Here is a 53,462-nt window from a genome sequence, read left to right on the forward strand (position 1 = left end):
TCCGTTTTTCGAGCAGCCTCTCGATTGAAACCACGCTTTCAATCGAATCTTGACGAAAAGCCGCGCCCTGCGGGCACAATTTTTCGTCCCTTGTATAATTCCCGAGGTACACGCCCCCGGGAATTATGAATTTGCTTCGCAAATTCTATTTTATGCGTGCTACCGCACGAAGCGTAAAAATTAAAATAATACTTTTTTGACAGACTGACGCGCTGCAGTAAGCAGCGCGTTTTCTTTTGCCCTCAAACGGATACAAATGCGTTCTAACTGTCCCCGAACCAACATACACTGTCACAGATGAAACCTCATCAGGCAGGAGGGAAACAGCGGTGAAGGGCTTACCGGAGGAGCGCACGATCCGTCTGGCGCAGTACATGATTGAGCAGAAGGCCACCGTGCGGCAGACTGCGGCACGGTTCGGAATATCCAAGTCAACCGTACATAAGGATATCACAACGCGCCTGCAAAAGCTGAATACCGAGCTGTATGAGCGCGTACAGACCGTTCTGCAGGTGAACAAGCAGGAGCGGCACATACGCGGCGGCAGAGCAACACAGGCGAAATACCGCGCCGAAGCGGCGCAGCGACGCGGTGAAAAATAAAAAAACCGACTTTCCAAGCGGAAAGTCGGCAAACAGAAGCAGCGTGACAGTGTTGCTATGTAAAGGTTTAAAGCAGACCGAGCTCATGTGCGCAATCGCTGCAGACATTCTTACCCTTGAAGTGGATAATGTCCTTTGCGTTACCGCAGAATACGCAGGACGGCTCGTACTTCTTGAGGACGATATGATCGCCGTCAACGTAGATTTCCAGAGCGTCCTTCACTTCGATGCCCATAGTGCGGCGCAGCTCAATCGGGAGCACGATGCGACCAAGTTCATCAACCTTACGAACAATACCGGTGGATTTCATTTTCAACACACTCCATTTCTTCATCATAAAAAATGTATTACCAAATCCCACTCACTTGGGATGTTGGACAGAAGGGGGGAACACGATATGCTGTCCGTTATCTGGACGGTGTTCCTTTGTATGGCGCTGCTATGCGGTGCGGTCACGGGCAGGCTGGCAGAGGTTACGGCAGCGGTACCCACAGGGGCTTCGGAAGCGATCACGCTGGCGATCAGTATCACCGGGCTGATGTGCTTCTGGAGCGGTGTGATGGAGCTGCTGCAGGCTTCCGGACTGGCAGAGCGGCTGTCCCGTCTGATGGCACCTGTTCTGCGTCCCTTGTTCGGAAGCGCATCGCAGGATAAACAGGCGATGGAAGCGGTAAGCGCCAATGTAACGGCAAATTTGCTGGGGTTATCCAACGCGGCAACGCCGTTGGGATTGCGTGCGTCAGAGCGGCTGTATGTTCTTGCAGGGCGACGCGGAGCGCCGGATACCGTGCTGACGCTGATCGTGCTGAACGCAACCTCAATTCAGCTGATTCCGTCTACGGTGGCGGCGGTTCGTGCGGCTTGCGGAGCACACGCGCCATTTGATATTATGCTGCCGGTGTGGGGAGCTTCTGCGGCTTCCGTTGCGGCGGTGCTGCTCAGCAGTAAACTGCTGCGTCCATTTTTCCGGATGGGGAATAGCGGGACAGGTAAGTGCGCCTTACAAGTAGTATTATCACACATGAAAAGCAAGAAATTTGTCGAATAAGCAAACGATCAACAAAAAATTTCCAAGCGAGGGAAATAATACAAGGAGGGAGATGATTGCAGATTTTGCAGAACGCGCTCATTCCGGCACTTTTGGCAGGAATCAGCCTGTATGCGCTGTGCAAAGGCGTGGACGTATTTCCAACTTTTCTGCGCGGTGCAGCCGTCGGTTTGAAAACCGCGGTGCAGATACTGCCTGTTATGGTCGGGATGCTGACAGTCGTGTTCATGCTGCGCGCCTCAGGTGCCGTTGATATTGCGGCAAGCGTGCTCGCGCCCGCACTGCGTATACTGGGCATACCGAAAGAATGCACAGTCCTGACCCTGCTGAAGCCGATCAGCGGAGGAGGGGGACTGGCAATGGGCAGTGAAATTATACGACGCTGCGGACCGGACAGCTATGCCGGACGCGTGGCCGCAGTGATGTTGGGAGCCTCGGAAACCAGTCTGTACACGATCAGCGTGTACAGCGGGCACCTTGGTTTGAACCGAACCAGATATGCTGTTCTTGCGGCATTGTGCGGTGATCTGGCAGCATTTACCGCCTCTGCGGTACTGGTTAGATTATATTTCCCATACAGTTAATATTATATCGTGTATGTTAAAAAATTACCATAGCTTATGACAAAAATTGGCGAATTAAATAAACATTACTTGCACTATTTGTGCAATGTGTGAAAAAATTTACAGACTGAGAATATAAAAAAGCATCTATGCCGAAGCACAGATGCTTTTCATATTGCAAAGCGATTACTTCTTCACGATCTCCTTGCCGAAAGGACCATCATAGTCGAAGAAGCCCTTGCCGGTCTTAACGCCCAGCCAGCCGGCACGAACCATCTGACGCATCAGCGGATGCGGACGGTACTTCGGGTCGCCGGTCTCGCGGTACAGCGTCTCCATGATTGCGAGGTTTACGTCGTGGCCAACAAGGTCAGCGGTGTGCAGCGGGCCGGACTTCATGCCTGCGCCAAGCTGCATGGCAACGTCGACATCAGCAGGGGAAGCGATGCCGTCAGCAACGATACCCATTGCCTCGTTCATCATCGGGATCAGGATGCGGTTTACAACGAAACCGGGACCTTCCTTAACGGCAACCGGGGTCTTGCCCAGGGATGTCATCAGGTCAAATGCGGTCTGGAAGGTTTCGTCCGAAGTCTGGATCGCGCGGGTAACCTCAACCAGCTTCATGATCTGAGCCGGGTTGAAGAAGTGGCAGCCGATGAACTTATCCGAACGGTGCGGGATGCAGGCAGCCATCTCGGTGATGGACAGACCGGAAGTGTTGGAAGCGAAGATGGTGTGAGCGGGGCAGATCTTGTCCAGATCCTCCAGCAGGTCCTTCTTCAGATCCATGCGCTCCAGAATAACTTCCATGATGAAGTCAGCATCGGCAGCGTCCTTGCGGTCAACCGAGGTCTTGAGGGAAGCGAGCAGCTCGTCCTTGCGCTCTGCGGTCATCTTGCCCTTGCTTACGAGAAAATCGTAATCGTGTGTGATAACGGTCTTGCCGCGCTCGGTGAACTCCGGCTTGATGTCGATCATGGTAACGTCATGACCTGCGTTCAGAAATACCTCAGTGATGCGTGCGCCCATGTTGCCAGCGCCGAATACACAAACTTTCATGCTAAATTAACCTCTCTCTCACTCTTTGCGGATGGATGAACAGGTATTGCGAATATTGATTAGTCAAAACCGCACAATCTGGTTTTGAATTGTGCGGTCCGACTGTCTCAATGCTTACTTATTCTTGAATTCCTTAGCCGGCTTGTCGCGGTTCTTGTCCAGGAAGTAAGCCATGCCGTACTTCTGATCCTCGGTAGCGAAGCACTGTGCGAAGCAGTTGCCCTCGAACTTCAGAGCGGAGTTCAGGTCGGTCTGCATGCCAACGTTTACAGCTTCCTTAACCAGAGAAACAGCGATCGGAGCCTGAGCAGCGATCTCCTCAGCCAGCTTTACAGCCTCGTCGAGCAGGTTCTCCAGCGGATATACGTAGTTAACCAGGCCCATGTCCAGAGCGTCCTGAGCGGTGTAGTTAGCGCGAGCGGTGTACAGCATTTCCTTAGCCTTGCCTGCGCCTACGAAGCGAGCCAGACGCTGGGTGCCGCCGCAGCCCGGGGTGATGCCCAGACCAACTTCAGGCTGACCGAAGGAAGCGTTCTCGGAAGCGAGACGGATGTCGCAGGACATAGCCAGCTCGCAGCCGCCGCCGAGGCAGAAGCCGTTGATGGCAGCGATAACCGGACGCTTGAAGTTCTCGATCTTCCAGCAAACGCGGTTGGACTCGTTGCCGAACAGCTTGCCCTCTGCACAGGTCTTGGTAGCCATCTCGGAGATGTCAGCGCCTGCAACGAAGGAGTTAACGGTCTTGCCCTTCTTGTTAACGGTGGAAGAACCGGTCAGAACTACTGCATAAACGTTGTCCAGATCCTTAGCCAGCTCGTCGAATGCCTCTTCCAGCTGTGCGTACATGTCGGTGGACAGAGCGTTCATAGCCTTCATGTGCTCGATCTTAACAATCGCAACATGACCCTTTTTTTCGATTACTACGTCAGTCATTTTTAAGACTTCCTTTCAGAATATGTGCTATGAGCGTAAAACGCTCAAAAGCAATCTCCGTTCGGAGATTACCAAACATCCAAAGGATGTTTGCAGTCAAAATAGAACAGAAGCGAGCTTCTGTTCGTAAAACCCGCGACATGCGCGTGGGTTTTTACACCCCGACCCAACCGCCGTGGGCGGCGTCGTTCGGGTATCCAAAATCAGTTTCTACGGAACTGATTTTGGTATATAGGGGTACTGGGTACCCCCTATAATTTACTTGCAGAGCTCGTCGCGCTCAACGATGATAGCTTCGCCCATACCGCCGCCGATGCACATGGTAGCCAGACCGATGGTCAGGTCGCGCTTGATCATTTCGTAGATCAGGGTGGTGGTGATGCGGCAGCCGGCTGCACCGATCGGGTGACCCAGAGCGATTGCGCCGCCGTTTACGTTAACCTTGTCCATATCAAAGCCAAGCTCACGGTTAACAGCAGCAGCCTGTGCAGCAAATGCCTCGTTGGACTCGATCAGGTCGAGGTCAGCAACGGTCAGACCTGCGCGGGACAGAGCCTGACGGGTGGACTCGATCGGACCTACGCCCATGATGGACGGATCGCAGCCTACAGAGCCCCAGGCACGAACCTTAGCCAGCGGCTTGAGGCCGTTTGCCTTAACGAACTCCTCGGAAGCGATGATCATTGCAGCGCCTGCATCATTGATGCCGGAAGCGTTGCCTGCGGTTACGGTGCCGCCGTCCTTCTTGAATGCCGGGCGCAGCTTGCCGAGGATCTCCAGAGTGGTGTTCGGCTTTACATGCTCGTCGGTATCAAAGATAACGGTTTCCTTCTTCTTCTTAACCTCGATCGGAACGATCTCGTCCTTGAAGCGGCCGTTAGCGATGGCAGCAGCTGCCTTCTGCTGGGAAGCGAGAGCGATCTCGTCCTGCATCTCGCGGGTGATGCCGTACTTTTCAGCTACGTTTTCTGCAGTGATGCCCATGTGGTACTGGTTGAATACATCAAATACGCCGTCGTATACCATCATGTCGACCAGCTTCTTGTCGCCCATGCGAGCACCCCAACGGGTATCGCGGGAGATGTACGGAGCACCAGACATAGACTCGCAGCCGCCTACCAGCATCATCTTGTTCTCGCCGGAACGGATGATCTGGGTGCCGAGGGAGATGGCACGCATGGAGGAAGCGCAAACCTTGTTCAGGGTCATAGCCGGGGTGGTGATCGGCAGACCGGACTTCAGGCAAACCTGACGTGCTACGTTCTGGCCTACGCCGCCCTGCAGTACCTGACCGAACAGAACCTCGTCGATTGCTTCCTTGTCAACGCCTGCACGCTCGATAGCTGCCTTTGCAGCAGCGGTGCCAAGCTCGGAGGAGTGTACATCGCGGAGGGTGCCGCCGTAAGTGCCGATTGCGGTACGGGCAGCGGAACAGATGTAAACGTTCATTTAGCTGTTTCTCCTTTTCTACTGATGCGGCGAAAAAACTATGCCGCCGCATGGTGATGGAACTCGATTTTTGAGTTCGTTAATATTTTATCAAACTATTCTGCAGAATGCAAGGGGAATTGGTCGATTCTGTAAAATTATATGAAAAGTCCAGTTCCCGTTTGCGTAATCTGCACAAATAGAATTGATTAGTCGTTAGCCAGACCCATCAGCTCGTCACGGAAGATACGAGCGTCCATGGTCTTGATCTCGTCAGCCATCTTCGGAACGAAGTCCATCTGGTCGAGGATCTGGGTCTGCAGGTCGATGCCCGGAGCGATCTCGGTCAGGGTAACGCCTTCCGGACGCAGCTCGAATACGCAGCGCTCGGTGATGTACAGAACCGGCTGATGTACCTCGTTAGCGTAATCGCCGGAGAAGGTGATGTGCTCAACCTGCTTAACGAACTTCTTCTTAGCGCCTTCCTGGGTGATAACGAGCTTGCCGTCCTTGCACTCAGTCTTGAGGCCCTTTGCAGTGAAGGTGCCGCAGTAAACAACCTTCTTGGCGTTCTGGGTGATATCGATGAAGCCGCCTGCACCTGCCAGACGGGTGCCGAACTTGGATACGTTCAGGTCGCCGTTCGGAGCAGTCTCGGCCAGACCGAGGAATGCAACGTCAAGACCGCCGCCCTGATAGAAGTCGAACTGAACATTGTGCGGGATGATGCACTGTGCGTTGGCAGCAGCGCCGAACTGGGTGCCGCCGTACGGTACACCTGCGATGGAGCCTGCCTCAACGGTCAGGGTCATCTTGTCGGAGATGCCTTCTTCAGCAGCTACGTTAGCGATCTTCTCCGGTGCGCCGGTGCCGAGGTTTACGATAGCGTCCTGCGGCAGCTCCATAGCAGCGCGGCGGGCGATGATCTTCTTAGCGTCCATCGGGATCGGCGGGATAGCATCAACCGGGATGCGGAACTCGCCGGTCAGCGCGCCGTCGTACGGCATGCCGAGGCACTGCATGTTCTCCTCATCGGTGCCGACTACAACAGAGTCAACATAGATGCCCGGGATAGCAACCAGCTTCGGGTCCAGAGAACCGCCCTGAACGATCTTCTCAACCTGAACGATTACCTTGCCGCCGGAGTTCTTGCACGCCTGAGCCATAGCAGTTACGTCCAGAGGACCGATCTCACGATGTACGGTGCAGTTGCCGTACTCATCGCAGTAGGAAGCACGCAGGAATACAACGTTGATCGGGAAGCCCTTGTACAGCAGGCGCTCCTGACCCTCGATGTTAACGATCTTTACCAGATCTTCCTTGGTAACGTCGTTCAGCTTGCCGCCGCCGTTGCGCGGGTCAGCGAAGGTCTTCAGGCCAACGTGGGTGATGGTGCCGATGTTGTGCGCAGCGATATCGCGGTACATGTGCGAGATAACGCCCTGCGGCAGGTTGTAAGCCTCGATCTTATTGTTCAGAGCCAGCTCGCCGAGCTTCGGAGCACGGTCCCAGTGGCCGCCGATAACGCGCTTAACCATGCCTTCATGGCCGTAATGGTCACCGCCGGTGCCATCGCGGTGGCCCTGACCGGCTGCAAAGAACAGGGTCAGGTTCTGCGGGTGGCCGGTCTCAAGAAAACGCTTCTCGAGAGCCTTGGACAGGGTCTCCGGGCAAGCACAGGATACGAAACCGCCGGTAGCAATGGTATCGCCGTCCTGAACCTTCAGAGCAGCTTCCTCCGCGGTGATGATGCTTACTTTCTTCATGTTTATCAATCCTCCTGATAATAGTGCGACCGGTTTTACAGTGGTCACGCCTGCGACGTGAAAGACCTGATTCTATCTATCGCCTGCGGAATCTCATCCGCTGCGGCAACAACAACACGGTGCGCGGCCTCGATCTCCTCATAGAGATACGGGCAGCCGGTGCAGCCGCGCAGGATCAGCAGTACGTCATATGGAACACCGTCCTCCGGATAGGAGAATGAGGCGGTATCCAGAAGGGCAGCGCAAATCGCCTTGTAGGCATCGCCGCGCTCATAGCGCGGATTGCAGCCGCCGCAGAATTTTACCGTGCAGCGAAGCAAGGCGCACAACCCCTTTCTATGTAGCATTTCCGAATGTTACCATAGGGAAACAATGGGTAATAACACAAACACAGGCACTCACGGGTGCTCCATGAGTGCCTATAGTTTGCTCAGAGATTACTTGATGCGAGCAATCTTCTTTGCCAGTTCCTTCTTCATTTCAAGGTTGGACTGACGGGCAATCATGATGCGCTGAGCCTGCGGCGAGCCTGCACCGTGCATGGACTCCGGCAGATAGCCGACAGCTGCAGTACCCATGGTCATGTTCTCGATCAGGCGCAGCAGACGCATACGGTCCTCAGTCGGAACGGAAGCAACGCCCTTGAGGTACTTCTCGATGTACGGCTTGAGCTCCGGGTTGCGGTAATCAGCCTCGGACGGCTGGGTTACCATCAGGCCGCCTGCCAGATCCTGTGCCAGACGAGCGATCTCGTACGGGAAGCGGGTAACGTTCTGCTTGCAGACGTTAGCCAGCAGCAGGTCGATCAGATAGTTGCCTGCCTTGGTCTTGGTGCCCTGAGAGGAGCAAGCGATACCGCAGCAGTACAGGGTCTCGTTCAGGTGGGTCATCTCGATCAGCTTGTCCTTAACGTGGGAAGCCTTGGAGGAGCCAGCCATATCGCCAGCCAGAGCGGTAGCGCCGATCAGAACGTCGCCTACGCCGACCTTGCAGCCGCCGTAAGACTGACGGTGATAGCCTGCGAAGCGCTCTACGATCATGCCGGCAAACTTAACTTCGCCATTGAGGAAGATGCGGTCGTTCGGAACGAATACGCGGTCGAAGATAACGAGAACTTCGTGGCCGCCGTATACCTTGTTGCCAACGTCGATGTCGTTGTACTCTTCCATCTTGCGGGTGTCGCAGGACTGACGGCCGTAGATCAGGGTGATGCCCTTGGAATCGGTCGGAACTGCGAAGGAGATCGCGTAGTCCTCGTCGCCCTCACGCATGGAGATGGTCGGCATTACCAGAACCTCGTGAGAGTTTACGAAGCCGGTCTGGTGAGCCTTAGCGCCGGTAACGTATACGCCGTCAGCGGTGCGCTCTACAACGTGCAGGAACAGATCCGGATCAGCCTGCTTGGACGGAGCGAGGGAACGGTCGCCCTTAACGTCGGTCATAGCGCCGTCAACTGCGAGATCCTCATCCTGCACGCGGGTCAGGAACTTGAGGAAGTTCTCATGGTACTTGGTGCCGCAAGCCTCGTCGATCTCGTAGGTGGAGGAGAATACAGCGTTCATAGCGTCCATGCCTACGCAGCGCTGGAAGCAGGCTGCAGTCTTCTGACCGAGCAGACGCTGCATCTTAACCTTCTTGATCAGGTCGTCGGTGGACTGATGCATGTGGGTGAAGCGGTTGATCTTCTTGCCGGAGATGTGGGAGGTAGCAGTCATCAGATCCTGATACTGCGGGTCCTCAGCCAGCTCGTAGGTAGCGGCGAAGGAGTTCAGGGAAGGACGGATAACCGGGTCGTCAACCGGGTTCTCTACCTTCTTGCCGAACATATACAGGTTGAGGTTCAGCTTGCGCAAGGATTCAATGTACTGGTCTTTGGTCATCATAAGTGATCAAGTATCCTTTCTCATTACAATTTGGTGCACATAACATGAATAAAGAAAACAGGGCGGGGAGACGGGACTCCCCGCCCTATTCAGGCGTTACATACGGAAATTAGAAGCACTCTTTGTATACGCGCTCGCTGAGCTCGATGCTCCACGGACGGTAAGAGTTGGTGATCAGACGCTGCTGGTTTGCATCAACAGACAGTGCAAATGCCTTAACGTCCTCTTCCTTGAAGCCGTACTCATGCAGCGGCTTCAGGTGCAGAACCTTCTCCAGGGTTACATTCAGGGTGCGCAGAGCGTCGTCCTTGGTGCAGCCCAGGCAGCGAGCAACGATTTCCTTGAACTTGCCCAGCTCGCCAGCCGGCTCGTACTCGTCGTACATCTCGAGGATCTTGCCGAACAGAGCGTAGTTGGACTCGCCGTGCGGAACATGGTAGGTGCCGCCGAGCGGGAAGGACATGCCGTGTACGGTTGCACAGCCAGCCTTCAGGAATGCGATGCCTGCGAACAGGGAAGCATGAACGAACTCGCCGAGGTAATCCATACGAGCGTCCGGGCCTTCCAGAGCGATGCGGCGGAAGCCCTCGAGGATCATCTCCATAGCCTTAACGGAGAACATCTCGGAGGTAACGGTCTTGCGGTGCGGGGACAGGAAAGACTCGGTAGCGTGGATCAGAGCATCGATAGCGGATGCTGCGAACGGCTTGTACGGCAGGGTCTTAAGCAGATCCGGAACCAGGCAAACCTTGTTCGGGATGATGTCGTCGGAAACCAGGCCGAGCTTGGTATCGCCGCCGGTCAGCTTGCCGTCCTTCTCGTCCTTAACGATAGCAACAGAAATGTTGGTAACCTCAGAACCGGTACCGCAGGTGGTCGGGATAGCGATAACTTCCTTCTCATGTACAACAGGCTCACGCTTGAAGTACAGCTCATGTACGGAGGTCGGGCGCTTGCAGCCGAGCAGCTTGCAAAGGTCCATGATAGCACCGCCGCCTACTGCGATTACGCGGTCGTAGGAATCGTACGGAATAGCCTCGTACATGGTCTCGATCATAGCCTCGGAAGGCTCGCCTGCACCGAACTTCTCCTGGAATACGAACTTGCTCTTGAGGCCAAGCTCTTCCATGAAGGGCTTGTAGATGAATTCGTTGGTCAGAACGACGTCGCGCTCGCCCAGCTTGAACTCCTCAGCGAAAGCACCAAAGGTGTCAAACTTGTAAATAGTCGGGGCAATGACGATCTCTCTCTTGTCCTTCATCAGGGAGGCGCTGAAAGCATCCATAGCCATAGTAGAAACATCTCCAATCAAAAATTTTATAAAAGGCCGTGCGGCTTTTTATTACATGATTTTACAGGGTGGTTTTTTCCTGTGTTCTTATTGTAGCAAATTTGCGCCAAAACTTCAACACAAACAAACAATAATTTCATCAAAAATTGACCAACTAAACCTGTACAAAAAGACAATAAAAAGTCCCGCAATCTTATTACGGGACTATTTTAACGTATTTATTGTGATTTGTAAATGGGGTAATGGTGAAAAGTACCGAAAAGTTTTTGTATAAATTTCCGTTCTTTAGCTGTTTTGCGAAAAACGGCTCAAAAATGCGCGGGTTCGCTCGTTATGCGTATTTTCAAATACCTCTGTCGGCGTGCCCTCTTCAACGATAGTGCCGCCGTCCATGAATACGACATGATCGGCCACATCGCGGGCAAACGCCATCTCGTGGGTGACGATGATCATGGTGGTGTGCTGGTCCGCCAGTGAGCGGATAACGCGCAGCACTTCGCCGGTCAGCTCGGGGTCGAGCGCCGAGGTCGGCTCGTCGAAGCACAGGATATCCGGCTTGAGCGCGAGCGCACGCGCAATGGCAACGCGCTGCTGCTGCCCGCCGGACAGCTGGTGCGGATAGTGGCTCATGCGGCCCTCGAGGCTCATCATCTCGAGCAGCTCGATGGCGCGGTGCTCGATCTGCTCGTGAATCTCGCGTTTTTTCTGCTTGTAGTCCGGGCGTTCCTTGGCCTGCAGCAGGGGAGCGAGCATGACGTTCTCGAGTGCGGTGTACTGCGGGAACAGATTGAACGACTGGAACACCATGCCGAAGTGCAGACGGTTCTTGCGAATCTGCGCATCGCTCTTGGCGGCATGGTCGGCAGCGTCGAGCAGTGTCTCGCCGTTTACGATGATCTTACCCTCATTCGGGGTTTCGAGAAAATTCAGGCAGCGCAGCAGCGTGGTCTTGCCCGAGCCGGACGAGCCGATGATGGCAAGCGCCTTGCCGCGCTCCAATGTAAAACTGATGTCTTTAAGCACCTTGGTAGAGCCGAAGTTCTTATAAAGGTGCTGTACCTCCAGAATAGGCATAACGGCTCCTCCTTATTTAAAGTAATCCATTTTCTTTTCGATCCAGCCGAACAGCAGGGTCAGAATACCGTTGAACAGCAGGTAGAATACGGCGGTGTAGAACAGCGGCCAGATGATACCGGCGCTCTTGATGAACTTTTCGCCCATCCACAGCACCTCGTATACCGCGATGGTACGCGCCAGAGCGGTATCTTTAACAAGGTTGATAAACTCGTTGCCCATCGGCGGGATAACGCGCTTGATGACCTGCAGCAGCGTTACCTTGAAGAAAATCTGGCTCTTGGTCATGCCGAGCACCTGACCGGCCTCATACTGACCGCTCGGGATACCCTGAATGCCGCCGCGGAAGATCTCCGAGAAGTAGCAGGCGTAGTTGATGACAAAGGACAGCAGAGCAGCGCTGAAGCGCGGCAGCTTGAGTCCCCACACCAGAGCAGGGCCATAGTAGATGATGATGATCTGGAGCATGAGCGGTGTGCCGCGGACGATCCAGACGATGATTTTGATGAGTGCGCGCAGCGGAGTAATGCGGCTCATCGAGCCGAAGCTGATAAGCAGGCCGAGCGGCAGAGCGAATACCAGCGTCAGGCAGAAAAGCTGTACGGTGGTAACAAAGCCGCCCATCAGGCTGAGTGTTACATTGGCAAACATGTCGTTTCCTCTTTACCTCTTTTTTACTTTATTTCCTGTGATACATAAGGCAGAAGACGGTAGTCCGCCTTCTGCTTATATTGAACTGGGGAATGGGAGATTAAGCCTCCGGATCTACGATTGCTTCCTGTACGCCGTACTTCTGAGCGAAGGAAAGAACAATGCCGTCCTTGTAGGCGCCCTTGTAGAAGTTGTTGAATGCTTCGGTCAGGTCAGAACCCTTGCGGAAGCCTACAACGTAGTTCTCGTCCTCCTCGCCGTTGGCCTCGTTGAGGTTTACGGTGTAGGTCAGGTTCGGGTAGCTGGTGCCCTCGCCGATCATAGCGCCTGCCATCAGCAGATCGATCACGCAGGCATCAGAGGTGCCTGCGGCAACCTCCATCAGTGCGTCAGCCTGAGACTGAACTGCGGTTGCATTCAGACCGGCAGCCTGTGCAGCAGCCTCACCGGCGGAACCGGACTCAACAGCGAAGGTCATATCCTTGATGGACTCGATGTCCTTGCAGCATCAGCCTTGTCGGACGGAACAACAACAACCTGTGCGTTGGTTGCATACGGGTCGGAGCAGTTCATGGAGGTCTTGACCTCATCGGTCAGGGTCATGCCGTTCCAAACAGCGTCAACGCCCTTGGAATCCAGCTCCATGATCTTGTTGTCCCAGTTGATCTCGATGAACTCGGCTTTTACGCCCAGGCTCTCAGCGAAAGCCTTTGCCATGTCCGCGTCAAAGCGACCCACTCGTCCGAGCCGTCTTCCTTATAATCCATCGGCGCGAAATCCGTGATGCCGATAACCAGCTTGCCGTTGCTCTTTACATAATCCACATCGCTCTCAGCGGAAGCCGAGGTGTCAGCCGCATCGGCACTCGAGTCGTCGGTCTTGGCAGCAGAGCCGCCGCAGCCGGACAGCATGGATACACTCATAGTGCCTGCCATCAGCAGTGCGAGAAGTTTCTTCGTCTTCATTTTTAGAAAACCTCCTGTAATTCGGTTCATATCTTGTTTACTATTATAACACTTTAGCGCAGAAAATCAACCCCTGATTTTCATGCAGATTTTCAGCATTTTTGAAGGATAATCGGGCGGTATTTTGTGCAAAATCTAAAATAACAGGGTGAAATATATGGAAAAGAGGATGGGGAGCGGTTGGGACGGATTCTCACTCTTTTTTGCGAACCTGTGTTGACCTGTACCAAAAAAGAGATTATAATCATAAGTAAGCATGATTGTTAAAGAATAAACAATGAAGAACAAGTAAGACGGAGGGAATCAGCGTGGATTATACTGCACTGTATCAGCAGAAGCTGACAACGGCGGATGAAGCCGTTAAGGTTGTTAAATCGGGTGACTGGGTAGACTACGGCTGGTGTACGGGTACGCCTGTTGCACTGGACAAGGCACTTGCGGCCCGCATGGGCGAGCTGGAGGACGTAAACTTCCGCGGCGGCGTACTCATGCGCCGACCGGCGGTATTCGATATTCCGGATGCAGCCGATAAGATCACCTGGAACTCGTGGCACATGTCCGGCATTGAGCGCAAGGCCTGTATGGAGGGCTTCGGCTTTACAGCGCACTGCGCTACTCCGAGATGCCGCGTTGGTACCGCGAGAACGTCCGTCATGTCAATGTAGCCATGATTCAGGTGGCGCCGATGGACGCACACGGCTGGTTCAGTTTCGGCCCGCAGGCTTCGCACCTCAAGGCGATCTGCGATGTATCCGACGTTATCATCGTTGAGGTCAACAAGTATATGCCGCGCTGCCTCGGCGGCTTTGAGGACGGCATTCACATTTCGCAGGTGGATATGATCGTTGAGAGCGACACCGAAATGCCGCAGATGGGCGCAGGCGGCGAGCCGACCGAGGTTGATAAGGCGGTTGCAAAGCTGATCGTGGAGGAAATCCCGAACGGCGCGTGCCTGCAGCTGGGCATCGGCGCATGCCGAATACCGTAGGCTCGATGATCGCGGAGTCCGACCTGAAGGACCTCGGCGTTCATACCGAGATGTACGTTGACGCTTTCGTTGACATTTCCCGTGCAGGCAAGATCAACGGCTCGAAGAAGGCCATCGACCGCGGCCGTCAGGTGTTCGCGTTCGGCGCAGGCACTCAGAAGCTGTACGATTTTGTAAATGATAATCCGGAGTGCATGTCTGCACCGGTATCCTATACCAACGATGCGCGCACCATTGCACAGATCGACAACTTCATTTCCATCAACAATATCGTGGATGTGGATCTGTTCGGTCAGATGAACGCAGAAAGTGCCGGTATCAAGCAGATTTCCGGTGCAGGTGGCCAGCTGGACTTCGTTCTGGGCGCGTATCTGTCCAAGGGCGGCAAGAGCTTCATCTGCTGCTCGTCCACCTTTAAGAAGAAGGACGGCACGCTCGAGAGCCGTATTCGTCCGACGCTCGAGAACGGATCGGTCGTTACCGATGCCCGTCCGTGCGCGCACTGGTTTGTCACCGAGTACGGCAAGGTAAACCTCAAGGGTCTGACTGCATGGCAGCGTGCGGAGGCTCTGATCTCGGTTGCGCATCCGGATTTCCGCGAGCAGCTGATTCAGGAAGCGGAGAAGATGCGTATCTGGAAGCGCTCCAATAAGAGATAAAATGCTGTCGGCGGAACTACAGTTCCGCACGGTGTTTGCTACTGTTTATAAGAAAACGCTCTGTGAAAACAGAGCGTTTTTTCTTATGCAATTATTAAAGTGAAATTCGCAGGATAAACTGCTGATTCCTGACCGAAAAGCTATATACACCGCCGTATCGCTCGACGATGCTGCAAATGCTGTGCACGCCGATGCCGTGTCCGGCGCGGTCGGAGACCGGCACGCCGTGGCTGAACTGCACCGGCTGCGTGCAGTCGTTGACAACCTGCAGGAAGAACTTTCCGGCTTTTTCGTATGTCTGCACCTCGATGTGTCCGGGAATGCCGTCCGCGCGCTCGCTGCATGCGTGAATCGCATTCTCAAGCGCGTTGGAGAGCAGCACGCACAGGTCGCTCTCGGCAAGCGGCAGCTGATTGGGCAGCACGGCATGCACCGCAAGCGGGATGCCCTGCGCCTTGGCGCGGTCGGCAAACGATGAGAGAATCAGGTTTGCGGCCTCGTTTTCGCAGTAAACGGTCACGCGGCTGGCTTCGATTTCCTCGCTGATGGAGTGAATGTACTGCAGTGCCTGCTCATACTGCTCATTCTCGATGCAGGCGGTGATGTACTGCAGATGATGCCGCAGATCATGCCGGTAGGCACGGGTTTTCTGCTGAGAGATACGCAGTGCTTCAATCTCACGGACGGCCTGATGCACCTGCAGGTCAAGATTGCTTTTCAGCTCCTCCAAACGCAGCCGTGCGTGCTGCTCTCTGGAAATGTGAATCAGGAACAGCAGATACGCCGCACTGCACACGAACGGCATGAATTCCACGACTACGGCCGAACCGGAGAACAGCAGGTCGGTGTAAACGCGGGTGGCATAGTCAAACGCATAGTACACCGCGGGCACAATGCCGAACTGACACTGCACCGCCCGCGAATACTGCGACACCGACCGGATGGCAGGTGCGGCCTTGAGCAGCAGAATGAGCATCGGCACGGTGACGATTATTTCCACAGCGTACTGCATGGTGTCTCCGCCGGAGAAGATGGCGACCGCGATCAGCGCCAGCCAGCGCCGCAGCTGACAGCACAGGTACGCCGTCAGCACGGAAATCACCGGCCACAGACGTTCATGACTGAGCGAGCACAGCGCGAGCACAAGCGGCAGGTGGGTGTGCAGCGGATACAGATAGCGTCCGAAGCCGGGGTCCACACCGAGGTAGGCGATGCCGGACAGGCAGAAGATCATCAGCGTGTACAGCAGCATGCGCTTTTTCGCCTTGGGCGTCCAGTGGATATTGCAGAATGCCGCAGAGAGCGCGATGCCGAACAGCGTAACGGCAACGGAGTTGCAAAGGTCAACAGCGAGTGCGATCATGTCAGGAACACCTGTTCTTTCTGGAAGGCGTGTTCAAGGTACGCGTCCTTGATGTCGTTGTAGCGTCCGCGCGGAATGGGCAGCTCGGCGCGGCTGGACATGACGAGCGTTTTCGGCGTGATCGTCTGGATATGCTCTAAATTTACAAGGTAGGAGCGGTGAATGCGCAGAAAATTCCTGTGTTCGGCAAGGCTTTCGCACAGGCTGTCCATGCTGCCGGCGGCTTCGAGCACGGTGCCGTCAGTCTTGTGCAGCAGCAGGGAACGGCGAATGACCTCGCAGTATTCCAGCTTGTCCAGTTCAACGCGCGTGATGCCGGTTCTGCAGCGCAGGATCAGGCTGACGCTGCTCTCGCGCGAGCAGGCGGCAATGACCGAATCCATCAGCCGGAAGAAGCTCTCCGGCCAGATCGGCTTGAGCTGATAGAAATACGCGCCCACCGTATACGACTGCACGGCAAACTCTGCGGATGAGGTGAGAAAGATGATCTTCACGTTGGAGTCGTACTGACGGATCTCACGAGCGGCTTCGATGCCGTTTTCGCCGGGCATGAGTACATCGAGCAGCAGAATATCAAAGCGTGCGCCCTTTTCGATGGACGCCAGCAGCTCGAACGGGCTTTGGAAGGCCGTCGGGGCGATATCGGCGTTGTGTTCCGTACGGTAGCTGCCGAGCAGCTCGTGCAGTTCATCGAGCACGCTGGGATCGTCGTCGCAAAAGCCAATCTGGATCATGGTTCTCATCTCCTTTCTTTTTATAAAGGGAACAGATCATTTGTAATCGCGGCGGGTCTTGTCGGGTTCCCAGCCCTCGAGCGGGTAGCGCTGCATGGCGCCGAAAATGCGCTCGCGTACACCGGGCATGGTCTTTTCGAGACTTTTCAGCAAATCCTTGATCTCCTGCCGCTTGGTGTTGCCGTCCGCCGGACACGGATTGTGCACGATAGGCAGCTCGTGCCGTTTGGCGAACGAGCGCACATAATGCTCCGGCACATACAGCAGCGGACGAATGAGCGTGATGTCGGCGCGGTCGAGGTAGGTTACCGGCGAAAAGCACGAAATGCGGCCTTCATAAAATAAGGAAAGCATGTAGGTCTCCACTACATCGTCAAAGTGATGGCCGAGCGCAACCTTGCTGCAGCCTGCCTTGCGGGCGGCATCGTGCAGAGCGCCGCGGCGCAGCTTGGCACAGAGCGAGCAGGGGTTTTCCTCGTGGCGGATATCAAACACAATAGGGCCGATCTGGGTGGGGACGCGGATGTACTCGACGCCCAGCTTGTCGCACAGCGTCTGTACAGGGGAGAAGTCCATCTCATCATAGCCCATCTCCAATGTAATAGCCACGACGGTAAAGTGGTGCGGATAAAAGCGGCTCAGCTGACTGAGTGCCACGAGCAGCGCGAGCGAGTCCTTGCCGCCGGAAACACCGACCGCAATCCTGTCGCCCTCATCTATCATATGGTAATGGTCCACCGCACGGCGGACATAGGAAAGCATTTTCTGCATAACAGTCTCCTTTTTGATCGTACATATTAAAATTTATCAGAAAACGCCAAAAATCGCAAATGCAAAAAATGAAATGCAAAGTGAGTATTCGGGAGTATAAGAGAGATTAAAAGAGAAAACGAGAGAATGCATTGGATTGCAGATATTTTTTCAAAATTTCGCTTGACTTGCGCAAAATGATGTGTTTTAATAAATATGCTCGTTTCGAGCGATTAATCAGTTGTCAAAGTATTTTTGATATATATAAACGGAGGAAAAAACCATGTCTACTTTTATGGCTAAGGCAGAAAATGTCGAGCGTAAGTGGTATGTACTGGACGCAGCTGGCAAGCCGCTGGGTCGTACTGCTGCAACCGCTGCAATGCTGCTTCGCGGCAAGCACAAGACCACGTTCACTCCCCATGTTGACTGCGGCGATTTCGTAATCATCGTCAACGCTGACAAGGCGGTTCTGACCGGTAAGAAGCTCACCCAGAAGTACTATCGTCATCACACCGGCTGGGTCGGCGGTCTGAAGGAAGTTCAGTACAAGACCCTGATGGCTGAGAAGCCGGAGTTCGCTATGCAGCTCGCAGTTAAGGGCATGCTGCCGAAGAATTCCATCGGCCGTCAGTCCGCTACCCGTCTGAAGGTATTTGCTGGCGAGAACCACAATCATCAGGCTCAGAAGCCCGAGAACTGGGAAAAGTAAGGGAGGATTAACTGATGTATACACCTAAGAAGGCATATTTCTATGGCACCGGCAGAAGAAAGTCCTCTGTTGCCCGCGTTCGTCTTTTCCCGGGCGGCACCGGTGAGATCAAGATCAACAACCGCACCATCGACAACTACTTCGGTCTCGAGACCCTGAAGATGGTTTGCCGTCAGCCGTTCGAAGTAACCGGCACCGAGGGCAAGTTCGACGTAGAGTGCACCGTAACCGGCGGCGGCTTCACCGGCCAGGCTGGCGCAATCCGTCACGGCATCGCTCGTGCTCTGCTGCAGGCTGATTCCGACCAGTACCGCGCAGCTCTGAAGGCTGCAGGCTTCCTGACCCGCGATCCGCGTATGAAGGAACGTAAGAAGTACGGTCTCAAAGCAGCTCGTCGCGCTCCGCAGTTCTCCAAGCGCTAAAACAGCAAAATACCACCGAAACTACTGTTCGGTGGTATTTTTTTATGCACTTAGATTTTTCTGACGACATTCTGACGACACGGGGAACGTTTACGACATGGTTTCCTTACGGTCGCTGCCGCGCGTTTTATGGAATACGGCTGCACGAAGTTCCTCCAGTTCGTTGTGGACGTAGATCTCGGCGGTGACCTGAATGTCCTTGTGGCCGAGGATCTTCTGAATCGTGTAGATGTCCACACCGTTCCGGCGCAGGCTGGTGCCGTAGGTGTGGCGCATCTCGTGCGAGGTGAGCACCGGAATGTCAGGGTGCCGCTCGTGCACGCCGGTCATGAACTTCTTGAGCCGCTGAGAAAAGTGGTCGGTATCCTGCAGACCGCCGGTCTGCGAGGGAAACAGGTACAGGCTGTCATGCGGCAGCGACTGCACCAGGGCGATACACTTGTCCGAGATTGGAATGGTGCGGAAGCTGTTTTTCTTCGGCGCGGCCAGCTTGAGCACGCCGACCTCGGAAACGACGGTGCGCTGAATGTGCAGCGAGCCGTTGCCCGGTTCGAGCACGAAGTCCGTCCACATGGTCCCCAGCAGCTCGCCGCGGCGCATACCGGTATCGAGCAGGAGTGCAGCAGCGGGAAACGCCTCGAGTGCTTCCTCTCGCACAATGGCGATCTGCTTTTCGGTCAGCACACGCTTGACGCGCTTGTGCGCCGAACTGCTGAACTGCACGCGCTTTGCCGGATTCTTGTAACACAAGTCGTTCTCGATAGCCGTTTCAAAGATGTCTACCAGGCACAGCCGGATCTTCTTCAGATGTGATGAGGACAGACCCTTGTGCATAGCGGCGAACGTCTGCACATCGACCGGCCGCACATCGGTCAGATCGACACTGCCGAAGTACGGCTCCAGATACAGTCGCACGATCTCCTCGTAGGTCTGGAGCGTGTTGGGGCTGACAAACGGCTGCTTGTAGGTCATGAGCCACTTGCGCGCCCACTGGGAGAAGTTGTAGCTTTTCCGGACGAATGCTTCGCCGGTCCGCGCGGATACCTCGGAGGCCACACGGAATTCCTCGGCTTTCTTTTTCGCATCGGCAAGGCTGACCGTGCTGTAAAAGGATTTGCGCAGCGGCTTGCCGTGAATGTCGCGGCCGAGCGTGATCTTGTATTCGTAGCGGTTGTCCTTGCGTGTAGGTTTTTTTCTCGGCATAAAAATAACCCCTTTCTTACCGTAAAAAAGTATGGTAAAATAGGGGTACTGATGTAACGGCTCAATGTTTTATCAGTACCCCATGTCCCGCTCTGGTGTTGGTAGCACCGGGGCGGGATTTTTTATGCGTTTAACCGGGTCGAATTCGACCCCTTTATTTTTTCTCGAGTTTCACAGTCGTGGTGACGCCCATAGCAGATACGCTGTAGCTGATCTGTCCGTCCTCGTAGGTGAACGTCTTTGTTTCGTCCGGAGAGGCGAGGAGCGCGTTTGCGGTCTGCTCGGTGTCGTTGGCAGAATCCCAACTGTACGGCTCATCTGCTGTGTTCGGAGCCTCGAAGCTGCCCGCCCAGTACAGCGCGGTGGTGTCCGGTGCGTTCCAGTTGACAGTGATCGTGTCCGCCGTGATTGTGGCGGTCTGGTAGCTGTCCTCGCTGTCACTGTTCACCTGCACCCATTCGCCGGTCAGATCGGGCGGCTGCGGTGCTTCCTCCTGCTGGGCGGCGGCATCGGCGCCGGTGCTGTTCGATGCGTTTCCACCGCAGGCTGTGAGCGGCAGTGTCAGCATGAAGCAGGCGAATACTAACGCTAACATTCTCTTTTTCATATTCGGTTCTCCTTAAATTTGATCTACGGTGCGAATGACTTTGATTACACGGCCGACAACGCGGCATTTCTCCAAATCAGAGCCTTCGATCCGTTTCGGTTTGAACTCGGGATTGATCGGAACCAGCTCGAGCCAGTCTTCGCCGGGCTTGTAGTTGATTCGTTTAACTGTGGCCTCGCCGTCACCCAGCAGCATAATGCCGATCCGGCCGGGAACCTCCATGTCGCTGCATCTCAAACAGAGAATGTCGTCGCCGTCCTGAAACTGCGGGTACATACTGTCGCCGCTGATGGTCGCCAGGAAAAAGTCTTCCGGTCGTCGGCGGCCTATCCATTCAGCAGGAATGGTTCGCAGTTCATAGGCATCATCGGGTGTTGCGTCGAAGTGTGCAGCCACCGGGCCTGCGTAGTGAACTGTAACAAGCGGATTGTCCTCAGGTTCACGTGCATTGACCTCACGAAGTGTGCGGGCATTATCCAGATGAAAAAACGGTTCCGATACATTGCCGAGCAGATAGTCACTGCTGACATCAAACAGTCTTGCGAAATTAGAAACCACGGTGATGATCGGTTCCTGCAGACCGTTTTCATATCTGCTGATCGTGCTCTTGTTCAGGCGGCCGCCAAAACGATCATTGTAGGTTTTAGCAAGGCTTTCGAGAGAATATCCGCTTTCGGTGCGCAAATCTTTTAATATTTTACCAAAGTCAGCCATAATAGCTTCCTCCTTTTGAATTTATCGTATCACATACAATTAAGAAAATCAATATGGAAATTTGCGTTTTCGATAACAAAATTAAAAATAGTTATTGACAACGCAACGACAGGGTGTTATAGTCTTGTTATCGAAAACGCAACGAAGGGAGGAGAAGCCGATGGTCGAGAAGAAGAAACTCATTCACGAACCGTATAACAAATTCAAGGGATTTATGCGGGAAAACGGTATCATTTATTCGCATATTGCCGAACTACTCGGTGTCACACCGACGACTGTTTCACAGAAGGTAAACGGTCAGTCGGATTTCACTGTCAGTGAGGCAGAGTTGATTATGCGGGAATACCATACGGACATCAAAATTTTTTTGCCCTGAATGTTGCGTATACGATAACAAAGGGAGGTGAACATCTATGGCAGTACCCACCACCATCATCACAAAGCTGGACGAGCTGGAACAGCTTTGCGAGAGGTACCCCAGCAAAATTCCGATTGAGGAGTGCGCCGCGTTCCTCGGCATGGCGGGCGAAAGCCTGCGGGCGTGTCTGGAGCATGGTTCCTGTCCGTTCGGACTGGGCTGGCTCAAGAAAAATGCGCACAACCGCGCATTTTACATTCCGACATTGACCTTTTATCTCTGGGTGACGCAATCCGCAGGGTTCAAGAACAACAAAATTTAGAAAGAAGGAAATCCAATGCAAAACAACAATTTCGCAGAAACTCTCGCCTCGGTCGCATCCGAGTTCGGCGTAGAGGACACCGCAAAGCACGGCCGCGGCATCAAGCCGAGCAAGCGCCCGTACTTCCGCTGGACAGATGAACAGCTCGAGCAGCTGGCAACGCTGCGCGACGAGGGCAAGTCTGCGAACGAGATCGCGGAGGCGCTGGGCGTGTCGAGCGATAAGGTCATCACCAAGCTGGCCGCCATGGCAGCACGGCAGCGGACCGGCAGCAAGACGCCGGAGCCGAGTACCGAACCGGTAGTCGAGGCCGAAGCAGAACCAGAGCAGGAAGCTGAAACCGAGCCGTCCATCGAGGCCGAGCCGGAACCAGAGCTTAACCCAGTGTCGCAAGACCTTAACCCAACTGATGTTGGCCTCGACCGCATGATCTTCACGGCGTTCGACAACGTAGTCGGCAAGGTGGACGATTTCGTCACGATGTCCGGCTGCTGGCGTAAGGTACTGACGACCATCGAGAAGCAGTTGAACGAGCTGGCATATCTCGTTTGGGAACACCCGAACACAGAGGAATCGGTCTGCCAGATTGCCGCTATCATCGCGTATGACGAAATCCGCGCATGAAAAACGCCGCTGTCAGGACGGCAATCCCGATCAGCGGCAAAGAAATGTATTCAACCACATAATAGCATGAAGTTAGGAGAATTTCAATGGTAAAGATTATCAGCAACGTAAAAGGCGACCACGTTGCGGCGAGTGTAGAGCTGGCGGGCAACATGAAAGCGATTGTTTCCGAACTGGTCAATGCAATCGGCAGTGCGTATCTGCAGATTGGTGCACAGGACAAGCGCGCCGCGCAGGCGTTCCGCAAGATGTTCACTCAGTTCGTAACGAGCGAGAATTCGCCGATGTGGCTCGAGGACAGCTGTGACGGCGTTATTGTCAACGCATCCATCGTCCGTGCGGGCAAGCTGACCAGCGAGGATGTTGCCAACGCAATCCGCTGCGGCGCTTCCAAGGACGTTATCAAGGCACTGCTGGAGGAGATGTAACATGACCGACCCCATCAAGATCACCTCGCTCGAGGCCGAGAACGTCAAACGCGTGCGTGCGGTGCAGCTGCATCCGAGCGAAACCGGCCTGACCATCATCGGCGGGAACAACAACCAGGGCAAGACCTCGCTGCTGGACACGATTGCGTGGGCGCTCGGCGGCGATCGCTTCCGTCCGTCCATGGCTAACCGTAAGGGCAGCACGATCCCGCCGCACATCAAGGTCACGCTGTCCAACGGCCTGATCGTCGAGCGCCGCGGCAAGAACAGCGACCTCAAGGTCATCGACCCGTCGGGCAGCAAGGCCGGACAGCAGCTTCTCAATGCCTTTATCGAGCAGCTGGCACTCGATCTGCCGCGCTTTATGCAGGCGAGCGACCGTGAAAAGGCGGACACGCTGCTCCGCATCATCGGTGTGGGCGAACAGCTTGCCGCACTGGAACGCAAAGAGCAGGAGCAGTACAACGAGCGCCTTGCCATTGGCCGCATTGCCGACCAGAAAGCAAAGTACGCGAAAGAGCAGCCGTACTGGCCGGATGCACCGGACGAACTCATCTCCGCAAGTGACCTCATCCGTCAGCAGCAGGCAATCCTTGCCCGCAACGGTGAGAACCAGAGCAAGCGAGCGATGGCAAGCCTGCTCGATCAGCAGGTGAGCACCCTCACCGCGCGTGTGGATGAGCTGCACCGTCAGCTGCAAACCGCCGAGGACGAACTCATCGCTAAGATGGCTGACCTTGCCACCGCCCGCAAGACCGCCGAGCAGCTTGTGGACGAGAGCACTGAGGAGCTGGAGCGCAGCATTGCCGACATCGAAACCATCAACGCCAAGGTGCGCGACAACCTCAACCGCGAAAAGGCCGAGGAGGATGCACACGCCTATCAGCAGCAGTATGACAGCCTGACCGCCGAAATTGAACAGCTCCGCGAGGACAAGCGCGCGCTGCTGGACGGCGCCAAGCTGCCGATGGAGGGCCTCGGTGTTGCGGACGGCGCACTGACCTATCACGGCCAGAAATGGGATAATATGTCCGGCAGCGAGCAGCTGCGGGTGGCGACCGCCATTGTGCGCTGTCTGAAACCGCAGTGCGGCTTCGTACTGCTGGACAAGCTGGAGCAGATGGACCTCGGCACGCTGCGTGAGTTCGGCGCGTGGCTGGAAAGCGAGGGCTTACAGGCCATCGCAACGCGCGTTTCGACCGGTGACGAGTGCTCCATCATCATCGAGGACGGCTATGTGCAGGGCGAGGAACAGCCTTTACCTGACGAGCCGCAGAGTACATGGAAAGCAGGTGCATTTTAATGCAGATCATCCGCGGAAAACAGAAGACCGCGCTCAAGGTTGTCGTGTACGGTCCGGAGGGCATCGGCAAGTCTACGTTTGCCGCACAGTTCCCGAATCCGCTGTTCATCGACACCGAGGGCGGCACCAAGCACATGGACGTCGCCCGCACGCCTAAGCCGACCAGCTGGGTCATGCTGCTCGGTCTGGTCAAAGAGTGCATTGCCGACCCGAGCCTGTGCGGCACGCTCATCATCGACACGATGGACTGGGCGGAGCTGCTGTGCAGCCGCTACGTCTGCGACAAGAACCAGAAAAAGAGTATCGAGGAGTTCGGCTACGGCAAGGGCTACACCTATCTGATGGAGGAGTTCGGCGCCCTGCTGAATACGCTGAACGAGCTGGTCGAGCGCGGCGTGAACGTAGTCGTGACGGCGCACGCCAAGATGCGGAAATTTGAGCAGCCGGACGAGCTCGGCGCATACGACCGCTGGGAGATGAAGCTGTCCGCCAAGACCGCGCCGCTCGTCAAGGAGTGGGCGGACATGGTGCTGTTCGCCAACTACAAGACGTTCGCCGTCAAGACGGAGAACGGCAAGACCAAGGGACAGGGCGGCGAGCGCCGGATGTACACCACCCATCACCCGTGCTGGGATGCGAAGAACCGCTTCGGCCTGCCCGGCGAGATGCCGTTCGATTATGCCGGAATCGCCCATATCATCGGGGACGAAAAAAATATTCGGTCAATTACTGAACCGAATGAACCGTTAGCGGTCAATTCTGCGGACGAAACGCCGGATAAGTGTAAGGACGTTTCCGATGCACCCGCACAGGCGGCAGTAAGCGAACCGGCGAAACCGGACGGCACCGTGCCGGACATTCCGGCAGGTATCCCGCAGGCGCTGCGCGACCTGATGCAGGCCAACAACGTCACCGCGACCGACATTCAGACCGCCGTTTCCGCCAAGGGATATTTCCCGCTCGGCATGGAGATCACCGACTATCCGGCGGATTTCGTAAACGGCTGCCTGATCGGTGCGTGGGATCAGCTCTATCAGGTCATTCTGAAAGAACGCAAAGACATTCCGTTTTAATCAAGGAGGACAATCATTATGAACGACAACATTCTGGATCAGGAACTCGGCTGGGAAGACGAGATCGAAAACGAGGGCAGTCCGCGCCGTGTGCTCGAGCCGGGCGAGTACCCGTTTACCGTTTTGGGCTTTGAGCGTGCCCGCTACGCCGGCAGCGAAAAGGTCGCGCCGTGCAATCAGGCGATCCTGCACCTGCGCGTGGATGCGCCGGACGGCGAGAGCGAGATGAACGTCAACCTGTTTCTTCTCAAGCGCTTTGAGTGGAAGCTGTGCCAGTTCTTCACGTCCATCGGCCTGCGCCAGCACGGCGAAAAGCTGCGGATGAACTGGGCGGCTGTCACCGGCAAGACCGGCCGCTGCCGCATCACCAAGCGTACTTACAAGGACAAGACCGGCGCAGACCGCGAAACCAACGATCTGGACGAGTTCCTCGACCCGCTGGGTGCGCCGTCCATGCAGCAGGCGGGCGGCTTTACGCCGGGAGCATTCTAATATGGAACTGCGACCGTATCAGCAGGCGGCGCGTGAAGCGGTCGAGAACCGCTGGGAGCAGGGTGACGACAGCACCCTGCTTTCTATTCCCACCGGCTGCGGAAAGACTGTCATTTTTGCGAAGATTGCCGAGGACAGGGTGCGGCAGGGCGACCGCGTGCTCATCCTCGCGCACCGCGGTGAGCTGCTCGATCAGGCCGCCGACAAGCTGCACACCGCGACCGGACTTTCCTGTGCGACCGAGAAAGCCGAGCAAAGCTGTCTGGGCAGCTGGCTGCGCGTGGCGGTCGGCTCGGTGCAGACCCTCATGCGCCCCAAGCGCTTAGCGGCGTTCCCGCGGGACTACTTCGGCACCATTATCATCGACGAAGCGCATCACGCGGTATCCGACAGCTACGGACGTATCCTGAATCACTTCGACAGCGCAAAGGTGCTCGGCGTGACCGCAACGCCCGACCGAGGCGATATGCGAAACCTCGGCAGCGTGTTCCAGTCGCTGGCGTATGAGTATTCGCTGACCAAGGCTATCCGCGAGGGCTACCTTGTGCCCATTAAGGCGCTGACCGTGCCGCTCAAGATGGATTTAAGCGGTGTCGGCGTGCAGTCCGGCGACTTTAAGCCGGGTGACCTCGACAGTGCGCTCGACCCGTACCTCTACCAGATCGCAGACGAGATGGCAAAGACCTGTGCCGACCGCAAGACCGTTGTGTTCCTGCCGCTGGTCAAGACCAGCCAGAAATTCCGCGACATTCTGGTTTCGCGCGGCTTCCGTGCGGCAGAAGTGAACGGCGAATCGCCCGACCGCGCGGAAATCCTTGCGGCATTCGACCGCGGCGAGTACAACGTGCTGTGCAACAGTATGCTGCTCACCGAGGGCTGGGACTGCCCGAGCGTCAACTGTGTTGTGGTGCTGCGCCCGACCAAGGTACGCAGCCTGTACAGCCAGATGGTAGGCCGCGGCACGCGCCTGTTTCCCGGCAAGACCGACCTGCTGCTGCTGGATTTCCTGTGGCACACCGAGCGGCACGAGCTTTGCAGACCGGCGCATCTGGTCTGCGAAACCGCCGAGGTGGCCGAGAGCATGACCGAGAGCGCAGCCGAGCAGGGCGGTCCGGTGGACATCCTCGAAGCCGCCGAGCAGGCCGAGAGTGACGTCGTACAGCAGCGCGAGGAATCCCTCGCCAAGCAGCTGGCGGAGATGAAAAGCCGCAAGCGCCGTCTGGTGGACCCGTTACAGTTTGAGCTGTCCATTCAGGCAGAGGATTTAGCTGGCTACACGCCCGCATTCGGCTGGGAGATCGCGCCGCCGAGTGAAAAGCAGCTCGGCGCACTGGAAAAGTGGGGCATCCGCCCGGATGAGATCGAATGCGCGGGCAAGGCGGCAAAGCTGCTCGACCGTCTGGCGGCACGCCGCACCGAGGGTCTGACAACGCCCAAGCAGATTCGCTTTCTGGAGGGCAAGGGCTTTACGCACGTCGGCACCTGGCAGTTTGAGCAGGCAAAGCAGCTCATCGACCGCATTGCCGCCAACGGCTGGCGCATTCCGCGCGGCATCGACCCGAAAACCTACATGGGATAATGGAGGATAAATGAAGCAGGACGAACTCGATCTCCGGCAGGCGCTGGACTACATCGACCCGAGAGAACTCTCGTACAGCGAGTGGGTCGGCGTCGGCATGGGACTGAAAGAAGCAGGCTATCCCGTCGGTCTGTGGGAGGACTGGTCAAGACGGGACGGCGGGCGCTACCGCACCGGCGAGTGCGCCCGCAAGTGGGACAGCTTTCGCGGTACGGACACGCCCATCACGGCGGGAACCATCGTGCAGATGGCGCAGCGCGGCGGCTGGCAGCCGAACGGCGGCGACTGTGAACTCGGCTGGGACGATGAGATCGGCGGGAACGAACCCTACCGCGTGATTGACCCGCACTGGGTCGAGGCGCAGGAGATTGCCGAACCCGCCGAGTGGCATCCGGCGCAGCAGCTCATCACCTACCTCGAAACGCTGTTCGACAGCGAGGAGCACGTCGGCTACGTCACCCGCTCGTTCTCGAACGAGGACGGCAAGGCCATGCCGACCAAGGGCGACTGGGCACGAACCGCCGGTCAGCTGGTGCAGGCGCTCTCTGCCTGCGGCGACGACATCGGCAGCGTGCTCGGTGACTACGACCCGGCGGTCGGCGCGTGGATCCGCTTCAACCCGCTCGACGGCAAGGGCATCCGCAACGAGAACGTCACCGCGTTCCGCTACGCGCTCGTCGAATGCGACGGCATGGACATCGACCGCCAGAACGCACTCATCCGTGAGCTGGAACTACCGGTGGCGTGTCTGGTGCACTCGGGCGGCAAGAGCGTGCACGCCATTGTACACATTGATGCACCCGACTACCCAGAGTACCGCAAGCGGGTCGAATACCTGTACACGGTCTGCCGTAAGAACGGTCTGGAACTCGACCAGCAGAACCGCAATCCGTCGCGCCTGTCGCGTATGCCGGGCGTGCTGCGAAAGGGACACAAGCAGTTCCTCATCGACACCAACATCGGCAAGACGGACTTTGCCGAGTGGCGCGAGTTCATTGAGAGCGCAACGGACGATTTACCCGATCCGGAGAGCATGAGCGCTGTCTGGGACGAAATGCCGCCGCTGGCACCGGCACTCATCAGCGGCGTGCTCCGGCAGGGGCACAAGATGCTGCTGGCCGGACCGTCCAAGGCGGGCAAGTCGTTCGCGCTGATCGAGCTGACCATCGCAATCGCCGAGGGCAAAAGCTGGCTCGGCTTTGACTGTGCACAGGGCAGAGTGCTGTACGTCAACCTCGAGCTTGACCGCGCTTCCTGCCTGCACCGTTTTAAGGATGTGTACAGCTGTCTCGGCTGGAAGCCTGAGCACCTCGGCAACATCGACATCTGGAACCTGCGCGGCAAGTCCGTGCCGATGGACAGGCTCACGCCGAAACTCATTCGCCGAGCGGTCAAGAAGGACTACATCGCGGTCATCATCGACCCTATTTACAAGGTCATCACCGGTGACGAGAACTCCGCCGACCAGATGGCGAACTTCTGCAACCAGTTTGACAAGGTGTGCACCGAACTCGGCTGCGCGACCATCTACTGCCACCACCATTCCAAGGGTGCACAGGGCGGCAAGCGCTCGATGGACCGCGCGAGCGGCTCGGGCGTGTTTGCCCGTGACCCGGATGCGCTGCTCGACCTCATCGAACTGGAGGTGTCGGACGACCTGCGCGTGCAGATGGAGAACAACGCCGTCTGCCGTGTGTGCGGCGCGGCGCTCGAGGCGGCAGACAAGAGCGACGAGGTATCGCAGGACGACCTGTGCAGCCAGCGTGCCGCCATGGACGCCTGCAAGCGGCTGCTCTCCGGCGTGGACTACAATCACCTGCTCGACCGCATCGCGGACACGAGAAAAGAGGTGCAGGCACGGACGGCGTGGCGCATCGAGGGCACGCTGCGCGAGTTCCCGAAGTTCCCGCCGGTCAACCTGTGGTTCGAGTTTCCGGTGCATCGGCCGGACGGCAACGGCGCATTGCAGGACATCAATCCGGATGAGGCTGCTCCGGCATGGCAGCGCGGTGCAAAGGCCCGCAAGGGCAAGGCGAAGCAGGCGAAGCAGAGCAAGAAGGAAGCGTTCGACACGGCGTACAACGCGCTGTGTCTGGGCGGGGATGCACCGACCGTGCAGGACGTTATCGAATACTACACCGAGCAGGATGAGAACGGAGAGGTGCAGAAGCCGACTTCGAGAACCGTCTACCGTTGGATTAAGGATTATGGTTATTCGCTGGATAAGAATAGTGGAAAAATTTTGAATGACACGACCTGCGACATGACCTGAAAGTTAAGGTTATGACGCTTGCGACACAACCTGTGACACGACCTTACGGTTCAGGTCATGTCGTTAGTGACATAACCTGCGACACGACCTGAAATTATGGTCATGTCGAGAGTGACGACACGACCATATATATACTACGTATATATTTTTGACAATGTCACAAGTGACACAACCAGGTGGGTCAGTGTGTGAACGCACTCACCATGTGAGGGGGCTTGGAAGGCGCCCCTCACAAATGGTTGGAGAGCGCACACACGACTGGACCCGTCGCGCGAGAGGAGAGAAGAAGAAAATGGTAACGCAGTTTTTCATGGCGATGCGCCCGCCGACGTGTACGGCACAGGAGAAGCAGGTGCGCGTGGTGCATGGCAAGCCGCAGTTCTACGAGCCGCAGGCGCTCGCCGCCGCCCGCGCAAAGCTGTGCGCGTACCTCGGGCAGCACCGGCCGGAACAGCCGTATACAGGCGGCGTGCGGCTCGTAGTGAAGTGGCTGTTCCCGCGAGGAAAGCACCCGAACGGCAGCTACCGCACGACAAAGCCGGATACGGACAACCTGCAGAAGCTGCTCAAGGACTGCATGACCGCCGAGCACTTCTGGACGGACGATGCGCTGGTGTGCTCGGAGATCACGGAGAAATTCTGGGCGGACATGCCCGGCATCTGGATTCACATCGAGCCGGTGGAGGGCTGATATGGACTTTGAGGAGATGAACCAGCGGGCATACGACCGCAAACCCGAGCCGGACGGTCTGACACCCGCCGAGCGCATGATCTGGCTGGCGCTGCGGCTGCTGTATGAGCTGCACTTTCACGGCGGCCTGACCCGTGACGAGGGCGTGGCGTATAAGCAGGAGCTGAAAAAAGATTACGAGCGTAACCTCGCGCAGGAGGCCGAGTGGCTGCGTGCCGGTACGGCAATGAAGCTGCTGCGGCAGAGCGAGAACCCCGAGGTGAAGAAGATCGTCGGGGAAGTTGAAACGATGTTTTGAGGAGGAGAACCATGGCGAAGTGTAAATTCTGCGGGGAGCCGGTTAAGGCTGCACCGGTGTTCCACCCGTCCTGCTGGGTGCAGGCAGTGAACAAGCTCGCGGGTGAGATCTGCGATGAGTATTGTAAGTTTCCTTTTGAACTGGACTATGAGGCGCTGGTGGACAAGTGCGAGCGGTGTCCGATGACACGGTTAAAAGAATTGGGAGGCAGAAACGTATGAGAACCGACGAACTGATCAAAGCCCTTGGACGGCTGAAAGTGCAGACTGGCTCTCTGGCGTGCCTGGGCTGCGGGCATGAGCACAACTGCGGCGTGCATGGCTGTGCCCTGATCCGAGAGGCAGTGAACCAGCTGATCGAGCAGAACGGTTGGATCAATATCAAGGAGCGCCTGCCGGAGCGTGGTGTGCCGGTGCTGACGTACAACAAATGGGGGCGCGCCCGAGTGGAAACGCTGCGGACTTGGGACGAGCAGCCCTATTTTGTCGGCGGCCTGAAAGCCGGAGCCGATGTGCTGTTCTGGCGGCTGCTACCGCAGTTGCCGGGGGTGCAGGAATGACAATCACTGATTTGTTGGTCAATCTGGACTGTATCCTGTGGCTGGTTCTGTTCTTCATTGTGCTGCATCGGGTCAACTTCTGGGACGGGAAATTCCGTGAGCTGCACGAGGAACTGACGCGAACGATTCGGGAGGAGGACAAGAAATGAACGATTTCAGTGGTCCGGTAGATAAGAAAACGGCGAAAAACCTGCTGAAACTATGTAGGAAGACCATTCCGGTTATAACACTGCTGGACGCATATACCATTCAGGCCATTCTGCATGGAGCGGAACGGCGTGCCAAAGAGAGGGAGGACACCCATGACGATTAACCAGGCAATCCGCATCCTCGACCCGGAAACGACAGCCGAGGAGCTGGCAACGATTGAATACTACGGCGGTCTGCACGGCCGTGAAAAGATGGTAGCCGCCTGTGACGAGGCCTGCCGCATAGCGGTTCAAATTATGAGAAAATACATGGAGGAACAAAAATGAAAAAGAAAATCATGGCGGCACTGCTCTGCGGTGCTATGATGTGTAGTCTGTCGGCCTGCAGAGAGAGCGAGCGCGTTGCGTACAACATCTCGAAGGAGGCGGACAATTTCAACGTCACGCGCCGTCTGGAAGTCATCAACGCGCGTACGGACAAGCCGGTGTTTGAGCTGATCGGCAACTTCGCCATCTCGAACAACAGCGAGAACGAGCTGGAGGTGACTGTCGAGACCGGGCAGGGCGTTTACAAGAAACACCTTGTGTACCTCAACGACTGGACGATCTACGTTGTGGAGGACGTCAGCGGCGCTTACGTGGACAAGTTCCACTACGAGGTGAATTTCCTGCCGGAGATGATCATTCCGGTTACGGTGACGTCGCATGACTAAATACAGCGACAAGGTTCGGCGCTATTTAGCATGGAGGTATGGCGATGAAGAAAAAGCGTGTCAATCCGCACAGGCGTCCGGCGACACTGGCGGACGTACAAAAGGCAAAGAAAGCCGCACAGAACGAGGCGGTAACAACAGCATGGGCAATCTTTTTCTCGGCGCTGCGGGATAAGGAGGGCTTCGGCTACACACGGCTCCGGCGGGTCTGGGACGAGGTAAACTACCTCGCGGACAGCGTTTCCAAGGGCTATGTGTCGATCGCCGATCTCGAAAAGGAACTCGAAGACTACGGAATCACGTTGAGGTAGGATTATGACAACAAAAGATTGGCTGAACCGCGGGTGGGCACTCGACCGCGAGATTACGGCTTTGGAGAGTGCCAAGCGCCGGGCGTATGACCGCTGTGTGTCGGGCGTGGCATCGGTGAGCGGTGCACCGGGCGGCGGCGGTGCCTCAGATGGCGGCCTGAGCCGCTACGCCGACTTTGCCGCGCAGGTGGACGCCCAGATCGACAAGCTGGTGGGCATCAAGCAGGAGATTGCGGCGGTTATCGCGCAGGTGCCGGATTCGTCGCTGCGTGCGCTGCTGGTACGGCGGTACATGAATTTTGAGAAGTGGGAGGTTATCGCCGTCTGTCTGAACTATTCCCGCAGGCAGGTGACACGGCGGCACGGACAGGCGCTCAAAGAGGTCAGCCGAATCCTTGCCGAGCAGGATGTCCTTTAATGTCCCACTAAGTCATGCTATACTGGTATCATGAAGTTCAGCGGGAATGAAACTTAGGTCCCGCATTTCTCCTGCTTCATAGCATTGGAAACACCTCCGGAAAGGCACTCTTGGAAACAAGGGTGCTTTTTCGTGCCCGAAAGGAAGTGAAACCATGACAAGCAAACAGAAACGGTTCGTCGAGGAATACCTCATCGACCTGTGTGCCACGCAGGCGGCCATCCGTGCAGGATACAGCCCGGAAACCGCCGGGTCTATCGGCTCGGAAAACCTGCACAAACCTGAAATCCGCGCGCGCATTGATGCCGCCATGGCGGAGCTGTCCCGCCGAACGGGTGTCAATCAGGAGCGCGTCATTCGTGAGCTGGCAAAGGTGGCGTTCGTCAACGCTGCCGAGGTGGTGGACTTTGAGAGCGCGAAGCTGCTACCAACCGCTGCGCCTGAGGACACGGCAGCCATCGCCTCGGTCAAGGTCAAGCAGATCCCGACCGATGCCGGCATGGGCATCGAGCGCGAGATCCGCATGGCGGACAAGCTCAAAGCACTCGAGCTGCTCGGCAAGCACCTCGGTATGTTCACCGACAACGTGCACCTGACCGGAGATATGGGGGTGCAGATCGTTGACGACATTCCCGACAGCGGAACAGGTTAAGCTGACCGACGTCATCGCGCCGTCGTTCTACGAGGTGCACCGCGACATCGCCGCAGGCGGGCACACCTACTACAAGCTGGACGGTGGACGAGGTTCCGCAAAGTCTTCGTTCGTTGGTACGGAGATTATTCTTGACATGATGAGGGATGCTCAGGCAGGCAAGATCACCAATGCGGTGGCGTTCCGCCGCTACAAGGAGCAGCTGCATGACAGCGTTTTTGAGCAGCTGCTATGGGCGATCAACAAGCTGGGCGTGGCTCACCTGTGGAAGGAAACGGTGAGCCCGCTGCGGCTCACATACATCCCCACCGGGCAGGTCATCCTGTTCCGGGGCGCTGATAAGGTCAAAAAGGCCAAGTCCATCAAGGTCTCCAAAGGCTATATCAAGTACCTGTGGTTTGAGGAGCTGGATGAGTTTGAGAACCCGGAGAAAATCCGCAGTGTGCGGCAGTCCGTTGTGCGTGGCGGCGAACAATTCACCGTGTTCTTTTCCTACAACCCGCCCAAATCTCAGAGGAATTGGGTGAATAACCCGGCAAACTGGAACAGATCCGACCTGGTCAATCACCACAGCACCTATCTGACCGTGCCGCGTGCATGGCTTGGTGAACAGTTCATCATGGATGCCGAGCACCTGCGCGACACAAACCCGGCTGCCTACGAGCATGAGTATCTCGGCAAGGTGACCGGCTCGGGCGCGGAGGTGTTCGACAACCTGCAAAGCCGCCGCATCACCGACGAGGAGATCAGCCGCTTCGACCGCATCTACAACGGCGTGGACTGGGGCTTCTACCCGGACCCGTGGGCATTCAACCGGATGCACTACGATGCCGCACGCCGCACGCTGTACATCTTCGGGGAGCTGACCCGGTATAAGCAGGGCAACCGCGCAACCGCCGATGCGCTGCTCGCGTTCGGCCTGACCGGTGCTGACCGCATCACGGCGGATTCTGCCGAGCCAAAGTCCGTGCAGGACTACAAGAACTACGGCCTGTTCTGCCGCGGCGCCATCAAGGGACCCGGCAGCGTGGACTACTCGCACAAGTGGCTGCAGTCGCTCCGCCGCATCGTCATTGACCCGGTGCGGTGCCCGGATACCTGGAAGGAGTTCAGCGAGTACGAGTACGAGCGGGGCGCGGACGGCGAGATCACGGCAGGCTATCCCGATGCCAACAACCACCACATTGATGCGGTGCGGTACGGACTGGAACCTGTCTGGAAGAAACGAGGTCAGTGATGTTACAAAGATTTTTAACATGGATTCGAGGTGTTTTCACAAAAATGCTGCATATCAACGATGCAAAACGCTCGCTCAAGGTCGATGTGGCCATCAGCACGGAGATGCAGGCCGCCATTGACCAGTGGGCGATGATGTTCATTGACCGTGCGCCGTGGCTGGACGACACGACCCAGAGCCTCGGCCTGCCTGCCGCCATCGCGGGCGAGATTGCCCGCCTGACGACCGTTGAGCTGGAGAGCAGCATCACCGGCAGCGCACGCGCAGACTACCTGCAGGGCGAGTACGAGCGGGTGCTGAACGAACTCCGCAGTCAGGTCGAAACAGCGGCCGCAGGCGGCGGTCTGGTGTTCAAACCCTATGTGGACGGCGAGCGGATTGCTGTGGACTGTGTTCCGGCGTGGCGCTTTCTGCCGACGGCGTTCAACAGCCGCGGTGAGGTGACGGGCGCGGTGTTCGTCGAGCAGGTGACCAAGGGCAAGACCTACTACACACGCATGGAGCACCACCAGCTGACCGACGACGGCTACACCATCCGCAATCTGGCTTACTCGTCGCTGTCGCAGGGCACGCTCGGCAATCCGTGCAGCCTTGCCGCCGTCGATGAATGGGCAGACCTCGAACCCGAGCTGACCATCCGCTACAAGGACGGCACCGCGCCCGAGGGTGTGCTGTTCGCGTACTTCCGGCTGCCGTTCAGCAACACGGTTGACCCGGAAAGCCCGCTCGGTGTGTCGGTGTACAGCCGCGCCGTCGGGCTGATCCGCGAAGCCGACCGGCAGTACAGCCGCATCCTGTGGGAGTACGAGGGCAGTGAGCTTGCCATCGACGCCAGTCAGGGTGCCTTGCAGGTAAGCGGTCCGGACGGCAGACCGGCAACGCTGCCGCCGCGCAGCAAGCGCCTGTTCCGAGAACTCGCGATCGACCAGGGACAGAGCGGCGATCTGTACAAGGTGTTCAATCCGGCCATCCGCGACACCTCGCTGTTCAACGGACTGGACAAGCTGCTCAAGCGCATCGAGTTCAACTGCAACCTCGCTTACGGCACGCTGTCCGACCCACAGGCTGTGGACAAGACCGCCGAGGAGATCAGGAGCAGCAAGCAGCGCTCCTATTCCGCCGTGTGCGACGTGCAGAGAGCCTTGCAGAGCGCGCTCGAGCACCTTGTCTGGGTGATGGACTTTTACGCCAGCCTGTACAAGCTCGCGCCGATGGGCGAGTACGAGGTCAGCTTCAGCTGGGGCGACGGCGTGCTGCAGGACACCGACAAGGAATATATGCGTCGCAAGGAACTGGTAGACAGTGGCTACCTCTCGCCGGAGAAGCTGCTCGCGTGGTACTTCGGTATCTCGGAGGACGAGGCCAAGGCGTTCATGCCTGCGGCATCGCCGCCGCTGTTCGGGGAGGAGTAAGCCATGCTCACGCCGGAATACCTCCAGCGGCTGCCGGACAGCGTGGTGGAACTCTACGCACAGGCCGAGGCGGACATTCTCGCTGACATGGCACGGCGCATCAACGGCTTTGACCTGTTCATTCCGTCCGCGCAGTACCAGATGGAGCGGCTCGAGGAGATGGGCGCACTCCGCAGGGACATCATTTCCAAGCTGTCCGGTCTGACCGGCAAGAGCCGCAAAGAGATTGCCGCCATCATGCAGGAGGCAGGCGTGGAAACGCTCTCAGCTGATGAGAAGATCTATCAGGCTGCCGGTCTGGTCGGCAAGTCGGAACTCTCGCCTGCGGTGCAGGAGGTGCTGAACGCCGGACTGCAAAAGACGGGCGGCCTGTTCCGCAACCTCACCAGAACGACCGCGAACACGGCCACACGGCAGTTCGAGAACGCGCTCGACCGCGCCTATATGCAGGTGACGAGCGGTGCGTTTGACCCGAACACAGCGGTCAGGAGCGCCATCAAGCACCTTGCACAGCAGGGTGTCGGCGCGATAACCTATCCGAGCGGGCACGTTGACACGCTTGAGGTCGCGGTGCGGCGTGCGCTCGTTACCGGCGTCAACCAGACCTGCCTGCAGATGCAGGAGGCCAGAGCCGACGAACTCGGTTGCGATCTGGTGGAAACCACCGCGCACAGCGGCGCACGACCATCTCACGCCGAGTGGCAGGGACAGGTGTTCAGCCGGTCGGGCAAGAGCCGCAAGTACCCGGATTTCGTGCAGGTGACCGGCTACGGCACCGGCGAGGGGCTTGGCGGCTGGAACTGTTCGCATTCGTTCTACCCGTTCTTCGAGGGGCTACCGAGAACCTACTCGGACAAGCTGCTCGACAGCTACAAGGCGAAGGACTACGAGTATAACGGCAAGAAAATGACCGAGTACGAGGCACTCCAGACCCAGCGCGGCATTGAGCGCAAGCTGAGGCGCTGGAAGCGCGAGAATATCGCCATGAAAGCCGCCGGACAGGATACCACTGAGAGCGCGGTCAAGATCGCCCAGTGGCAGACCGTGCAGAAGGATTTCCTCTCGCAGACCGGACTGAAACGCCAGCGTGACCGGGAGCAGATTGCAGGCTGGAGCCGCAAGGCAGCGGCGCAGGCAAGCGGTTCGGCTCGTTCGGCACAGCACAAGGCCAACCGGTATTTCTCACTCAGCGGTCCGGAGGAAAATCTGCGGGAGTACCTGAAAGAGAAACCAATCATTGACCTGCTGGAACAGCAGGGTGTAGAATACAAGCAGAGGATCAGCGAAAAGGAGATCATCGTTTCTGCCGGTGCGCCGAAGATCGTGAGCGAAAGCGCTCATGCGGTGGAGAACCGTGCGGTCAAGACCGACCGTGCCGACATGACGGCAGAACGCGCACAGTCCTTTGTGGACAGCGCCAAGCTGACCCTGTATCAGCCGGAACGCCAGACCTTGAAATTCATGGCGGAGGATGGCTACGCAGTCCTGAACTTTGACCACAAGCTGGTTACCGCTGTTCCGCAGAAGTGGCGGAAGAAGTACGACGATTATCTGGAGGAGAACCAATGAAAGCACGAGAACCCGCCGAAAGGCACTTTTGTCCGCTATTTCAGCGTGAGATAAGCTGGGGCGGCGCAGGCGGCTGCTATGAGGTGCAGGAAGTCCGAGAGGACAACATGGATGCCGAACTGCTGCCCGAACCGTTTGACCTGAACAAAGCAGATGCCGCGTGCGCGAAATGCGGCTGGTACCGCGTAAGCGAACCGAATACCTAAGCCGCCAAGCGAAAGCAAGGCGGTTTTCTTATACCCAAAACCGCGAACAAGCCGCCGACAAGGCGGTTTTTTCATACCCAAATTCGCCAGTGCCGGGCGTAAACGGGCACACCGCAGGAGGATGCGACCCTCGTAAAAAAGCGTAGCGGAGGAAGGACAACGCATGAAACGCGAATTTCTCGAAGGTCTGGATCTGGGCGAGGGCGCAAAGCTGCCCAAGAGCGCCATTGACGCCATCATGGCCGAGAACGGCCGCGACATCGAGGCAAAGAACAACCAGATCACGACCCTCACCACCGAGCGCGACGGCCTGAAAGAGCAGCTCACCACCGCCAATGACACCATCAAGTCCTACAAGGACATGGACATCGAGGGCGTAAAGGCCAAGGCCGACGAATGGGAATCCAAGTATAACACGGACACCCAGACGCTCAAGGATCAGCTGGCGGCAGCGGAATATGGCTTTGCCGTGAAGGAAGCGACCGCCGCGCTGAAATTCTCCTCGGAGAGCGCAAGGAAAGCCTTTGTGGCCGACCTGACCGCGAAGAAGCTGCCGATTCAGGAGGGCAAACTGCTGGGTCTGGAGGATTTCACCAAGACCTATCAGGAAACCGACCCGAATGCGTTTCTGCCGGAGAACGACGACAAGACCCCGATCGCTACCAAGGGCGGCAGCGGCGGCGGTCCCGCAACCGGCTCGGATGCGCTGCGTGCAGCGTTCGGGCTGACGACTAAGAAGGAGTAATGATTTATGCCTAATGCAATCACTCTCGCGCAGCAGTTTGTGCCGCTGCTCGACGAAACCTATCAGCTGGCCTCGCTGACCGCCGATCTGGACGGCAATGCCGATCTGGTACGCCAGGGCGCGAATGCCAACGAGCTGATCATCCCGATGCTGTCCATGCAGGGTCTGGGCGACTATTCCCGCAACGACGGCTACGTCAAGGGCGATGTAACGCTCACCAACGAAACGGTCAAGTGCAACTTTGACCGCGGCCGTATGTTCACCGTGGATACCATGGACAACCTCGAAACCGCCGGTATCGCGTTCGGTCAGCTGGCGGGCGAGTTCATCCGCACCAAGGTAGCACCCGAGGAGGATGCGTTCCGCTTCGCCCAGTATGCGGGCAAGACCGGCATCTCCAAGGTGGCTGCCGGTGCATCGCTTGCAGACGGTGCAGCCGTTATCGCGGCGTTGCGTGCCGCCATCACCAAGATGGACGAGGACGAGGTGCCCGCAAACGAGCGCTATCTGTACATCACGCCGCTGCTGCTCGGCTATGTGCAGGATATGGACACCACCAAGAGCCGTGAGGTCATGCAGAATTTCGCCAAGGTGGTCAAGGTGCCGCAGAGCCGCTTCTACACTGCCATTGAGCAGAAGTCCGGCAAGACCGGCGAGGAGGCAGGCGGCTACGCCAAGGCCGAGGGCGGCAAGGACATCAACTTCATGATCCTGCACAAGCCTGCGCTGATCCAGTTCTCCAAGCACATCGCGCCCAAGATCATCGAGCCGGGTGCAAACCAGGACGGCGATGCGTATAAGTTCGGCTACCGTCAGGTGGCTATCGCGGACGTGTACAAGAACAAGGTCGCAGGCATCTACCTGCACCACAAGGCAACGTAAGGAGGCCATTATGGGTAAGATCGTAGGTCTGGTGTTCGAGGACGAGCCGGTCTACACCTGTCCGCACTGCGGCAAGGTATACAAGACCGAGGAATCCCTCGAGAAGCACCTGAAGGACAAACACACCGAGCCGGACGGCACTCCGGCACCGTAAGAGAGGAGGCGGGCGCTGTGCTGACAGCGGACTACAAATTCTATACCGAAACCTATCACGGGAAGATGGAACAGGCGGAGTTTGACCGTATGGCTGTGCTGTCGTCCGCCTATCTGGACGAGCTGACCATGGGCCGGACGTCCGGTACGCTGACCGCTGACGTCGAGGAACGCGCAAAGCTGGCGTTCTGCGCCGTGGCGGATGCCTACCTGCTGAATGAGCAGGGCGGCGGTATTGCTTCGGAAACCAACGACGGCGTTTCCGTTACCTATGTGGCGGGCATCAGCAACTCAAAGACCGAGGCCGCAGGCTGTACGAAGCAGCGGCGCTGTTCCTCGGTTCGACCGGCCTGCTGTACAGAGGGGTGAGGTAATGCTCTACTGCAACGATGTTATCACGCTCATCAAGTACGACGGCGAGGGCTACACCGTGAGCACGCTATCCGGTGTGAGCTGGTACGACCGCACCCAGGTCAAGACCGAGAACGCCGGTCTGGTATATGCGAACAGCGTGAAAGTCCGGATTCCGGCGACTGTGCTGAAAGACGGCGCTCCGCTGCCCGAGGTGGGAGATCACCTCATTCACGGCACGCTGCCGGACGGTACAGCGCTCGAACGTCCTGCCGATCTGGCACGGCTGCACGCCCGCAAGGTGATGGCTGTGGCAGACAACCGCCGCGGCGGCATCCCTCATGTGGCGGTGGTGGGACAATGAAACTGAGTATCAGGACCGACATCAAGCCGGAAACCATTCTGCGGGCACGCGGCCTCGGCAGCGACAACGCCGCCCAGAAAATGCTCGCACAGACCGTTGTGCGGCTGTGCGACCCATATGTGCCGATGAGCAGCGGCTCCGGCGCACATATGAAAACCGCGTATACCATCGCGCCAGACGGCTCAAGCATCACCTACCGAGGGCCGTACGCACACTTCCAGTACGTCGGTGAGGTCATGGTCGGCACACGTTCCGGTTCGCCGTGGGCGAAGTCCGGCGAGAAGAAGGTCGGCGCAGGGCGTGCGCTCAGCTACAACGGCGCACCGATGCGCGGCAGGGACTGGGACAAGCGCATGATGGCCGACAGAGGTGACGAGGTCGTAAAGGCCGTCGCAAGCTATGTAGGAGGCAAAGCCAAATGAGCATCATTGAAGCGGTACGCAAGTACCTGCAAACCTGTCCGCTGCTGAAAGGCGGCACGCTGAACGTGGACTTCCTGCCGCCGGAGGCCGCCACCTACTCGGTGGACGTTGTGCCGGTAAAGCCGGTCCTCAAGGCGTACATGGACGGATCCAGCCAGCGGCAGTTCCTGTTCGTACTGGCGACCCGCACTTATTACGGCGAGTTTGTCCGCCAGCAGCTCGACAACCTGTGCTTTTTCGAGGAGTTTGCCGAGTGGCTGGACAAGCAGAACCGAACCCGTTCGTTCCCCGATCTCGGGGACGGACGAAACGCACGAAAACTGGAGGTCACGACCTCCGGCTATGTTTTCGCACCCGATACGGACACGGCACGGTATCAGATCCAGTGCCGCCTGTCCTATTTCCAGAAAGGAGAACGATAAATGAAACTTTCCGAACTGATGAAGAATCACACGCCGAGCACGAGCTTTGAGGGCTTCGTGACAAACGATGACTTTGTCCTTGCGGTGGACTGCTCCGCCGAAGGCAACGCTGCGAGCGCGGCGGACTACGCCGTGGTGCAGATCGGTGTATCCGGCCTGGATGCACAGCTCAACCCGGTAACGCAGGACAAGCAGTATATCCGCGCAGGCCAGTCCACCACCAAGACCGGCACGCAGCGCAGCTTTGCCGTTTCCGGTGACCGCTATGTGGGCGATGATTTTCAGGACTTTGCACTGTCGCACGCCGTTAAGTACGGCACCGGCAACAGCGTTGTCCGCGACTACGTTTATTTCTGCCTGCTGAACGGTCAGGGCGAGAAGGGCAAGTGCTCCATCATCGTCAACTCGGACGGCGCAGGCGATGCCGGTGAATCTTCGGAGATCGACATCGAGCTGAAGAAGTCCGGCGATGCACCGGCAAGCTACACCTATTCCGCAGCAGGTTAAGGAGGAGTAAAACATGGTTTTCCGCAATATTGAGGTCGATTTTGACATCTACGATGCAGATACCGCCGAGGTGTACGAGGGTGCGGTGCAGACCGTGCTCGAGAGCGCTGTACCCAAGGAGGGCGAATCGCTTGCCGACGGTATCCGCCGTCAGTGCAATACCGTGTTCGCGTTCTTCGACACGCTGTTCGGTGACGGCTTCCACAAGGAGCTGTTCGGTCAGCGCACCAACATGATGGAATGCCTGCAGGCGTTCAAGGAGTTCCTCGAACTCGTTTCCAAGCAGCGTGAGCAGCTGACCGCGCTGACTGCGGAGATCCAGTCCGCGCGGACGGCTGCACCCAACCGTGCTGCCCGCCGTGCTGCACCGCGTCGCCTGCCGTCGTGAACATTCTGACCGAGGAGCTGCCGGTATGTGTGGAGGTGGGCGGCAGGCGCTGTCCCATCCACACCGCGTTCCATGTGTGGGTGCGGTTTGAACTTGCCATGCAGGACGCCGATCTGTCGGACACGGACAAGGTACGGACGGCGCTCGAGCTGTGCTACCCGACCGTTCCGGCCGACCTCGGTGCAGCGCTGGATGCGCTGCTGTGGTTCTATCGCTGCGGCGAGGACAGCCCGAAAGAGGGCAAGGGAAGCGGCGGCACGCATCACAAGAAAGCGTACTGCTTTGAGCAGGATGCGGACTACATTTACGCCGCGTTCCTGTCCTGCTACGGCATCGACCTGACCGACAGCAATATGCACTGGTGGAAATTCCGTGCGCTGTTCCGTGCTCTGCCGCAGGAGTGCGAGCTGGTCAAGATCATGGGCTACCGCACGGCAGACCTCAAGGGAATGCCCAAGGCGCAGAAGAAGTTCTACGAGAAGATGCGGAAACTCTATGCCCTCACGAACAGTCGCAGCGTAGAAAGCGCAATGAGCCTTGCCGAGCGCGACCGGCAGATGCAGGAATACGTTGCACGCCGGTTTAGGGAAGCGGGTGATACCCATTGAGAAAGTAAAAGTAAAATGTCCTTTTTGCGGCTATTCTATGCCGATCCAGTACGAGCCTAAGACCGCCCAGTGCTCCGGTATCTGGGTACGGTGCAAGGGCCGGAAGTGCAAAAAGGAATTTGAAGTGATTATCAACACCAAGTAGCGCCAGAGTGCCGATGGTGTCCCGTAAAAGAGGTGACACTATGGCCGATGGCTCGGTTATTATTGACATTAAGGGCGATTCCAGTGCGTTTCAAAAGACATTAGGCGGACTGGGTTCGCTGGCAGGCGGCGCCCTCAAGGGTGTCGGCACGGCAGTGGGTGCCGCAACGGCTGCTGTCGGCGGTCTGGCTGCGGCGGCCATCAAGGTCGGCAGCGGCTTTGAGAGCAGTATGTCGCAGGTGGCAGCCACCATGGGCATCACGACCGACGAGATCGCAAACGGCAGCGCAGACTTCGAGCTGCTCAGTCAGGCGGCCAAGGATGCCGGCGCTACGACCGCGTTTTCCGCTTCACAGGCCGCCGAGGCGCTCAACTACCTCGCCCTCGCCGGTTACGACGCCCAGACGGCGGCGGACGCTCTGCCCGCTGTCCTAAACCTTGCAGCGGCGGGCGGTATGGATTTAGCATACGCCTCTGACCTGGCAACCGACGCCATGGCGGCGCTCGGCATTGAGGCGTCCAACGAAAACCTGACCAAGTTCGGTGACCAGATGGCGAAAACCGCCAGCAAGGCCAATACCTCGGTCGCACAGCTCGGTGAGGCCATCCTCACCGTCGGCGGCACGGCAAAGAGCCTTGCAGGCGGTACGGTCGAGCTGAACGCTGCACTCGGCGTGCTCGCCAACCGCGGCATCAAGGGCGCAGAGGGTGGTACGGCGCTGCGAAATGTCATCCTGTCGCTGTCCGCGCCGACCGACAAGGCCGCCGATGCGATGAACTCGCTCGGTCTGAACGTCTACGATGCGGCAGGCAATATGCGCCCGCTCAACGAGGTGTTCAAGGACCTCAACAATTCCATGGCGAACATGACCGAGGGCGAAAAGACCAAGGTGCTCAGCGAGATCTTCAACAAGGTTGACCTCAAATCCGCACAGGCGCTGCTTGCGGGCTGCGGTGATGAGTTCGACAACCTTGCGGATGCCATCGCAAACAGCGGCGGCGCCATGCAGGACATGGCAGACACTCAGCTGGACAACCTGCAGGGCGACATCACCATTCTGCAGTCCGGTCTTGAGGGCCTGGGCATTGCCGCCTACGAGAGCATGAACGGTCCGCTGCGCGAGAGCGTGCAGCTTGCCACCAGTATGGTCGGTGAAATCTCGGATGCGTTCAGCGAGGGCGGCATTACCGCCGCTGTGGGCGCGGTCGGTGATGCACTGGCGCAGATGGTGTCCTACATCGCCGGTCTGGCGCCGCAGATGATAAACGCAGGCGTGCAGCTGCTCACCTCGCTTGTCACGGGCATTCAGTCGAATCTTCCGGCGCTGGTGACGAGCGCACTGGGCATTGTGAACGCTCTGGTGAACGGCATTGCGACCGTCCTGCCGCTGCTGGCGACAACAGCAGTGCAGATCATCACCGCGCTGGCGAACGGTCTGGGTACGGCTCTGCCGACGCTGCTGCCCATCGCGGCACAGGCCATCAACGAACTGGTGCAGGGACTTGTTGCAAACATTCCCACGCTGGTGGCATCGGCGGGCACGCTGCTGAACGGCTTTATCGAGGGCGTTTTAGCAGTGCTGCCGACACTGGTCGAAGCAGCCATCACGCTCATCGAGGGACTGGCGGAGGGTCTGATTGCCGCAATCCCGGTGCTGGTGGCCGCTGTACCGACCATCATTGACGGTCTGGTGTCCGTTCTGGTCAGCGCCGTGCCGCAGATCGTGCAGGCCGGTATCACACTGCTGGTAGCACTCGTGCAGGCGCTGCCGACCATCATCTCGACGATTACAGCCGCACTGCCGCAGATCATCAACAGCATCGTGACAACACTCGTCAGCAACGTGCCGCAGATCGTGCAGGCCGGTATCACACTGCTGGTAGCACTCATTCAGGCATTGCCGACGATTATTTCGACCATCACGGCAGCCTTGCCGCAGATTATCACGGCTGTTGTCAGCACACTGGTTTCCAACGCGCCGCAGATTGCAAGCGCCGGTGTGCAGCTGCTTGTGGCGCTCGTCCGCAACCTGCCGACCATTATCAGCACCATCGTTGCCGCTGTGCCGCAAATTGTTTCCGCGATCGTCAGCGCGTTCCGGGGTCTGATGGGTTCGATCACGTCCATCGGCGTACAGATTGCACAGGGTGTCTGGCAGGGTATTTCCTCGATGGCAGGCTGGCTCAGAAGCAAGGTCAGCAGTTTCTTCTCCGGCATCGTGAACAGCGTTAAGGGTCTGCTGAAGATTCACAGCCCGTCCAAGGTGTTCGCCGAGATCGGCAAGTTTACCATGCTCGGCTTTGCCGCCGGTATGGAGAAAACGCAGGACACTGTACTCAAAACCGCCGAACGGTTGAACAACGCGCTTGTCAAGCAGGAGGAGGATCTCCAGCAGCAGCTCACCGATATGGAAGTTGCCGCGACTAAGCGCAAGGAGGCCGAGAGCGAAAAGGCGTATCAGGATTCTCTGAACGAGAAGTACGCCAAGCTGAAAAAGGCATCCAAGGAAAACGAACAGCAGATTCTTAACGAGATTGCCGAGCTCAAGGAAAAGCACGCCAAGGAACAGTTGGAAAAGGACGAGGCGAACCAGAAAACGGCACTCCAGACCCAGCTGAAAGCCGTGCAGAAGTACCGCGATGAGTACGAGAAAGCGCTCGATGAGATCGAGAAGCGGCAGGACAAGTTTGCTGAGAAACTGGCCGACTACGGCGACCTGTTCGAGAAGACGAGCGGCAAGTTGGGCAACAGCTTCAAGATTCGCGACCTGCAGGACGACATCGACCAGATCAACGCCTTTGGCGATGCACTGCAGGCGCTTAAGGAACGCGACATTCCGGAGGAGCTGCTCTCCGGCATTGCGGACATGAGCCTCGACGACGGTCTGGCGTACAGCCAGAAACTGCTGCAAATGACTGAGGAGCAGTACAACGCCTACATCGTCAAGTGGCAGGAAAAGCAGGCTGCTGCGCAGAGAGTTGCCGCGCAGTTCTATCAGGACCAGCGCACGACACTCCAGAACGATTTTATCGATCGGCTGCCCGAGGATTTAGGCGTGCTGACCGATCAGCTGGAGGACGTCGGCGTTGATGCAATGATGGGCTTTAACGAGGGTCTGGCGGAGGCGGGCAAGACCGCGATCGCAACCGCGCGTTCCATCGCCAACGCCATCATCCGCGAGATGCAGCGTGCCATGGACATCCACAGCCCGTCCCGCAAGATGCGCGATCTGGTCGGCGTACCGACCGCGCAGGGCTTTATCGTCGGTTTCGAGGGCGAGCTGGACGGCTGGGGGCGCAAGATGCAGAACGCCGTTGCCGCAGAAACCGGCAAAATCAGCGTAGCCGCAGCCGCTCAGAGCGAGGGCAGAGCCGCCGCTGGCGGTGTCACCCGTGAGGTGCACAACAGCACGAAAACGGTCGAGAAGGTCGCCCGCATCGAGGGGGACGGCGTGACCGGTGAGCTGGTCCGTATGCTCGGCCTGCGGCTCAAGGAAGAAGATAACCGCGTAGGCGATACACTGGAGGATTGAGCATGAATATCAAACTGAACGGCACCGTCTACGCGGTCGGTGTGGCTTCGGTGTCGCGCACGCTGCGGCGCACGGAGAAATACCGTGTGACAACCGAGGACGGCCGCACCCATCGAGAGGTGCAGGCCACCTACATGGATTTCGCGCTGAACCTCGGCAGCTTCGGTGCGGCAGAGTACGACCGATTGATGGCGCTGCTGCGCTCGACGACCGACGATATTGCCGTAGAGCTGCCGAGCAGCCACACCGGCACGGAAACCTATGTCGGCGCATTCGACAGCGTTTCCGACGAGATCATCACCGAGGACGAGGACGGCGTTCTGTGGGACAACCTCACGCTGTCCTTTACCGGCACCGAGCCGCTGGGGGTGTAGCCGATGAAAACGACCTGTGAGTTCCGGTTCGGGTTCTGGGACGTAACGGCGAGAGGGGACGCGCACTTTGCCGTGTCGCAGAATCAGGACTATGCCCGTATCGAGGACATCAACGCGGAGGACCCGATCGTGTTCCCGAATGTCGCCACACTCGAGCCGGATTTCGGCTTTCCGCTGGACGGCTCGAAGGAGTGGCTGCCGGATAACGCCCGCCTGACACAGTGGGGATGGTGGAGCACCGACCTATCCGGCGGCGACCTGACCTTTTCCAACCCGCCCACGCTGACCGTCACGTTCTACAACGAGGACGGCACGCCGACACCGCACAGCAGTGCCGGTATTACGTTCACATTCGTTGCCACGCTGCCTAAGACCGTGAACATCAAATGGTACGGCTATGATGGCGGCCTGCTGGCTGACAAGGACTTCACGCCTGATCGATTCGATTATTTCTGCGACTGGCAGGTTGAGGACTACTACAAGGTGGTCGTGACAGTGAAATCCATGAAGTACGCGCACCGGTTTTTCCGTGCCTCGAGTATCCTGTTCGGTGTGCTTGAGATTCTGGACGATGCGCGTGTTACCTCGGCAAATCTCACAGAGGAGATCAGTCCGGTGGCGCTCACGCTGCCGATCAACAAGGCGGAGGTGTCGTTCTATACGCCGAACAGCCGGTTTGCTCTGCTCGATCCGGCAGGCGCGTATCGCCTGTTTCAGTGGAAGCAGGAGCTGACCGCCTACAAGACCGTGGACAGCACGCGCACCATGCTCGGCAAGTATTATCTGCAGGAAGCAACCGGCACGGTGGATGCGGTGACCGCACTCTCGTGCGTGGATATGATCGGAGTGCTGGATACCGTTGAGTACAAAGGCGGTATCTACGAGAAAACGCTGGTCAGCGACCTGCTGGACGATATTCTCACGCCGGAGAACGTGGAGTTTGCACTCGACAAGGCGTTTGACGGTGTGACACTCACCGGCTACCTTGCCATTGGCTCCAAGCGGACGGCGCTGCAGCAGATCGCGTTTGCAATCGGTGCGGTGGTCGATACGGCACGGACGGAAATCGTGCGGTTCTATCCGGCACCGAGCGAAATTACCAAGACCATCACACCGGAACGGAAGATCGTCGGGCACAAAATTACGATGGAGGCGCTTGTCACGCAGGTGGACATCACCGCGCACCAGTACACGCTCATCACGGACGAGGTGAAGGAGCTGAACAAGGCGACCTTTGAGGTCGGGGAGCATACGGTCACGTTTTCCTCGCCGGTTTCGGTGACTTCGGTTTCCGGTGCGGCTATCGTGGAGAAGCACCCGAACTACTGCATTGTGAACGTCACCAAGGCCGGAGAGGTCATTCTGTCCGGTTACGGGTACGAGGACACGAAGACGGTTTACACGGTCAAGACCGAACCGCTGCCTGCCGGTGCCAAGGCCAGTGCAAAGAGCGTCACGAGCGCCACACTGGTTGACCCGGGCAAAGCGCAGGACGTCGCCCGGCGGCTGTACGACTATTATCAGCTGCGCTATACCGACGAGGGACAGATCCTGCCCGGACAGGAGCAGGCCGCAGAGCGGGCAGAGGTGTCCAGTCTGGGCGGGCGCACGCTGACCGGCTATATCCAGCGCGTTGTGACCGACCTGTCCGGCGGCGGTCTGGAAACCATTACGCTGAGAGGACGGTAACGCATGAGTATTATCGACACGCTTATCACAAACCGCACCCGGGGCGATTACTACAACATTACCGACCTCAACCGTGTCGGGCAGGCCATGCGGTACGTTGCCGCACGGCTGCGTGCCTGCGGCTTTGATGTGGTAGTCACGCCGCGGACGGACTGGGTGTGGACGGACAGAGCCACACCGGCAGCCGCCAAGCGGTACCTGAACAATCTGCGGCTTATCCGCAAGGCACTTGTGCTGTTCGCGAGCACGCCGAACGTACCGAGCGGCAAGCGGCCGTTCACGCTGATGAGGCCAATGACATTGAGAAAATTCTGATCGACGCAGAGGACATGGTGCAGCGCACGATGCAGTGCTGGTACTTCTGCGGCGATCTGTACGCCGGGGAGGTGTGAAATGAGAGCAAGACAAGCCTGAATCCGGGCCGTATCAAGCTGACGTTTGAGGACGGCTCGACCAAATACGCCGTCATGGAGCGTGCGGACAATCCTGTTGTCGAGGGTGATCCGCTCAATCCGTACACGCTGCTGAAAGATGAAACATGCACCATGCTCGGCGGCGATCCTGAAACCATGGTGCCGGACGATGCATTTCAGATGCTCGCGGCGCTTGCGGCCAGCGGCGGCGGTTCCGGTGACGTTGGCGAGCTGGAGGACACCGCCTTTGTGGTCGGCACGTTTACCAACAGCGGCGCGGGTTGGAATACGTTCAAGTTTCGTCAGCCGTTTGAGGGCGTGCCAAACGTCGTGTGCCAAGCCGAAGCCTTTGACGGTATCGTGCAGGTGCAGAACGTGACAAAGGACGGCTTCCAGTATTGCTTGCGGACACAGGCAAGCGGAACGTACTACGTCGGCGCAAGCACCGGAACCACGCCGTCCCACTCGGCGGCAACGCTCGTGACTGGCACGACAACGACGGCAACCGCCGTGAAAATTAACTATATTGCAGTCGAATTTGGAGGTGAACGGTAATGTTAGGCGTAAATCAGCTTGACTTTATCAACTATTGCAATGCCCTGAAAGGCAACTATCGCAAGGGCGTACACAAGATGGAAACACTGCTCGAAAATCCGACCCACGCGAAAGAGTTTGCAAGCAATCTCGGCGGTGTGTCTGTCGTGCTGGGTACGCCGGTAGGCAAGGAGGACCGCAACAGTGAAACACTGCGCTCTATGCTGCTGGCCAGCGATGTGGCGAACGATGCCGTCTATACATGGATGGGTCAGTATTACGAGTTCGACAGCTGGGATGAGCTGCTCGGCGATGAGGATCGCTGCAAGGCGATGATGGCGAACGAACTGCTGTGGCGTGCGCTGTCTGCCAGCGGCGTGGCGATGGGCAAGACCGTGGCAACGCTCGCGGGCCTGTCCTGCAGCGCGTATGACGATATGAGCGCGGTCGCTGCATCTTCGACCGCTATGACGGCTATTGCATCGTCCCAGACCGCTATGGCGGCTATCTTCCGAAGCAGCACCGCTATGACGGCCGTACAGAACAATGCCTCTGCGTGGGCAATCTTTAGCAACGCAAGCAGCGCTGTAATGGGTAAGACTGTAGCAGAGCTGGCCGGACTGAATCCGAGCGGCTATGCGGACATGAACGCGATTGCATCGTCTTCGACCGCTATGGCGGCTATTGCCACATCAAGCACGGCAATGTCTGCGATTTCGGCTTCTACCACGGCTATTAACGCCCTCAAGGCATCGCCGTTGTTGGTTGCTAAAACAAAGTCCGGGAATAATTGGACTACGGAAACGGTTCGATCTGGTCGAGGTATTGCGGTTTATATCTATGGCGCCAGTGTTAGCGGAGGTAATGGTTGGGTCAAAACGGATAATGTTCAGACTACGTTTTCCTCTAACGGAACTAACCAGAATCTGCTCAAAGCGTTTCAAACTTCGCTCTCTGTATACTGGTATCAAAACAGCTCTACATTGTACTATATCCCCTGCTAAAAGGCTCTTATTAGGTACGCATTAACATTCTAATGCGCACGCAACCGCTGCGATAACGCCGTATTCACCGACTTTCTCGGTTGTTTTGTAGTATTAAGCCGTAACATTCAGCTAAAACAGGCTCATAAGCGCCTATATAGAGCTGAGTGGTACGTCTTAGAATGTTAATACGCAGTAAAATACTACTTGGCAAAGGCGAAAATACCGCAGCAGTAAGCGTCGCCGTTCTCGGTAAATGTGCAGCCGCCAATGCAGATATATTTAGCTTGTACGCCGCCAGTAGTGTAGTCGTCGGTGCTTTGACCGCCACCGGCTCTCGTGCTGATACTGCCTGCCGTAGTTTTCGTCTGAAGATGTGCAACGGTACCGGTAACGGAATTTCCGTTGCTCCATGCACCGATTTTCTTGCACAAGAATACAGATTCATTTGCGGTCGCGGTAGTATCGGTATTGCCGCCGGAAATAGCGCGTTTAGCTCCAGAATCAATATTGTCGAACTTCTGGCTGAAATAAGTGCTGTTTCCAACGGTAGAAAGCAATTTATCGTAATTACTCTGTAAATACGAACTTCCGGCAAGTTGAGTGCGTGCTGTACTGTTCTTCAGTGCCGCATTGAACGCCAATGCAGACGAGCATACCGCCGTCATAGCGGTCTGGGATGCAGCTACCGCTGCCATGTTGGCATAGTCTGCCGGCTTCAGACCGGCAGCGCCGACAGCATACTTTGCAGTTGCCATGTCGGATGCTGCGATTGCGTCCTTCGCTACCTGCGACTTCTCGATAGCCGCCCTAGCGGTCTGGGACGAAGCCACAGCCGTCATAGCGGTCTGGGACGAAGCCACGGCCGCCATAGCGGTCGAAGACGACACCACAGTGTTAAGTGCAGATGCGTTGTTGATAACAGCGGTAAGTGCAGTCTTGTTATTTGCTACCGCCGCCATAGCGGTCTGGGACGAAGCCACAGCCGTCATAGCGGTCGAGGACGACACTACAGCGTTGAGTGCTGTACTGTTGTTAATTACCGCCGCCATAGCGGTCTAATGCGCACAAAAACGCCCTGATTTTCGGGTTTCGTGTATAATGAAAGATACACCAAATCCGAAAGGGGATACACGTTATGAACGCAAAAACAGAACTCGCAAAGCGGCTTTCCGAAACTTTTTCCGGAGGTATGCCTGTGACCGCCGAAGCGCTCGCCGCGATCTTAAAGGACTATTCTATCACGAAAGAATCGGACGAACAGCGCAGCGATCTGCACCGCAGGATCAAGTATTATCTGGGCGCGAAACGCATTGACGGCTTATCCGACAAGACCCTGGGGAACTACCGCTGCAACCTCGAAATGTTTGCCGCCAGGGTGAACAAGAGCGCTGCCAAGGTAACGACTGACGACATCCGCGGCTATATTTCGTACCTCGATGAAACGCGCCACCTGAAAGACACGTCGCTGCAAACGCACATCAACACACTGCGTGCGTTTTTCGGGTGGCTTCATGTCGAGGAGAAGATCAAGAAGAACCCGATGAGCAAGATCAAGTCCTTGAAATTGGACAAGAAGGGCGCCCGCCAGGCGCTGACCGTCGAAGAACTGGAACGCCTGCGCGATGCCTGCAAGACGTACCGGGAGAAAGCGCTGATCGAGTTCCTTGTGTCTACCGGCTGCCGCTTGAGCGAAGTCGCGCAGCTGCGTGCGGCGGATCTCAATCTCGCAGATCGGTCGGTGCAGGTCACCGGCAAGGGCGACAAAGACCGTGTGGTGTACTTCTCGGTTCGCGCACGCCTGATGATTGAGGAGTACATGATGCAGCGCAAGGGCGGTGACGGTCTGTTTGTTTCTAGCAAATCGCCGTATGAGCCGCTCAAGCCGCGTGCCATTCAGCGCATCGTCCACAGCCTGAGCGAGCGCGCCGGACTGGAGGGCAGGGTACACCCGCATCTGCTCCGGCACACGTTTGCGACCCATGCGCTCAACGGCGGCATGGACGTAACCGTCATCCAGCGGCTGCTCGGTCACGAGGACATTGCAACGACACAGATCTACGCCGAACTGAACGAGGAAGGTGTACGGCATCAATACAATAAGTATGTGGCGAACTGACCACAGAAAGGGGTAACCATGAAAGTAAATGACATCAAAGCTCTGGACTACCGGACCGACGGCGACCTGCTGACGATCCCGTTTGCGGATACGTCGGTCGAGGCCGTGCTTGCACTGGATTCCGCTGTTCTCACGGTCAAAACCGACGACGGCGACACGGTGGAAGTGCTTGCCGGCTACGCGTTGCGTTCGGTCACGGTGGACGCGAAGGACCCGACCAGTGTGACGGCTGTTCTCACCCGTGCGGTGGACGGCACAGCGGCGGCACTGGACGCGCTCACGGCGCAGCTGACGCAGAGCGAGAAGGAGAACAAGCTGCTCAAGGCGCAGGTCAACGCCGCGACCGAGCGCAGCGATTTTATCGAGGACTGCATCGCAGAGATGGCCGTTCAGGTCTACAGCGATGAAGTTTAATATTCTACATTCATTAGAAAGGTTGGTAAGTATGATGGCAATGTTTTTCGCACAGAGAGTGATCCTCGGCAAGACGAAGTTCGACGAGGTGCCCAAGGCACTCAAGACCAAGGTAGCGGAGATCCTGCTCGACAGCGGTCTGCCTGAGCTGGTACCGTCCGAGTTCGGCGGCACGGCTGACGACGTGGAGGCGAAGTAAGGAGGAGCGCATGGACGCTGTACACATTAAAAACTGCGTGCTTGCGGCGTTTGCGGCGGTGGGAACCGTCGCAGCGCAGGCACTGGGAGGTTGGGACGCTGCTATGCAGGTATTAGTGGCCTTGATGGCCGCAG

General features: G+C 57.3%; 69 protein-coding genes and 1 pseudogene (1 of these 70 running past the window's edge). 50 read left to right on the forward strand and 20 right to left on the reverse strand.

Translation table 11 applies throughout. The annotated features are described in order from the left end of the window. Positions 1-329: 329 nt before the first annotated feature. Entirely contained in the window at positions 330-602 is a 273-nt protein-coding gene (gene spoIIID / locus DXB00_RS11070) for a sporulation transcriptional regulator SpoIIID (RefSeq protein ID WP_117492171.1), read from the forward strand. Between the two features lie 67 nt (positions 603-669). Here the strand turns inward: spoIIID and DXB00_RS11075 are convergent, their stop codons facing one another. Further along, complete coding sequence (locus tag DXB00_RS11075; RefSeq protein WP_110437393.1) at positions 670-912, reverse strand: AbrB/MazE/SpoVT family DNA-binding domain-containing protein; 243 nt, start codon at positions 910-912, stop codon at positions 670-672. An 87-nt stretch (positions 913-999) separates the two neighbouring features. Between DXB00_RS11075 and DXB00_RS11080 the strand changes: the two genes are divergently transcribed. Both DXB00_RS11080 and DXB00_RS11085 read left to right on the forward strand, forming a co-directional pair. Next, entirely contained in the window at positions 1,000-1,650 is a 651-nt protein-coding gene (locus DXB00_RS11080; protein ID WP_119214917.1) for a nucleoside recognition domain-containing protein, read from the forward strand. 56 nt (positions 1,651-1,706) lie between these two features. Next, positions 1,707-2,234 (forward strand): spore maturation protein, encoded by a 528-nt coding sequence (locus DXB00_RS11085; RefSeq protein WP_330427929.1) that lies wholly within the window; start codon positions 1,707-1,709, stop codon positions 2,232-2,234. Between the two features lie 165 nt (positions 2,235-2,399). Here the strand turns inward: DXB00_RS11085 and DXB00_RS11090 are convergent, their stop codons facing one another. From DXB00_RS11090 to DXB00_RS18265, 12 genes are all read right to left on the reverse strand, one after another. After that, entirely contained in the window at positions 2,400-3,275 is an 876-nt protein-coding gene (locus tag DXB00_RS11090) for a 3-hydroxyacyl-CoA dehydrogenase family protein (RefSeq protein WP_119214918.1), read from the reverse strand. A 114-nt stretch (positions 3,276-3,389) separates the two neighbouring features. Then, positions 3,390-4,208, reverse strand: coding sequence for an enoyl-CoA hydratase-related protein (locus DXB00_RS11095; protein WP_117492168.1), 819 nt, complete (start codon positions 4,206-4,208; stop codon positions 3,390-3,392). Between the two features lie 258 nt (positions 4,209-4,466). Further along, positions 4,467-5,657: an acetyl-CoA C-acetyltransferase gene (locus DXB00_RS11100; RefSeq protein ID WP_117492167.1), complete on the reverse strand. Its 1,191-nt coding sequence runs from the start codon at positions 5,655-5,657 to the stop codon at positions 4,467-4,469. A 188-nt stretch (positions 5,658-5,845) separates the two neighbouring features. Beyond that, positions 5,846-7,402, reverse strand: coding sequence for an acyl CoA:acetate/3-ketoacid CoA transferase (locus DXB00_RS11105; RefSeq protein WP_118730202.1), 1,557 nt, complete (start codon positions 7,400-7,402; stop codon positions 5,846-5,848). A gap of 44 nt (positions 7,403-7,446) precedes the next feature. Continuing rightward, positions 7,447-7,722, reverse strand: a complete 276-nt coding sequence (locus DXB00_RS11110; protein WP_118730201.1) for a hypothetical protein — start codon at positions 7,720-7,722, stop codon at positions 7,447-7,449. A gap of 117 nt (positions 7,723-7,839) precedes the next feature. Next, the gene (locus DXB00_RS11115) at positions 7,840-9,285 is read right to left on the reverse strand and encodes a 4-hydroxyphenylacetate 3-hydroxylase family protein (protein ID WP_118481065.1); all 1,446 of its coding nucleotides are present in this window, start codon (positions 9,283-9,285) and stop codon (positions 7,840-7,842) included. A gap of 109 nt (positions 9,286-9,394) precedes the next feature. Then, on the reverse strand, positions 9,395-10,576 hold the full coding sequence (locus DXB00_RS11120; RefSeq protein ID WP_227109720.1) for a 4-hydroxybutyrate dehydrogenase: 1,182 nt from the start codon (positions 10,574-10,576) through the stop codon (positions 9,395-9,397). A gap of 285 nt (positions 10,577-10,861) precedes the next feature. After that, complete coding sequence (locus DXB00_RS11125; protein WP_118647860.1) at positions 10,862-11,650, reverse strand: amino acid ABC transporter ATP-binding protein; 789 nt, start codon at positions 11,648-11,650, stop codon at positions 10,862-10,864. 12 nt (positions 11,651-11,662) lie between these two features. Then, positions 11,663-12,301 carry an amino acid ABC transporter permease gene (locus tag DXB00_RS11130; protein ID WP_118730200.1) on the reverse strand — a complete coding sequence of 213 codons (639 nt, stop codon included), beginning with the start codon at positions 12,299-12,301 and terminating at the stop codon, positions 11,663-11,665. A 100-nt stretch (positions 12,302-12,401) separates the two neighbouring features. Then, complete coding sequence (locus DXB00_RS18255) at positions 12,402-12,779, reverse strand: hypothetical protein (protein ID WP_442861379.1); 378 nt, start codon at positions 12,777-12,779, stop codon at positions 12,402-12,404. Next, positions 12,776-13,018 (reverse strand): transporter substrate-binding domain-containing protein, encoded by a 243-nt coding sequence (locus DXB00_RS18260; protein WP_442861380.1) that lies wholly within the window; start codon positions 13,016-13,018, stop codon positions 12,776-12,778. Before DXB00_RS18260 ends, DXB00_RS18255 begins: the two co-directional genes overlap by 4 nt. Continuing rightward, positions 12,985-13,266: a hypothetical protein gene (locus DXB00_RS18265; RefSeq protein ID WP_442861381.1), complete on the reverse strand. Its 282-nt coding sequence runs from the start codon at positions 13,264-13,266 to the stop codon at positions 12,985-12,987. The genes DXB00_RS18260 and DXB00_RS18265 overlap by 34 nt, the downstream gene beginning before the upstream one ends. A 308-nt stretch (positions 13,267-13,574) precedes the next feature. Here DXB00_RS18265 and DXB00_RS11140 point away from each other — a divergent pair. After that, positions 13,575-14,913, forward strand: a pseudogene (locus DXB00_RS11140) (butyryl-CoA:acetate CoA-transferase). A 94-nt stretch (positions 14,914-15,007) separates the two neighbouring features. Here DXB00_RS11140 and DXB00_RS11145 read toward each other — a convergent pair. The 3 genes from DXB00_RS11145 to DXB00_RS11155 are packed head-to-tail and all read right to left on the reverse strand — an operon-like array spanning position 15,008 to position 17,781. Continuing rightward, entirely contained in the window at positions 15,008-16,276 is a 1,269-nt protein-coding gene (locus DXB00_RS11145) for a sensor histidine kinase (protein WP_118730198.1), read from the reverse strand. Next, positions 16,273-17,010, reverse strand: a complete 738-nt coding sequence (locus DXB00_RS11150; RefSeq protein WP_118730197.1) for a LytR/AlgR family response regulator transcription factor — start codon at positions 17,008-17,010, stop codon at positions 16,273-16,275. The genes DXB00_RS11145 and DXB00_RS11150 overlap by 4 nt, the downstream gene beginning before the upstream one ends. A gap of 36 nt (positions 17,011-17,046) precedes the next feature. Continuing rightward, positions 17,047-17,781, reverse strand: a complete 735-nt coding sequence (locus tag DXB00_RS11155; RefSeq protein WP_110437407.1) for a tRNA lysidine(34) synthetase — start codon at positions 17,779-17,781, stop codon at positions 17,047-17,049. Between the two features lie 262 nt (positions 17,782-18,043). On the opposite strand from DXB00_RS11155, the gene rplM reads away from it, so the two are divergent. Both rplM and rpsI read left to right on the forward strand, forming a co-directional pair. Further along, complete coding sequence (rplM, locus tag DXB00_RS11160; RefSeq protein ID WP_116704844.1) at positions 18,044-18,472, forward strand: 50S ribosomal protein L13; 429 nt, start codon at positions 18,044-18,046, stop codon at positions 18,470-18,472. 14 nt (positions 18,473-18,486) lie between these two features. Continuing rightward, positions 18,487-18,894, forward strand: coding sequence for a 30S ribosomal protein S9 (gene rpsI / locus DXB00_RS11165; protein ID WP_110437409.1), 408 nt, complete (start codon positions 18,487-18,489; stop codon positions 18,892-18,894). 90 nt (positions 18,895-18,984) lie between these two features. Here rpsI and DXB00_RS11170 read toward each other — a convergent pair whose 3' ends face one another. From DXB00_RS11170 to DXB00_RS11180, 3 genes are all read right to left on the reverse strand, one after another. Continuing rightward, positions 18,985-20,097, reverse strand: a complete 1,113-nt coding sequence (locus DXB00_RS11170) for a tyrosine-type recombinase/integrase (protein WP_119214919.1) — start codon at positions 20,095-20,097, stop codon at positions 18,985-18,987. Between the two features lie 154 nt (positions 20,098-20,251). After that, positions 20,252-20,704 carry a hypothetical protein gene (locus tag DXB00_RS11175; RefSeq protein WP_119214920.1) on the reverse strand — a complete coding sequence of 151 codons (453 nt, stop codon included), beginning with the start codon at positions 20,702-20,704 and terminating at the stop codon, positions 20,252-20,254. A 12-nt stretch (positions 20,705-20,716) separates the two neighbouring features. After that, a complete protein-coding gene (locus DXB00_RS11180) occupies positions 20,717-21,418 on the reverse strand; it encodes a helix-turn-helix domain-containing protein (RefSeq protein ID WP_118730194.1) in 702 nt (233 codons plus the stop codon). Positions 21,419-21,578: 160 nt separating this feature from the next. Here DXB00_RS11180 and DXB00_RS11185 point away from each other — a divergent pair, with 160 nt between their 5' ends. From DXB00_RS11185 to DXB00_RS11365, 40 genes are all read left to right on the forward strand, one after another. Beyond that, complete coding sequence (locus DXB00_RS11185) at positions 21,579-21,794, forward strand: helix-turn-helix domain-containing protein (RefSeq protein ID WP_118730193.1); 216 nt, start codon at positions 21,579-21,581, stop codon at positions 21,792-21,794. A gap of 37 nt (positions 21,795-21,831) precedes the next feature. Next, on the forward strand, positions 21,832-22,098 hold the full coding sequence (locus DXB00_RS11190; RefSeq protein ID WP_119214921.1) for a hypothetical protein: 267 nt from the start codon (positions 21,832-21,834) through the stop codon (positions 22,096-22,098). Between the two features lie 15 nt (positions 22,099-22,113). Then, positions 22,114-22,722: a GcrA family cell cycle regulator gene (locus tag DXB00_RS11195; protein ID WP_119214922.1), complete on the forward strand. Its 609-nt coding sequence runs from the start codon at positions 22,114-22,116 to the stop codon at positions 22,720-22,722. Positions 22,723-22,808: 86 nt separating this feature from the next. Further along, complete coding sequence (locus DXB00_RS11200; protein WP_119214923.1) at positions 22,809-23,150, forward strand: hypothetical protein; 342 nt, start codon at positions 22,809-22,811, stop codon at positions 23,148-23,150. Position 23,151: 1 nt separating this feature from the next. Next, a complete protein-coding gene (locus tag DXB00_RS11205; protein WP_119214924.1) occupies positions 23,152-24,453 on the forward strand; it encodes an AAA family ATPase in 1,302 nt (433 codons plus the stop codon). Continuing rightward, positions 24,453-25,526 (forward strand): ATP-binding protein, encoded by a 1,074-nt coding sequence (locus DXB00_RS11210; RefSeq protein WP_119214925.1) that lies wholly within the window; start codon positions 24,453-24,455, stop codon positions 25,524-25,526. The genes DXB00_RS11205 and DXB00_RS11210 overlap by 1 nt, the downstream gene beginning before the upstream one ends. 18 nt (positions 25,527-25,544) lie before the next feature. Next, entirely contained in the window at positions 25,545-26,018 is a 474-nt protein-coding gene (locus DXB00_RS11215) for a DUF669 domain-containing protein (protein ID WP_118722275.1), read from the forward strand. Position 26,019: 1 nt separating this feature from the next. Beyond that, positions 26,020-27,597, forward strand: a complete 1,578-nt coding sequence (locus tag DXB00_RS11220; protein ID WP_119214926.1) for a DEAD/DEAH box helicase — start codon at positions 26,020-26,022, stop codon at positions 27,595-27,597. 10 nt (positions 27,598-27,607) lie between these two features. Then, a complete protein-coding gene (locus tag DXB00_RS11225; RefSeq protein WP_119214927.1) occupies positions 27,608-29,869 on the forward strand; it encodes an AAA family ATPase in 2,262 nt (753 codons plus the stop codon). Positions 29,870-30,161: 292 nt separating this feature from the next. Continuing rightward, complete coding sequence (locus tag DXB00_RS11230; protein ID WP_119214928.1) at positions 30,162-30,560, forward strand: RusA family crossover junction endodeoxyribonuclease; 399 nt, start codon at positions 30,162-30,164, stop codon at positions 30,558-30,560. A 1-nt stretch (position 30,561) separates the two neighbouring features. After that, a complete protein-coding gene (locus DXB00_RS11235) occupies positions 30,562-30,858 on the forward strand; it encodes a hypothetical protein (RefSeq protein ID WP_119214929.1) in 297 nt (98 codons plus the stop codon). 11 nt (positions 30,859-30,869) lie between these two features. After that, positions 30,870-31,079 (forward strand): hypothetical protein, encoded by a 210-nt coding sequence (locus DXB00_RS11240; RefSeq protein ID WP_119214930.1) that lies wholly within the window; start codon positions 30,870-30,872, stop codon positions 31,077-31,079. Continuing rightward, positions 31,076-31,417, forward strand: coding sequence for a hypothetical protein (locus tag DXB00_RS11245; RefSeq protein WP_119214931.1), 342 nt, complete (start codon positions 31,076-31,078; stop codon positions 31,415-31,417). Before DXB00_RS11240 ends, DXB00_RS11245 begins: the two co-directional genes overlap by 4 nt. Then, positions 31,414-31,566, forward strand: a complete 153-nt coding sequence (locus DXB00_RS16435; protein WP_158581310.1) for a hypothetical protein — start codon at positions 31,414-31,416, stop codon at positions 31,564-31,566. Before DXB00_RS11245 ends, DXB00_RS16435 begins: the two co-directional genes overlap by 4 nt. Continuing rightward, the gene (locus tag DXB00_RS16440; RefSeq protein ID WP_158581311.1) at positions 31,563-31,730 is read left to right on the forward strand and encodes a hypothetical protein; all 168 of its coding nucleotides are present in this window, start codon (positions 31,563-31,565) and stop codon (positions 31,728-31,730) included. The genes DXB00_RS16435 and DXB00_RS16440 overlap by 4 nt, the downstream gene beginning before the upstream one ends. Further along, complete coding sequence (locus tag DXB00_RS16445) at positions 31,720-31,893, forward strand: hypothetical protein (protein ID WP_158581312.1); 174 nt, start codon at positions 31,720-31,722, stop codon at positions 31,891-31,893. Before DXB00_RS16440 ends, DXB00_RS16445 begins: the two co-directional genes overlap by 11 nt. Continuing rightward, positions 31,890-32,279, forward strand: coding sequence for a beta-sandwich lipoprotein (locus tag DXB00_RS11250; protein ID WP_118648008.1), 390 nt, complete (start codon positions 31,890-31,892; stop codon positions 32,277-32,279). Before DXB00_RS16445 ends, DXB00_RS11250 begins: the two co-directional genes overlap by 4 nt. A 44-nt stretch (positions 32,280-32,323) precedes the next feature. Beyond that, positions 32,324-32,590, forward strand: coding sequence for a hypothetical protein (locus tag DXB00_RS11255; protein WP_118730182.1), 267 nt, complete (start codon positions 32,324-32,326; stop codon positions 32,588-32,590). A 4-nt stretch (positions 32,591-32,594) separates the two neighbouring features. After that, complete coding sequence (locus DXB00_RS11260) at positions 32,595-33,008, forward strand: hypothetical protein (protein WP_119214932.1); 414 nt, start codon at positions 32,595-32,597, stop codon at positions 33,006-33,008. A 154-nt stretch (positions 33,009-33,162) separates the two neighbouring features. Beyond that, positions 33,163-33,660, forward strand: coding sequence for a terminase small subunit (locus DXB00_RS11265; protein WP_119214933.1), 498 nt, complete (start codon positions 33,163-33,165; stop codon positions 33,658-33,660). Continuing rightward, positions 33,629-34,897 (forward strand): PBSX family phage terminase large subunit, encoded by a 1,269-nt coding sequence (locus DXB00_RS11270; RefSeq protein WP_119214934.1) that lies wholly within the window; start codon positions 33,629-33,631, stop codon positions 34,895-34,897. Before DXB00_RS11265 ends, DXB00_RS11270 begins: the two co-directional genes overlap by 32 nt. Before the next feature lie 44 nt (positions 34,898-34,941). Next, positions 34,942-36,309, forward strand: coding sequence for a phage capsid protein (locus DXB00_RS11275; protein ID WP_243107207.1), 1,368 nt, complete (start codon positions 34,942-34,944; stop codon positions 36,307-36,309). A gap of 3 nt (positions 36,310-36,312) precedes the next feature. Next, positions 36,313-37,878, forward strand: coding sequence for a phage minor capsid protein (locus DXB00_RS11280; protein ID WP_119214936.1), 1,566 nt, complete (start codon positions 36,313-36,315; stop codon positions 37,876-37,878). Beyond that, complete coding sequence (locus DXB00_RS11285; RefSeq protein ID WP_118730176.1) at positions 37,875-38,084, forward strand: hypothetical protein; 210 nt, start codon at positions 37,875-37,877, stop codon at positions 38,082-38,084. The genes DXB00_RS11280 and DXB00_RS11285 overlap by 4 nt, the downstream gene beginning before the upstream one ends. A 163-nt stretch (positions 38,085-38,247) precedes the next feature. Then, positions 38,248-38,829 (forward strand): phage scaffolding protein, encoded by a 582-nt coding sequence (locus DXB00_RS11290; protein ID WP_119214937.1) that lies wholly within the window; start codon positions 38,248-38,250, stop codon positions 38,827-38,829. 6 nt (positions 38,830-38,835) lie between these two features. Beyond that, on the forward strand, positions 38,836-39,711 hold the full coding sequence (locus DXB00_RS11295) for a hypothetical protein (RefSeq protein ID WP_119214938.1): 876 nt from the start codon (positions 38,836-38,838) through the stop codon (positions 39,709-39,711). Positions 39,712-39,721: 10 nt separating this feature from the next. After that, on the forward strand, positions 39,722-39,865 hold the full coding sequence (locus DXB00_RS16450) for a C2H2-type zinc finger protein (RefSeq protein ID WP_158578374.1): 144 nt from the start codon (positions 39,722-39,724) through the stop codon (positions 39,863-39,865). Between the two features lie 17 nt (positions 39,866-39,882). Beyond that, on the forward strand, positions 39,883-40,233 hold the full coding sequence (locus tag DXB00_RS11305) for a hypothetical protein (RefSeq protein ID WP_119214939.1): 351 nt from the start codon (positions 39,883-39,885) through the stop codon (positions 40,231-40,233). Between the two features lie 4 nt (positions 40,234-40,237). After that, on the forward strand, positions 40,238-40,579 hold the full coding sequence (locus DXB00_RS11310; protein WP_119214940.1) for a DUF6751 family protein: 342 nt from the start codon (positions 40,238-40,240) through the stop codon (positions 40,577-40,579). Next, complete coding sequence (locus DXB00_RS11315; RefSeq protein ID WP_118730170.1) at positions 40,576-41,001, forward strand: minor capsid protein; 426 nt, start codon at positions 40,576-40,578, stop codon at positions 40,999-41,001. Before DXB00_RS11310 ends, DXB00_RS11315 begins: the two co-directional genes overlap by 4 nt. Beyond that, on the forward strand, positions 40,998-41,423 hold the full coding sequence (locus tag DXB00_RS11320) for a hypothetical protein (RefSeq protein ID WP_118730169.1): 426 nt from the start codon (positions 40,998-41,000) through the stop codon (positions 41,421-41,423). The genes DXB00_RS11315 and DXB00_RS11320 overlap by 4 nt, the downstream gene beginning before the upstream one ends. Beyond that, complete coding sequence (locus DXB00_RS11325) at positions 41,424-41,930, forward strand: phage tail tube protein (protein ID WP_118730168.1); 507 nt, start codon at positions 41,424-41,426, stop codon at positions 41,928-41,930. A gap of 13 nt (positions 41,931-41,943) precedes the next feature. Then, on the forward strand, positions 41,944-42,318 hold the full coding sequence (locus DXB00_RS11330) for a DUF6673 family protein (RefSeq protein WP_119214941.1): 375 nt from the start codon (positions 41,944-41,946) through the stop codon (positions 42,316-42,318). Next, positions 42,315-42,926: a bacteriophage Gp15 family protein gene (locus tag DXB00_RS11335; protein WP_119214942.1), complete on the forward strand. Its 612-nt coding sequence runs from the start codon at positions 42,315-42,317 to the stop codon at positions 42,924-42,926. Before DXB00_RS11330 ends, DXB00_RS11335 begins: the two co-directional genes overlap by 4 nt. Before the next feature lie 185 nt (positions 42,927-43,111). Further along, on the forward strand, positions 43,112-46,603 hold the full coding sequence (locus DXB00_RS11340; RefSeq protein ID WP_243107208.1) for a phage tail tape measure protein: 3,492 nt from the start codon (positions 43,112-43,114) through the stop codon (positions 46,601-46,603). 2 nt (positions 46,604-46,605) lie between these two features. Continuing rightward, positions 46,606-46,977: a hypothetical protein gene (locus tag DXB00_RS11345; RefSeq protein WP_119214943.1), complete on the forward strand. Its 372-nt coding sequence runs from the start codon at positions 46,606-46,608 to the stop codon at positions 46,975-46,977. 3 nt (positions 46,978-46,980) lie between these two features. Continuing rightward, positions 46,981-48,666 carry a hypothetical protein gene (locus DXB00_RS11350; protein WP_119214944.1) on the forward strand — a complete coding sequence of 562 codons (1,686 nt, stop codon included), beginning with the start codon at positions 46,981-46,983 and terminating at the stop codon, positions 48,664-48,666. A gap of 3 nt (positions 48,667-48,669) precedes the next feature. Continuing rightward, positions 48,670-48,981, forward strand: a complete 312-nt coding sequence (locus tag DXB00_RS11355) for a hypothetical protein (RefSeq protein ID WP_119214945.1) — start codon at positions 48,670-48,672, stop codon at positions 48,979-48,981. Between the two features lie 152 nt (positions 48,982-49,133). Continuing rightward, on the forward strand, positions 49,134-49,634 hold the full coding sequence (locus DXB00_RS11360) for an H-type lectin domain-containing protein (protein ID WP_119214946.1): 501 nt from the start codon (positions 49,134-49,136) through the stop codon (positions 49,632-49,634). Continuing rightward, on the forward strand, positions 49,634-50,617 hold the full coding sequence (locus DXB00_RS11365; RefSeq protein ID WP_119214947.1) for a hypothetical protein: 984 nt from the start codon (positions 49,634-49,636) through the stop codon (positions 50,615-50,617). Before DXB00_RS11360 ends, DXB00_RS11365 begins: the two co-directional genes overlap by 1 nt. A 182-nt stretch (positions 50,618-50,799) precedes the next feature. On the opposite strand, the gene DXB00_RS11370 is transcribed toward DXB00_RS11365, so the two are convergent. Beyond that, positions 50,800-51,648, reverse strand: a complete 849-nt coding sequence (locus DXB00_RS11370; protein WP_147359212.1) for a hypothetical protein — start codon at positions 51,646-51,648, stop codon at positions 50,800-50,802. Positions 51,649-51,734: 86 nt separating this feature from the next. On the opposite strand from DXB00_RS11370, the gene xerA reads away from it, so the two are divergent. The 4 genes in view from xerA to DXB00_RS11390 are tightly spaced (at most 31 nt apart) and all read left to right on the forward strand, a layout consistent with a single transcriptional unit that may run on beyond the window. Continuing rightward, positions 51,735-52,715, forward strand: a complete 981-nt coding sequence (gene xerA / locus DXB00_RS11380) for a site-specific tyrosine recombinase/integron integrase (protein ID WP_119214950.1) — start codon at positions 51,735-51,737, stop codon at positions 52,713-52,715. Positions 52,716-52,733: 18 nt separating this feature from the next. Further along, the gene (locus tag DXB00_RS11385; RefSeq protein WP_119214951.1) at positions 52,734-53,129 is read left to right on the forward strand and encodes a hypothetical protein; all 396 of its coding nucleotides are present in this window, start codon (positions 52,734-52,736) and stop codon (positions 53,127-53,129) included. A gap of 31 nt (positions 53,130-53,160) precedes the next feature. Beyond that, positions 53,161-53,328 (forward strand): hypothetical protein, encoded by a 168-nt coding sequence (locus DXB00_RS16700; RefSeq protein WP_199697288.1) that lies wholly within the window; start codon positions 53,161-53,163, stop codon positions 53,326-53,328. A gap of 10 nt (positions 53,329-53,338) precedes the next feature. Then, a protein-coding gene (locus DXB00_RS11390; RefSeq protein WP_119214952.1) for a phage holin family protein crosses the window boundary here: on the forward strand, positions 53,339-53,462 show its start. It continues 332 nt past the right edge of the window; 124 of the gene's 456 nt are visible here — the first part of the coding sequence; its start codon is at positions 53,339-53,341; its stop codon lies off the right edge, out of view.

Origin of the sequence: Butyricicoccus sp. OF10-2 (assembly GCF_003481925.1) — a bacterium.
GTDB classification, from domain to species: Bacteria; Bacillota; Clostridia; order Oscillospirales; family Butyricicoccaceae; genus Agathobaculum; species Agathobaculum butyriciproducens.

Bases quoted from the DNA above. Each gene is read 5' to 3' on its own strand.
- DXB00_RS11345 (WP_119214943.1), top strand. From the start codon at position 46,606: ATGAATATCAAACTGAACGGCACCGTCTACGCGGTCGGTGTGGCTTCG.
- DXB00_RS11225 (WP_119214927.1), top strand. From the start codon at position 27,608: ATGAAGCAGGACGAACTCGATCTCCGGCAGGCGCTGGACTACATCGAC.
- DXB00_RS11195 (WP_119214922.1), top strand. From the start codon at position 22,114: ATGCAAAACAACAATTTCGCAGAAACTCTCGCCTCGGTCGCATCCGAG.
- DXB00_RS11315 (WP_118730170.1), top strand. From the start codon at position 40,576: ATGAAACTGAGTATCAGGACCGACATCAAGCCGGAAACCATTCTGCGG.
- DXB00_RS11240 (WP_119214930.1), top strand. From the start codon at position 30,870: ATGGCGAAGTGTAAATTCTGCGGGGAGCCGGTTAAGGCTGCACCGGTG.
- DXB00_RS11230 (WP_119214928.1), top strand. From the start codon at position 30,162: ATGGTAACGCAGTTTTTCATGGCGATGCGCCCGCCGACGTGTACGGCA.
- DXB00_RS18260 (WP_442861380.1), bottom strand. From the start codon at position 13,018: ATGGCAAAGGCTTTCGCTGAGAGCCTGGGCGTAAAAGCCGAGTTCATC.
- DXB00_RS11105 (WP_118730202.1), bottom strand. From the start codon at position 7,402: ATGAAGAAAGTAAGCATCATCACCGCGGAGGAAGCTGCTCTGAAGGTT.
- DXB00_RS11150 (WP_118730197.1), bottom strand. From the start codon at position 17,010: ATGATCCAGATTGGCTTTTGCGACGACGATCCCAGCGTGCTCGATGAA.
- DXB00_RS11355 (WP_119214945.1), top strand. From the start codon at position 48,670: ATGAGTATTATCGACACGCTTATCACAAACCGCACCCGGGGCGATTAC.
- DXB00_RS11310 (WP_119214940.1), top strand. From the start codon at position 40,238: ATGCTCTACTGCAACGATGTTATCACGCTCATCAAGTACGACGGCGAG.
- rpsI (WP_110437409.1), top strand. From the start codon at position 18,487: ATGTATACACCTAAGAAGGCATATTTCTATGGCACCGGCAGAAGAAAG.
- DXB00_RS16435 (WP_158581310.1), top strand. From the start codon at position 31,414: ATGACAATCACTGATTTGTTGGTCAATCTGGACTGTATCCTGTGGCTG.
- DXB00_RS11285 (WP_118730176.1), top strand. From the start codon at position 37,875: ATGAAAGCACGAGAACCCGCCGAAAGGCACTTTTGTCCGCTATTTCAG.
- DXB00_RS11340 (WP_243107208.1), top strand. From the start codon at position 43,112: ATGGCCGATGGCTCGGTTATTATTGACATTAAGGGCGATTCCAGTGCG.
- DXB00_RS11155 (WP_110437407.1), bottom strand. From the start codon at position 17,781: ATGCAGAAAATGCTTTCCTATGTCCGCCGTGCGGTGGACCATTACCAT.
- DXB00_RS16445 (WP_158581312.1), top strand. From the start codon at position 31,720: ATGACGATTAACCAGGCAATCCGCATCCTCGACCCGGAAACGACAGCC.
- DXB00_RS11290 (WP_119214937.1), top strand. From the start codon at position 38,248: ATGAAACGCGAATTTCTCGAAGGTCTGGATCTGGGCGAGGGCGCAAAG.
- DXB00_RS11190 (WP_119214921.1), top strand. From the start codon at position 21,832: ATGGCAGTACCCACCACCATCATCACAAAGCTGGACGAGCTGGAACAG.
- DXB00_RS11125 (WP_118647860.1), bottom strand. From the start codon at position 11,650: ATGCCTATTCTGGAGGTACAGCACCTTTATAAGAACTTCGGCTCTACC.
- DXB00_RS11120 (WP_227109720.1), bottom strand. From the start codon at position 10,576: ATGGCTATGGATGCTTTCAGCGCCTCCCTGATGAAGGACAAGAGAGAG.
- DXB00_RS11245 (WP_119214931.1), top strand. From the start codon at position 31,076: ATGAGAACCGACGAACTGATCAAAGCCCTTGGACGGCTGAAAGTGCAG.
- DXB00_RS11145 (WP_118730198.1), bottom strand. From the start codon at position 16,276: ATGATCGCACTCGCTGTTGACCTTTGCAACTCCGTTGCCGTTACGCTG.
- DXB00_RS11175 (WP_119214920.1), bottom strand. From the start codon at position 20,704: ATGAAAAAGAGAATGTTAGCGTTAGTATTCGCCTGCTTCATGCTGACA.
- DXB00_RS11350 (WP_119214944.1), top strand. From the start codon at position 46,981: ATGAAAACGACCTGTGAGTTCCGGTTCGGGTTCTGGGACGTAACGGCG.
- DXB00_RS11330 (WP_119214941.1), top strand. From the start codon at position 41,944: ATGGTTTTCCGCAATATTGAGGTCGATTTTGACATCTACGATGCAGAT.
- DXB00_RS18255 (WP_442861379.1), bottom strand. From the start codon at position 12,779: ATGACCTTCGCTGTTGAGTCCGGTTCCGCCGGTGAGGCTGCTGCACAG.
- DXB00_RS18265 (WP_442861381.1), bottom strand. From the start codon at position 13,266: ATGAAGACGAAGAAACTTCTCGCACTGCTGATGGCAGGCACTATGAGT.
- DXB00_RS11200 (WP_119214923.1), top strand. From the start codon at position 22,809: ATGGTAAAGATTATCAGCAACGTAAAAGGCGACCACGTTGCGGCGAGT.
- DXB00_RS11075 (WP_110437393.1), bottom strand. From the start codon at position 912: ATGAAATCCACCGGTATTGTTCGTAAGGTTGATGAACTTGGTCGCATC.
- DXB00_RS16450 (WP_158578374.1), top strand. From the start codon at position 39,722: ATGGGTAAGATCGTAGGTCTGGTGTTCGAGGACGAGCCGGTCTACACC.
- DXB00_RS11320 (WP_118730169.1), top strand. From the start codon at position 40,998: ATGAGCATCATTGAAGCGGTACGCAAGTACCTGCAAACCTGTCCGCTG.
- DXB00_RS11295 (WP_119214938.1), top strand. From the start codon at position 38,836: ATGCCTAATGCAATCACTCTCGCGCAGCAGTTTGTGCCGCTGCTCGAC.
- DXB00_RS11370 (WP_147359212.1), bottom strand. From the start codon at position 51,648: ATGGCGGCGGTAATTAACAACAGTACAGCACTCAACGCTGTAGTGTCG.
- DXB00_RS11205 (WP_119214924.1), top strand. From the start codon at position 23,152: ATGACCGACCCCATCAAGATCACCTCGCTCGAGGCCGAGAACGTCAAA.
- DXB00_RS11255 (WP_118730182.1), top strand. From the start codon at position 32,324: ATGAAGAAAAAGCGTGTCAATCCGCACAGGCGTCCGGCGACACTGGCG.
- DXB00_RS11095 (WP_117492168.1), bottom strand. From the start codon at position 4,208: ATGACTGACGTAGTAATCGAAAAAAAGGGTCATGTTGCGATTGTTAAG.
- DXB00_RS11170 (WP_119214919.1), bottom strand. From the start codon at position 20,097: ATGCCGAGAAAAAAACCTACACGCAAGGACAACCGCTACGAATACAAG.
- DXB00_RS11280 (WP_119214936.1), top strand. From the start codon at position 36,313: ATGCTCACGCCGGAATACCTCCAGCGGCTGCCGGACAGCGTGGTGGAA.
- DXB00_RS11180 (WP_118730194.1), bottom strand. From the start codon at position 21,418: ATGGCTGACTTTGGTAAAATATTAAAAGATTTGCGCACCGAAAGCGGA.
- DXB00_RS11260 (WP_119214932.1), top strand. From the start codon at position 32,595: ATGACAACAAAAGATTGGCTGAACCGCGGGTGGGCACTCGACCGCGAG.
- DXB00_RS11365 (WP_119214947.1), top strand. From the start codon at position 49,634: ATGTTAGGCGTAAATCAGCTTGACTTTATCAACTATTGCAATGCCCTG.
- DXB00_RS11275 (WP_243107207.1), top strand. From the start codon at position 34,942: ATGCTGCATATCAACGATGCAAAACGCTCGCTCAAGGTCGATGTGGCC.
- DXB00_RS11090 (WP_119214918.1), bottom strand. From the start codon at position 3,275: ATGAAAGTTTGTGTATTCGGCGCTGGCAACATGGGCGCACGCATCACT.
- DXB00_RS11210 (WP_119214925.1), top strand. From the start codon at position 24,453: ATGCAGATCATCCGCGGAAAACAGAAGACCGCGCTCAAGGTTGTCGTG.
- DXB00_RS11080 (WP_119214917.1), top strand. From the start codon at position 1,000: ATGCTGTCCGTTATCTGGACGGTGTTCCTTTGTATGGCGCTGCTATGC.
- DXB00_RS11215 (WP_118722275.1), top strand. From the start codon at position 25,545: ATGAACGACAACATTCTGGATCAGGAACTCGGCTGGGAAGACGAGATC.
- xerA (WP_119214950.1), top strand. From the start codon at position 51,735: ATGAACGCAAAAACAGAACTCGCAAAGCGGCTTTCCGAAACTTTTTCC.
- DXB00_RS11220 (WP_119214926.1), top strand. From the start codon at position 26,020: ATGGAACTGCGACCGTATCAGCAGGCGGCGCGTGAAGCGGTCGAGAAC.
- DXB00_RS11265 (WP_119214933.1), top strand. From the start codon at position 33,163: ATGACAAGCAAACAGAAACGGTTCGTCGAGGAATACCTCATCGACCTG.
- DXB00_RS11130 (WP_118730200.1), bottom strand. From the start codon at position 12,301: ATGTTTGCCAATGTAACACTCAGCCTGATGGGCGGCTTTGTTACCACC.
- DXB00_RS11325 (WP_118730168.1), top strand. From the start codon at position 41,424: ATGAAACTTTCCGAACTGATGAAGAATCACACGCCGAGCACGAGCTTT.
- DXB00_RS11250 (WP_118648008.1), top strand. From the start codon at position 31,890: ATGAAAAAGAAAATCATGGCGGCACTGCTCTGCGGTGCTATGATGTGT.
- rplM (WP_116704844.1), top strand. From the start codon at position 18,044: ATGTCTACTTTTATGGCTAAGGCAGAAAATGTCGAGCGTAAGTGGTAT.
- DXB00_RS11360 (WP_119214946.1), top strand. From the start codon at position 49,134: ATGGAGCGTGCGGACAATCCTGTTGTCGAGGGTGATCCGCTCAATCCG.
- DXB00_RS16440 (WP_158581311.1), top strand. From the start codon at position 31,563: ATGAACGATTTCAGTGGTCCGGTAGATAAGAAAACGGCGAAAAACCTG.
- DXB00_RS11235 (WP_119214929.1), top strand. From the start codon at position 30,562: ATGGACTTTGAGGAGATGAACCAGCGGGCATACGACCGCAAACCCGAG.
- DXB00_RS11385 (WP_119214951.1), top strand. From the start codon at position 52,734: ATGAAAGTAAATGACATCAAAGCTCTGGACTACCGGACCGACGGCGAC.
- DXB00_RS11100 (WP_117492167.1), bottom strand. From the start codon at position 5,657: ATGAACGTTTACATCTGTTCCGCTGCCCGTACCGCAATCGGCACTTAC.
- DXB00_RS16700 (WP_199697288.1), top strand. From the start codon at position 53,161: ATGATGGCAATGTTTTTCGCACAGAGAGTGATCCTCGGCAAGACGAAG.
- DXB00_RS11185 (WP_118730193.1), top strand. From the start codon at position 21,579: ATGGTCGAGAAGAAGAAACTCATTCACGAACCGTATAACAAATTCAAG.
- DXB00_RS11115 (WP_118481065.1), bottom strand. From the start codon at position 9,285: ATGATGACCAAAGACCAGTACATTGAATCCTTGCGCAAGCTGAACCTC.